Genomic DNA, 46,114 nt, shown 5'->3' with positions numbered 1-46,114 from the left:
CGCCGGCTTCCGTGGCGACTTGAACCGTGTCGCCGGAAAGCGCGCTGATTTCGGCGGCTGCGGCCTGGCTGCGTTCCGCAAGCTTGCGCACTTCGGACGCGACGACCGCAAAACCTTTGCCATGCTCACCGGCGCGAGCGGCCTCGACTGCGGCATTCAGCGCGAGCAGGTCGGTCTGGCGGGCAATTTCCTGCACGATGGAGATCTTCTCGGCGATCGTGCGCATGGCGCCGACGGCACGATTGACGGCCTGGCCGGAAGCTTCGGCATCCCTGGAGGACTGGCGGGCGATCTTTTCGGTCTGGGCGGCGTTGTCGGCGTTCTGCTTGATGTTGGCGGCCATCTGTTCCATGGACGCGGAGGCCTCTTCGGCCGAGGAAGCCTGTTCGGTCGCGCCTTGCGAGAGCTGCTCGGAGCTCGCCGAAAGTTCCTGGCTGCCGGAGGAGACGTTGTCGGCGGCAGTGAGTGCATCGCCGACCACGCCGCGCAGGCGTTCGATCATCGTATTGACATAACCGAGCAGTTCGCCGATCTCGTCCCTGCTGGTGATCGTCGCAAATTTGGTGAGATCCCCCTCGGCAATGCGCTGTACGGCGGTCACCGCATTGCGCAGGCCTTTGTTGATCGACAATGCGATCCAGATGGCCGCGAGCACGGCGATGACGAAAGCGATACCGGCGACCGAGATCATGATCGTGCGGGTCTGGGCATAGTCGACGTCGGCCTGCGCGTCCGCTTCACTCAGCCGGGATTCCTCAAGGCTGACGACCTGGGTGAGCAGCGCATCGATGTCATTGGTGACGGCGCGGGCTTCGTTGCTCGAAACCCTGAGTGCGCCCGCGGCATCGCCGCCCAGCATCAGGCCGCGGATGCGATCATCCTGCTTTCGGAACTCGGCGGTGAAACCTTCGAGTTTCGCCCAGTTCGCCTTGCCCTGTTCGGTCGCAAGCGCGAAAACCGACTTGAAAGTCTGGTCGAAGGCCCGGCGAGCCTCGTCGCTCTTCGAAATGTAGTCCTGCATTTCGCTGGCGCTTTCCGCCATCAGCAGGTTCTTCTGCTGGCGAATCTGCTGGAGCTGCTCGTTATTGAGCGTCTGCGCGAGCTTGAGGCGTTCGGCGGGGCCCGTGATGACCTGTTCAAGCGTATCGTTGAGACTGCTGAGGCTGAAGATACCGTAAGCGGCCGTCGCCAGTAGCATGATGATGACGAAACCGAACGCCAAAGCCAACTTCAATTTGATCGTCGCGCGCATTTCAAGTCCCTCGTGAAGGTCGTTAGCTGTGGCTGCCCACAGCCGCAGGATGATCGTGTTGAGCAGAGAAAATCGCCTGAAGATTGGGGATGATGATGAATTCGGTTCCCCGTTTGACCAGGCAGTCGATGAAGTCCGGCCGCCAGCGCATGCCGACGCTCGGCGGCGGCTCGCCCGCCGCACGCAGGAGGGTTGTCACTTCGTGCACCTTGTCGGTGCGGATGCCCGCCAGCACCGGCTCCCCGTCGATATCGAGTTCGATGACGATGATCCGGCTGTCGATGGTTGGCTTGGTCGCTTCCATGCCGAATGCGAGCCGGATATCGGCGAGCGGAATGACCTTGCCACGGAAATTGATGACACTGCCGACGAAGGCTTTGGCGCCCGGAACGACGGTCTCCGGCAGGAGATCGAGGATTTCCTGCACGATGAAGGCTTCCAGCGCGAACATCTCGCCGGCGATGTCGAATGTCAGGACTTCCAGCTCGTCGCGGCCGTCCCAAAGGTCTTCTGAAATCTTTCTGGCTGCCTCGTTCATCCTGCCGCGCGCAAATGCGCCTCCTGTTGCTGGCCTTCGGCCACGAGATGGCCGACATCGAGGATCAGCGCCACGTCTCCGTCACCGAGAATGGTGGCGCCCGAGAAGGTCGCGACATCATGGTGCAGTTTCGACATGGCCTTGATGACCGTCTGATGGTCGCCGATGATCTGGTCGACCACCAGTCCCACCCGTTCGGAGCCGGTCGAGATGACGACCACCTTCTGGAAGGGATCCGGCTTCGTGCCGGTGCGGAAGAGATCGCGGAGCCTCAGGAAGGGGACGAGGCTGTCGCGCAGCGAGATGAAGCTGCGGCCGCGTGAGCGCATGTCCTCCTCGATGGAAAGCTCCAGGCATTCCTCGACGGCCGAGAGCGGGATGACATAACGACCGGCGCCGACCCGAACGAGCAGGCCGTCGATGATCGCAAGCGTCAGCGGAATCGCGAGCGAGATTTCGGAACCCTGGCCCGGATGGCTAGCGACGTTGATCGTGCCCCGCAGCGCGTCGATCGTCCGCTTGACCACGTCCATGCCGACGCCGCGGCCGGAAAGGTTGGTGACCTGCTGCGCCGTCGAGAAGCCGGGCTGGAAGATGAGCTGGTAGAGTTCGTTATCGGTGAGGCTGGCGCCGGAAGGAATGAGGCCGGAAGCTTCCGCCTTGGCACGGACGCGGTCCTTGTTGATGCCGCGGCCGTCATCCTTGATGGTGATGATGACCTCGCCGGCCTGCTGGCGGGCGGAAAGCAGGATGCGGCCCGCTTCCGGCTTGCCGGCCGCGCGACGCTCTTCCGGCGTTTCAAGGCCGTGGTCGCAGGAATTGCGCACCAGATGCACCAGCGGATCGGCAAGGCGCTCAATGACGCTCTTGTCGACTTCCGTGCTTTCGCCTTCGGTGATGAGTTCGATCGTCTTGCCCGTCTCGTGCGCGAGGTCATGCACCAGCCGGCGGAAGCGGCTGAACAGGTGCGCCACGGGAACCATGCGCAGCACCATCATCGTGTCGCGCAACTCGCCGGAGAGGCGCTCGACGTCCTCGGAGACGGCGCGGAGCTGGAGATCGCCGCTGCCGCCCGCGAGCTGACTGAGCCGCGACTGGGCGATGACGAGTTCTCCGACCCGGTCCATCAGTTCGTCGAGCTTTTCGGCCGGCACCCGGACGTTTTCGGATGCCTTGTTCGGCTTCGTGTCGGCGGGAGCGGTGAGGGCGGATACCGGCGTTGGCGCGCGCGCTGCGGCTGCCATATCCTGCGTGGCGGCAACCGGCTGTGGCGAGGGAGCGGCTTCCGATCTGACCGGTGCCTTTACGGCGGGGGCCGTAGCCTCGACGGTGGTGATGTCGAGCTGCATCTCGTCCATGACGAAGATGAACACATCTTCGATCGCCGAGCGCGGCTGAGCGGTCAGGAGTTCCACATCCCAGGAAATATGAAGGTCGGTCGGCGTAAGGAGATCGAGCGATGGGATCGCCGAGCGGTCGGCAACGATTTTGCACTCGCCGAGTTCCCGCAGCTCGTCGAGAAGCGGCAGGGGATTGGTGCCGTTCGCCATCGCATTCTGCGGCAGGCTGAAGCGGATATGGAAGAGGGTCTGCGCCGGCGCGGACCCTGCTGCCGGTGCCGATCCCGGTTGCCCGGCGCCTTCGACGGCAGCGCGCAGATTGGCGAGAAGCGCCTCGCTCGCGGCCTCATGGTCGCCGACCGGCGTCTCGACCAGGGCGCGCATGTGGTCCTTGGCTTCGAGGACCGCAGTGACCAGTTCCTGCGTTGCCGGCACCTCGCCCTTGCGGACGCGGTCGAAGGCCGTTTCGCAATGATGGGTGAAAGCGGCGAGCGCATCGAAGCCGAACATGGCTCCCGAGCCCTTCAAGGTATGGAGGCCGCGGAAGACCGCGTCCACCTGGTCCTTGTCGCCGAGGTTTACGTTGAGATCGAGGAGCCCGGCCTCGATCTGTTCCAGAAGCTCGGCTGCTTCCGTTCTGAAAACCGCGATAGGATCGGGAAAGCTCATTTGCCAAGCACCTTTCGGACGATCTTGACCAGGCTTTCCGGATCGAACGGTTTGGTGAGCCAGCCGGTGGCGCCGGCGGCTTTCGCCTGCTGCTTCAGGTCGCTGTCGGACTCCGTCGTCAGGAAGATCACCGGGACGCCCATATGTGCCGGCATCTTGCGCAGCTCGCGGATCATCGTGAGCCCGTCCATGTTCGGCATGTTGAGGTCGGTGACGATCAGATCGAACTGGCCCGCATTGAGCTTGGCGATGCCGTCCATGCCGTCTACGGCTTCGGTGACCTGGTATCCGGCATTGCTGAGGGCGACGCGTGTCGTCAGGCGGATGCTGGCGGAATCATCGACTGTGAGGATGCTGGCGGTCATTGAATTCCCTTTTGATGAAGCCAGAATTTCGCGTCGTCGTCGGACATTCCTTCGAGAACGCCGCTGCGCTGCAGGACATCAAGCGCTGCATTGCTGGCGGGCCGCGCGAGCGCGATGTGTTTTCCGGCCGTGCCGGCATAGATGCGGGCTGCTTCCATGAGCTGGATGAAGCTGATGTCCACCTGGCAATCGTCAGAAAGTTCGATCGTCGTGGATTTATTCTTCTCGATGGATTGAAGTAATTCCTGCTGAACGGAATTGATTGTCCGAACAGTCAAATTCTTCGATAATATAACGCGTTCCTCAATATTGTTAGAAGCGGGCATTTTTACCTCAATACATAATTTCGGGAAAGCTGAAATATTATTCAACTCTGAGCTTCTATCGTTAACGGTACGTTAAGCGACGGTGGCGATTTCTCACGGCATAATAGTGATAGCTCCCGCCTCACCGACAGATCGTCGGGAAAATTAACCACAAGTCGCGAAACCGGACGCCTGTTCTGTCGGAATTAACCCCTCGCCTCTCAGAGTAATTTCCGCGCAGGACGAAACCAGTGCCGGGATTTGCCGGCGCGGGCCTGTCCCAAAACGATCCGGGCGAAGTCATTCGTCATTCATTGAAAAAGGTGAGGTCCCTGCGGGGCCTGAAAGGTGAGGCAGAGTGGCTGTCAGGGCATCCATTTTAAACGTCGCGGAAGACACGGCAGGCGTCCTGCATTTTGCCGACCGGATGGAAACGGCGCGCTCGCGGATAGAAGAGCGCTTTCTGGACGGCGGCGCTGCGCTTCTGGCAATCCTTGATGTACTGAACAAGCTGATCGCCTCTCTAGACCAGTTGACCGGTTCGCTGGATGAAGGAACGGCAAATGCCACGATGGCCGAGCTGAAGAGCACGGTCGACCGGCTGTCGCATCTGACCGAACTTGAGGCCGCTCGCCAGGCCGGTTTCCAGGAAATCGCCTGCGTCGAGCGTAAGCTCGAGCCCGAGATCGAGGAGATGCAGGAGACGCTGCGCTATCTGCGCACCTTTGCCGTGACCGCCAAGATCACCGGCGCCGGCATCGCCGATTTTTCCGGTTTTGCGGAAGAGATTCTGGAACGGATCCAGGAAGGTACGCGACAGGTCAACGATCTCGCCAGCAAGCTCGGCACGCTCGGTCACGGCCTCGGTCCGGTCATGGCCAAGGGAAAGGCGATCCTTGCGAGATATGACGAGAAGATACCGCAAATCGTCGCCGGATTGTCGAATGGTGCAGCGGAGATCGGCCAGCACCGCAAGCTGCTTGTCGAACGCGCCGCCAGGGTGCGCGCCGTTGCCGGTGGTATCCAGACGAAGCTCGCTGCCACGCTTTCGGCCATGCAGGTTGGCGATATTACCCGCCAGCGCATCGAGCATTGTCAGTCCAGCTTCAAGATTCTCTCGGAATATCTGGAGTCGCCCGAAGGAGCGGTACTGCGGACCGAGCAGCGCGAGAGCCTGTCACTGATCATCCGCAAACTCGTGTCGCTGCAGCTCGATCATTCGATTTTAGACTTCGATCGCGATACGGCGAAAATCGTCGCCACCGTTGCAAGCTTTCGTTCCGACCTGTCGGAAATAGAGGCTTTGCGCAAGACGATGACCGATTCCGACAGCGGTGGAAACGACAACGCGATCCGTGAACTCGAAAACGGCGTGGCAACCGCCCGCGGTACCGTGCGGGAAATAGAAGGTGTCGCCCGGGAAGCCGGTGAGCTCAGCCACTCGATTGGTGGCATCGTGCGTGAACTTCTGGATGGTATCGGTGTTGTAAGGGCGGTGCGTACCGACATCCACTATATGGCGCTCAACACCAATCTTCGCTGCGGCAAGATTGGTGAAGAGGGCAAAGCGATCAATGTCGTGACCGTCGAATTGCGCAACTTTGCAGCCCAGCTCGACGAGACGGCCGAGAAGATCCTTGCCGAACTTCAGACACTGGAGGCCGCCTCCAACAAGCTGAATGATGTTCAGGGCGAGGAATGTGAGAGTTCCCTTGACCAGCGCCTGGAGAACGCGCTCGAAAACATCCGCGCCGTCGGCGACCGCATGGATGAGCAGATGTCTGCACTTGGCGAACAGAGCAGGACGGCGGTCGGAGAGATGGATGCCTCGCTGTCACGCCTGAACTTCAATGCCGAACTTGGCGAGGTGCTGCGCGCCTGTGCCGATGATCTCGCGCTCAAGGAAGACGTGGTCGGTCTACCGGGAATCGAAAGGCCCCTGGCCGATCTCGGCAGCCGCATCGCCCGTCTCTATACCATGGTCGCGGAGCGCGAGGTGCATGCCGAGGTGCTTGGTACTGCGCCGCCGGTGGAGGCGCCGGCCGTCGCCACGCTCCTGTCCGACGAGGATATCGAGGACGCGCTGTTCTGAGGCGAGATCCATCGGGCAGCAGGTTTCGACCAGCTGGACCTGCGCGATCCGCCCTTCATCGAAAAACGAATTAAGGTCCTGTCGGATCGCGTTCCGTATTATGATAAACTGCAGTTCGAGCCTTGACCTTTGGCCGCGTCTCGGTCATTTGGACCGCCTTGCTTGAGGTAGCGCTCGGTCGGGACGAACCCCGGCAGCGTTCTATAAAGAGAAACAAGATGACCAAAGCCACATCCTCGGCGCCCTCCCAGCGCATGCTTCGCGTTGGCGAACAGGTCCGCGCCGCCATAACCCAGGTCCTGCAGCGCGGCGAAGTGCGCGACGACCTGATCGAAAGGACGGTGATTTCCGTCTCCGAAGTGCGCATGTCGCCGGACCTGAAGATCGCCACAGCCTATGTGACACCCCTTGGCCTGCCCGATCATGCGGCCGTTATCGATGCCCTCAACCGTCATGCGAAATTCATCCGTGGCCGGTTGGGCGGCCAGCTCCGGCAGATGAAATACATGCCGGAAGTGCGCTTTCGCGACGATACCAGCTTCGACAATTATAAGAAAATCGATGATCTGCTCCGTTCACCCGAGGTCCAGCGGGACCTTGACGGTGATGACGAAGACAAGAAGTAGCCAAGAAAAAGCATGTCCAAACCACGTAAACCCAAGGGCCGGCCGGTTTCCGGCTGGCTGATCCTCGACAAGCCGGTGGATTTCGGCTCGACCGAAGCCGTTTCCAAGATCAAGTGGCTGTTCAATGCCCAGAAAGCGGGCCATGCCGGCACGCTCGACCCGCTTGCCTCCGGCATGCTGCCGATCGCGCTCGGCGACGCGACCAAGACGGTTCCCTATGTCATGGACGGGCGTAAGATCTATGAATTTGCCGTGACCTGGGGCGAGGAGCGTTCGACCGATGATCTGGAAGGCGAGGTGACCGCCACATCCGACACGCGTCCGACGGAGCAGGCGATCCGCGATCTCCTGCCGAAATATACAGGCCTGATTACGCAAGTTCCCCCACAGTTTTCGGCGATCAAGATCGCCGGCGAACGCGCCTATGATCTTGCCCGCGATGGCGAGACGGTGGAAATCCCTTCCCGCGAGGTGGAAATTTTTCGCCTGACGCTGCTTGGGGTTGCGGCCGACAAGGCGCATTTCGAGGTGGAATGCGGCAAGGGCACCTACGTTCGGGCACTGGCCCGCGACTTTGGCCGCGAGCTCGGCTGCTACGGTCATATCTCCGAGCTTCGCCGTACCTTCGTGGCGCCGTTTGCCGAGGACCGCATGGTGCCGCTCGCCGATCTCGTGGCGCTGGAACAGATCGAGGACCGTGACGAGCGGCTCGCTGCGCTTGATGAATTCCTCATCGATACGGCGGAGGCGCTCTCCAACCTGCCACACTTGTCGATGACCGACGATCAGGCGCATCGGCTGAAGATGGGAAATCCGGTGATTCTGCGGGGACGCGACGCTCCGGTGGCTGAGACCGAGGCCTATGCAACGGCGCGCGGAAAACTGATTGCCATCGGCGAGATCGGCCAGGGGGAATTCCGCCCGAAGCGGGTATTCGGCTGAACTGACCCAGACCGGGGAAGGGATCGGGCCGTGCGGGTCCGATCCCGTACTGCCATCTTTTCGAAAAGTTCGTATTGTTTAAAGTCGATTGTAACGCCTGGTCGCCAGCCGGATACGAAGCGGCGAGCTGGCTCATGCCTTTGCCGGCCTCAAGACAGAGGAGGAGCTGATGGCCATCGACAAACGCGCAGCGCAGCATCCGGACCTTGCCGGTCCGAGCATGTTCAGCCGAGATCCGCAGGATCTCGCTGAAGCGGCGGACGACTTCGGCCATGTCGTGCAGAGGCGCCCACAGGCCGTGCTCAAGGCCGCATCGGTTGCCGATATTGCTGACCTCGTTCGCTGGGCTGCGAGCCGCGGATTGAAGGTCGCTGCCAGAGGGCAGGGCCATTCGACCTATGGCCGGGCGGCGGTGGACGGTGGAATCGTCATTGAGATGAAGGCGATCAACACGATCCACTATGTCCAGCCGGATCATATGGTCGTCGATGCAGGAGCGACGTGGAGCGCCGTTCTCGATGCGGCGCTGGCGTACGGACTTACGCCGCCGGTTCTTCCAAACTATCTTGAATTGTCTGTGGGCGGCACGCTTGCCGTCGGTGGAATTGGCGGGACGACATTTCGCCATGGCATGCAGACCGACAACGTCCTTGCATTGAATGTGGTGACGGGTGACGGTCGTGAACTGACCTGTTCCGAAGACGTGAATCCCGATCTTTTCGATGCCGTTCGTGCGGGATTGGGCCAGTGCGGAATCATCACGCGAGCCACGTTGCGCCTGATGCGCGCTCCCGAGCGGGTTCGCCGTTTCCACCTGTTTTATTCCGACTTGCGTTCCCTGACCGCGGATCAGCGGACTGCCCTCGCGGATGGCCGCTTCGACTATCTGCAAGGCGCGGTTCTTCCTGACGGCGCCGGCACCTGGCAATACCAGCTCGAAGGAGTCGTCTTCTACGATGGCGCTGCGGTTCCCGATGACAAAGCCGTCCTTGCCGGGTTGTCGGATCAGCGCAGTGCAGCGGACATTTCCGATGTCAGCTATTCCGAGGATGTCAGAGCATTCGCACGCCTTGAAAACCTGCTCCGGTCCAACGGCCAATGGTTCAATCCACACCCCTGGCTGCTGACCTTCCTTCCCGGCTCCTGCGCGGAACAGATCGCCAGCGACATTTTGAACGGATTGACCAACGAGGATGTCGGCCCCTTCGGACGGATCACCTTCTATCCCTTGCTCACAGGGGCGCTGCGCACTCCTCTGCTCCGGTTGCCGGATGAGAGCGTCGTCTTTCCATTCAATTTGGTCCGCATCCCCACATCGAGCGGAGCTGTTGAAGCGGAGCAACTGGTCGCCAGGAATCGCATGCTTTATGAGCATATTCGCGATGCAGGTGGGATCTTGTACCCCGTCAGTGCCCTTCCCATGTCGCGGGACGATTGGAGAAGCCATTTCGGGCCGAAATGGTCGTTCCTGGACGGGGCAAAGCGGCGCTATGATCCGCTTGGCGCATTCGCCCCCGGTTATGAATTGTTCTGACTGCAGCCGATACGTCGCCGGGAAGGACGCGATCGACTGCCATTCGGCCTCCGAAAACATCGGCTCTTCCAATCCAGACATGAATGGTTTATAGGCACCGCCAGCATGAAGGGCGCTCCAAGCGCTACTTTTGCTTTTCACGGCCAAGGCTGGACGACATCCCGGCTTTTGGCGTCCCTAATTCCTCTTCAATAGAAAGGATCGTCCGATGTCGATCACTGCCGAGCGCAAGGCTGAGCTTATCAAGGAATACGCCACCTCCGAGGGCGACACCGGTTCCCCGGAAGTACAGGTCGCGATCCTCACGGAGCGCATCAACAATCTGACCGAACACTTCAAGGACCACAAGAAGGACAACCATTCCCGCCGTGGTCTTCTGACGCTGGTTTCGAGCCGCCGCTCGCTTCTTGACTACCTCAAGAAGAAGGACGAAGCGCGCTACACCAAGCTGATCGGCAGCCTGGGTATCCGCCGCTAAGAAATCCTCCGGCGGGCCTGGAAACAGTGCCCGCCGGTTGTCTTTTCGGGCTTTGCCCGATGAAATACTCAAGCCGCGCACCAGATTGACGCGGTACGAGGCGACGGCGGACCCGGATGGGCCGGATCTGCCAACCAACCGTTGACCTGTCATGGGGCAGGATTGCCGGATGCTTTCGGCCGAAGTCCATAGTGGCTTTGGCCAAGTTTCTCCAAAAGGGAAACTGTCGCTGCAAAGCCTCCCGTTGTCTTGCCCATGATGCGTCACATTGATTGCGGTTGATCATGCGCTGCGCCGGATGTTGCGATGCGCATGTTTCCGCATTGAAGGACAAGACATGTTCAATACTCACTCTGTCGAAATCGAATGGGCAGGTCGCCCGCTGAAGCTGGAAACCGGCAAGATCGCCCGCCAGGCTGACGGCGCAGTCCTCGCGACCTATGGCGAGACCGTGGTTCTCGCGACCGTCGTTTCCGCCAAGGCACCGAAGCCGGGCCAGGATTTCTTCCCTCTCACCGTCAACTATCAGGAAAAGACCTACGCCGCTGGCAAGATCCCCGGCGGCTATTTCAAGCGTGAAGGCCGTCCGAGCGAGAATGAAACCCTGGTTTCCCGCCTGATCGACCGCCCGATCCGCCCGCTCTTCCCGGAAGGCTACAAGAACGATACGCAGGTCGTCGTGACCGTCGTTCAGCACGACCTCGAAAACAACCCGGACGTACTCTCCATGGTGGCGACCTCCGCGGCCCTGACGCTTTCCGGCATCCCGTTCATGGGCCCGATCGGCGGCGCCCGCGTCGGTTACATCAACGGTGAATACGTTCTGAACCCGCATCTCGACGAGATGGACGAGTCGAGCCTCGACCTTGTCGTCGCCGGCACGTCCGATGCCGTTCTGATGGTCGAATCGGAAGCCAAGGAACTTAACGAAGAAGTCATGCTCGGGGCCGTCATGTTCGGCCATCGCGGTTTCCAGCCGGTCATCGACGCGATCATCAAACTCGCCGAAGTTGCCGCCAAGGAACCCCGCGACTTCCAGCCGGAAGACTATTCCGAACTTGAAGCCGAAATGCTGCAGCACTTCGAGGCCGAACTGCGCGAAGCCTACAAGATCACCCAGAAGGCCGACCGCTATGCCGCCGTCGACGCCGTCAAGGCGAAGGTCAAGGCCCACTTCCTGCCTGAAGGCGCCGCGGAACTGAAGTACACGGCTGAAGAGGTTGGCGCGATCTTCAAGCACCTGCAGGCCAAGATCGTCCGCTGGAACATTCTCGATACCAAGAGCCGCATCGATGGCCGCGATCTCGAGACGGTCCGCCCGATCGTCGCCGAAGTCGGCCTCCTGCCGCGTACCCATGGGTCGGCTCTCTTCACCCGCGGCGAGACGCAGGCGATCGTCGTCGCGACCCTCGGAACCGGCGAAGACGAGCAGTATGTCGACAGCCTGACGGGCATGTACAAGGAGCAGTTCATGCTCCATTACAACTTCCCGCCCTATTCGGTCGGCGAAACGGGCCGCATGGGTTCTCCGGGCCGCCGTGAAATCGGCCATGGCAAGCTTGCCTGGCGCGCCATCCATCCGATGCTGCCGACGCCCGAGCAGTTCCCGTACACGCTGCGCGTTGTCTCCGAGATCACCGAGTCCAACGGCTCGTCCTCGATGGCGACCGTCTGCGGCACCTCGCTCGCACTGATGGATGCCGGCGTTCCGCTCGCCAAGCCGGTTGCCGGTATCGCCATGGGCCTCATCCTCGAAGGCGACCGTTTCGCGGTCCTCTCCGACATCCTGGGTGACGAAGACCATCTCGGCGACATGGACTTCAAGGTCGCCGGAACGGAAAACGGCATCACCTCGCTGCAGATGGACATCAAGATCGCCGGCATCACCGAAGAGATCATGAAGGTCGCGCTCAGCCAGGCCCAGGGCGGCCGCAAGCACATCCTCGGCGAGATGGCCAAGGCCATCACCGAGAGCCGCGGCCAGCTCGGCGAATTCGCCCCGCGCATCGAAGTGATGAACATCCCGGTCGACAAGATCCGTGAAGTCATCGGCTCCGGCGGCAAGGTCATCCGCGAAATCGTCGAAAAGACCGGCGCGAAGATCAACATCGAAGACGACGGCACCGTGAAGATCGCCTCGTCCTCGGGCAAGGAAATCGAAGCTGCCCGCAAGTGGATCCACTCGATCGTTGCCGAGCCGGAGGTCGGCCAGATCTACGAGGGCACGGTCGTCAAGACTGCCGATTTCGGTGCGTTCGTGAACTTCTTCGGCGCCCGCGACGGCCTCGTTCACATCTCGCAGCTTGCCGTTGATCGGGTCGCCAAGACGACCGATGTCGTCAAGGAAGGCGACAAGGTCTGGGTCAAGCTGATGGGCTTCGATGAACGTGGCAAGGTTCGCCTGTCGATGAAGGTTGTCGACCAGGCGACGGGCCAGGAACTCCCGCAGGAGAAGAAGGAAAAGAAGGCTGACGGCGAAGCCGCCGAGTAAGCTTCCTTCCGCTCAGGAAAAAATCGAGGCGCGGAAGCTCTTCCGCGCCTTTTCTGTATCCGATATCCGGGAATTGCCGAGAGAACCGACATGAGCCGCGACGCCTTGAAAACCCTGTTCCATCCCTTCGCAACTGAAGCCGTGCCCATGCCGGGCGAGGGCGCGCGCGTGATTTTTCTCGGCGCGGAAGCCGGCAATGCCCTGCCGGAGGGGTTTGGCGCCCAAATCACTGCCGTGCAGCCGTTCCGGCCGCTCTTCCGAGCCCTGGGAGAAGGCGCGGTTCCGGAGCCGGAGGGTGAGAATTACGACGGGGCGCTGGTGCTCTGCGGCAAGCATCGCAGCGAAAACGAGGATCGCGTGGCAGAAGCCCTGCAACGCGTGAAGCCAGGCGGCGTCATCGTCATTGCCGGCAGCAAGGAGGATGGCATCCAGCCGCTCCGCAACACGCTGCTGAAGCTCGGGCTGCAAATCGACTACACGCCGAAATACCATGGCGTCGCGATCTGGCTTGCCCGTCCGCAGAGTGCCGATGCCGCGATCACGGCCCTGAAGAAAATGCCGGCGACGGTCGAGGATCGCTTCGAGGCGGCACCCGGCATGTTCTCCCACGATCGTGTCGATGCAGGCTCGGAACTGCTGGCCGGCCGCTTGCCGACGGATTTCGACGGCAATGCCGCCGATTTCGGCGCCGGCTGGGGTTATCTCTCCGTGATGCTGGCGGCGAGATCGCCGCGCCTGAACCGCATCGATCTCTACGAGGCTGATCACAGGGCGCTGGAATTCGCCAAACACAACCTCGCGCGCAACTGCCCGAACCTCAACGCCCGCTTCTATTGGCAGGATCTCGGCGGCGAGCCGGTGAAGGAGAAATACGACCTTGTCGTCATGAATCCGCCGTTCCATGAAGCGCAGGCGGCCGATCCGGAGCTCGGCAAGGCGATGATCCGCAGTGCCGCATCGGCGCTGAAGCTTGGCGGCCGGCTGATGCTGGTCGCCAATCGCGGCCTGCCCTATGAACCGGTTCTCGCATCGGAATTCCGCGAGCATGGCGAAACCTGCCGCAACGCCCGCTTCAAGGTTCTCTGGGCGAAGAAATAAACGCAAAAAAAGACCCCGCCGATGCCGGCAGGGTCTTTTTATTGATAGACCGAAAATCCGAAAGCCCTATTCCGCATCCGCCTTGCGCAGTTTGTCGAGCGTCGGAAGCGACGTGATGCTGTAGCCGGCGTCGACGTAGTGAACTTCACCGGTGACACCGCGGGAGAGATCGGACAGAAGATAGAGGGCTGAGCCACCGATATCCTCGATGGTCGCTGTGCGGCGTAGCGGCGCGTTCTGCTGGTTCCAAGAATAGATGGCGCGCGCATCGGAAATTCCGGCACCCGCCAGCGTCCGGACAGGGCCGGCCGAGATCGTGTTGACGCGGATGTCGCGCGGGCCGTAATCGGCAGCAAGATAGCGAACCGATGCTTCGAGAGCCGCCTTGGCGACGCCCATGACATTGTAGTTCGGGATGACGCGCTGGGACCCGTTATAGGTCAGTGTCAGCATCGAGCCGCCATTCGGCATCAATTCGGCGGCACGCTTGGCGACTTCGGTGAACGAGAAGCAGGAAATGATCATGGTGCGGCTGAAGTTTTCACGCGTCGTGTCGGCGTAAAGACCCTTGAGCTCGTTCTTGTCGGAAAAGCCGATGGCGTGGACGAGGAAATCCAGCGTGCCCCAGCGCTCCTTGATCGCCGCGAAGGTGGCATCGACCGAGGCGATATCCTCGACATCGCACGGGACGACGAAATCAGAGCCGAGTTCGGCGGCAAGCGGCTTCACGCGCTTGCCGAGAGCTTCGCCCTGATATGTGAAGGCGAGTTCCGCGCCCTGTGCGGCAACCGCCTTGGATATCCCCCAGGCGATCGAGTGATTGTTGGCGACCCCCATGATCAGGCCGCGTTTCCCCTGCATGATTCCCGTCATGGAATTATCCATTATAGCGCTGGAAGACGAGCGTGGCGTTGGTGCCGCCGAACCCGAATGAATTGGAAAGAGCAATGTCGATTTTGGCATTGTCGATGCGCTTGCGCACGATCGGCACGCCCTCGAACTCCGGATCCAGGTTTTCGATATGGGCGCTTTCGCCGATGAAGCCTTCCTGCATCATCAGAAGGCTGTAGATCGATTCCTGCGCGCCGGCGGCGCCGAGCGAATGCCCGGTGAGCGACTTGGTCGACTGGACATGGGGGATCTTGTCGCCGAAGACTTCGCGGATCGCGCCGATCTCCTTGCTATCGCCCACCGGCGTCGAGGTGCCGTGGGTGTTGATATAGTCCACGTCGCCCTTCACGGTCGCAAGCGCCTGCCGCATGCACCGCACCGCGCCTTCGCCCGACGGCGCGACCATGTCGTAGCCGTCCGAGGTTGCGCCGTAACCGACAAGTTCGGCATAGATCTTCGCCCCGCGGGCCTTTGCGTGTTCCAGCTCCTCCAGGACCAGAACGCCCGCGCCGCCGGCGATGACGAAGCCGTCGCGGTCGACGTCATAGGCGCGCGAGGCGCTTTCCGGCCGGTTGTTGAACTTGGTCGTCATGGCGCCCATGGCGTCGAACAGGTTCGACATGGTCCAGTCGAGGTCCTCGTGGCCGCCGGCGAACATCACGTCCTGCTTGCCCCATTGGATCATCTCCGCCGCATTGCCGATGCAGTGCGCGGAGGTGGAGCAGGCGGACGAGATCGAATAGTTCACGCCGTGAATCTTGAACCAGGTGGCAAGCGTGGCGGATGCCGTCGAGGACATGGCCTTCGGCACGGCAAAGGGGCCGATGCGCTTGGGGCTGTTGTTCTTGATGGTGATTTCGGCCGCCTCGATCAGCGTCCGGGTGGACGGGCCACCCGATCCCATGATGATGCCGGTGCGTTCGTTTTCGCCGATATCCTTGTCTTCCAGGCCGGAATCGGCGATCGCCTGTTTCATGGCCACATGGTTCCAGGCGCCTCCCTGGGAAAGGAAGCGCATGGCGCGGCGATCGACGAGGTCCGTCGGATCAAGCGTCGGTCTGCCCCAGACCTGGCACTTGAAGCCATGCTCGGCAAAATCGGGGGAGAATGAAATGCCGGATTTCGCCTGGCGCAACGATTCGGTGACTTCGGCGGCATCGCTCCCGATCGAGGATACGATACCGAGACCCGTGACAACTACCCGTCTCATCTCATCAAAACCTTTTCTCTCTGTTTTGCCTTGGCGCGAGGCCTGTGTCAGGCCGCCTTTTCCTGGAACAGGCCGACCCTCAGATCGCTGGCGCGGTAGATCACCTCGCCGTCCGCCTTCATCCAGCCGTCGGCAATTCCGAGCACGAGACGGCCGCGCATGACGCGTTTGAAGTCGATGCCATATTCCACCAGCTTGGTTGAGGGAGTAACCATGCCGGTGAACTTCACTTCGCCGGTAGATATGGCGCGCCCCTTGCCGGGTTCGCCGAGCCAGCCAAGATAAAAGCCGGTCAACTGCCACATGGCGTCGAGCCCGAGGCAGCCCGGCATGACGGGGTCACCTTCGAAATGGCAGGGGAAGAACCAGAGATCCGGCGTTATGTCGAACTCAGCACGGATGAAACCCTTGTCGCTGGGGCCGCCGGTTTCCGATATCTCGGTGATGCGGTGGAACATCAGCATGGGCGGCAGCGGCAGCTGCGCATTGCCCGGGCCGAACATCTGGCCATGGGCGCAGGTGAGGATTTCTTCGTAAGAGAAGCTGGACTGTCTGGTTACCATAAATTTCCGTTTCCCCCGTTGAACCTTCTGTTTCAGAACCACTATTGCAAGTTCGGTCCAAATTGAAGTCTGACGATGACCTTTCACTTTGCCCTGGGGATAGCCAAGCGTGGGAACATTCGTCTGTTTAGGTCCGCATATAGGAAGCTATGGGCGCAAACCAGAGGCTTGTGAGGGAATTTGCGCGTTTTTGCCGATCTCCCGGCCGGTATCCTCCGGAAACTATTGAAAGTGCTGGCCGTAAAAGTTATATGCGAAAGTCAAGATACCTGACATGCGCGTGAACGGTGGGAGCTGACAGGCAATATGGCAGAAGCCATGATCGATATCGAGACGAGACTGCGCCATTGCGGCCTGCGTCCGACGCGACAGCGCGTCGCGCTTGCCGATCTGTTATTCGCCAAGGGTGACCGTCATCTGACAGTCGAGGAACTGCACGAGGAAGCGGCTGCGGCCGGCGTCCTCGTCTCGCTGGCAACCGTCTACAACACGCTGCATCAGTTCACCGAGGCCGGTCTTATTCGCGTCCTCGCGGTCGAAAGCACCAAGACTTACTTCGACACCAATATCTCCGATCATCATCACTTCTTCGTGGAAGGCCGCAACGAGGTGCTCGATATTCCGGTCAGCAATCTGGAAATCGGCAATCTCCCCGAAGCGCCGGAAGGCATGGAAGTTGCTCATGTGGATGTGATCATCCGCCTGCGCGAAAAGAAGTCCTGATACGGGTTATTTCGTCTTTTTCCCTTTGATTGCTTCGTCCGGAGGACGGCCGGGCCGGGGCTTGTAACGTGGCAAGGTCCAGCCGTAATGGATGGCGCCGCCGCGCAGCGCGAAGGCGATGGCCACGCCGAGGCCGGAGCTGGCATAAAGAGGCAGGCCAAATGCGTCAGCAGCGGTAAAGCCGCCGGCGCCGGCAAGTGCAGCGGTGATATAGATTTCCGGCCGAAGCAGGACGGAAGGTTCGTTGGCAAGCAGGTCACGCAGGATGCCACCGAAGGTGGCGGTCAATGTGCCGGCGACGATTGCGATCGTTGGCGATCCTGTGGCGGCGAGCCCTTTTGCCGCTCCCAGCACGCTGTAGGCGGCAAGCCCGATCGCATCGAGCCAGATCAGCAGACGATAGCGCCATTCCACCCGGTGCGCCGTGCTGAACAGAAAAGCGCCCACAATCACGCATATCAGGATATAAGTCGGATCGAGAACCCAGAAGACCGGCATGCGGTCGAGGATGATGTCCCGCAGCGTGCCGCCCCCAAGCCCGGTAACGGCGGCGAAGAACAGGAAGCCGATCAGATCGAGCTCTTTTCGCGAGGCGGCAAGCGCGCCTGTCGCCGCGAAAAGCGCGATGCCGGCATAGTCGAGAATCATCAGCAAGGACATGCAAATTCCCCAGCGTTGCGGCCCGTGTGGTCAGCGTCGCGCAAGTGCTCCTCCTTAGCATAATCACCGGCGATCGCACCCGTCACCGGTGCGCGTGCGCCGTGAACAGATGAATTTGCGGAGGTGATCCCGTGAAAAGGTTCCTGATCGTATGGGTCCGGGTTGTTGTGCTGATCCTGGTGCCGACCCTTGCCTTCGCGCAGCAGCAGCTCATCAGCGATCCGGAGATCTACGAGAAGGATCACTTCCGGAGCGAGTGCAAGATGGCGCAGTTCGAACCGGACTTCATCGAACGGTTCGACATCAACAACGATGGGATCATCGATCTGGTCTCCGACCACAGTAAATTGGTCTGCGACGGAAAAAGAGGGCCGGGCTGCAACAGCGATGGCTGCCCCTATAACTTCTATCTGCAAGCCAGGGAGGGCGGTTATTTCATGATCGCCACGGCACAAATCTACAGCTATGACTTCGTCAAATATTTCGGCAACATGGTGTTTTTGCTGAAGATGCATCCGCGCTTCTGCGACCGCACCGATGCGGTGCCCTGCGAGATGCGCGTGCGCGTGCGCGGCGGTCGCTTCGTCACGATCTCCAAGAAGTGATCACTGCGGAAACACATCGCCGATGCGTCCGGTCAGATAATAGGCCGTCAGGCTCATCCATTCCCGTGCAGCGGTGGTGGTGAGCTGGGCGTTGAGCGAAGGCTGGGTGAAGTCCAGCGACAGGCCGGCAATGCCGCTCGTCCGATAATCCACCGGCCAGGGCATGACCTGAATTCCTGCCTTGCGGAACAGGCCGACCGAACGCGGCATGTGATAGGCCGATGTGATCAACAGGCAGTTTTCGAGCCCCCGGCTCTTCAGGAGTTCGGCGGTATTGACCGTGTTCTCATAGGTTGTCCGGGACGTATTCTCCTTCACGAGCCGGTCGGCCGGGATGCCGAAAGCGGAGAAGAACCGTTCCGAAGCTTCTGCCTCCCCCTCATAGACACCGCTGATGGAGCCGTCGCCGCCGGAAATCAGGATGCGCGCCTGCGGATGGCGCAAGGCGAGCCGCAAGGTCTCGACAAAGCGATCGGCTGCCTGGTTGAATTCCATGCCGCCGCGGCTGGTCGTCACCTCGGTCTCAAGCGCGCCGCCGAGCACGATCATGCAGGTGAGATCGGCAGGCTCCTGCCGGGGTTTCGGAAACCGCGCCTCCAGGATCTGCAGCGCAGCGGTGCCTGTCGTCGTGTAGAGCGTGACGAACAGCACGAGGGCTGCGAGAAGCGAGAATGTGCCCGCGAGCTTTGGCCGGCCGGCAAAGGCCAGCAGGGTTGCAAGCGCAGCCAGGCCGAAGGCGATCGACAAGGGCTGCGCCGCCAGCCAGAAGAATTTGGAAATCAGGAACATCGGCACATCTTATGGCGGCGGGCCGGCTCGCCCGTCAAGAGCGGCGCCTGGCCGACACCATCGGCTGCTGGTGAAAATGGAGATGCAGGGGGCGGGGCATGAGCACCGTTGTCAGGGCGATCGCCACGGTCAGCATGGCGACGATCCAGAGCGCGTGGTTACCGACATATTTCGTCAGCAGGGCGCCCGTCACTGCGCCGCAGGCCATGCCCGTCCAGGGCACCGTCTGGATCAGCCAGCCGGCGGGGTTGCGGTCGCCAACGAGCCATCGGCCGATGCCCCGGCCGAAGCGGGAAAGCGCCCCGGTGACATAGGTGAGGCCGATCGGCAATCCCTCGATATGTTCTACCGTCGCATTGATCATGCCCATGGAAAGCACGACCAGATAGAATTGCAGCCGCGGGAAACTTGTCTCGGGCAGCACCGACGCGGTAGCCAGGATGATTGCGACGCCAGACAGCACCACGAAAGTGCGGCGGGCCGAGACGGTATGCGCCAGCACGATACCGAATGCATTGCCGGCGATGAAGACCCAAAGCGCGCAGAAGAGGATGAGCGCATGGGAATAGTTGCCGTCCGCGAAGGAGAGCGCGGCGCGCGTGGTGTTGCCGGTCATGAACGACACGAAGTCGCCGGAAAGAAGCAGGCCGATCGCATCCGTCATACCGGCGACGAAGGAAATTGCCGCGACAAGCGCAAGGCCTGTGATTGTCCGTCTTCGTTTGATGATGTGGCGTCGTCTGGTTCTGGACATGGAGGCCCTCTCGCCTCGAAAGCAGGAGTGAACCCATGCCGGATGGTGTTACCCGGCATGGTCGTGGACAAATTGAAAAATCGCAAATCTGCCCGGTGCGTCAGCTCAGTCGCAAGCGAAGCCAGGCTTCGATACCCTTTGCTGCGGCGCGGCCCGTGGCGAAACAGGCGGTCAGTAGATAACCACCAGTCGGGGCCTCCCAATCAAGCATCTCGCCTGCGACAAAAAGACCCGGTAGGGGCTTCAGCATGTAGTTTTCATCAAGATTGCTCCACGCGATGCCGCCCGCTGAGGATATGGCCTCGGCAATCGGACGCGGTCGGACGAGCGGAATGGGCAGGGCCTTGATGAATAGGGCCAGTTCTTTTGGCGCCATGCGGTTCGCTTCCGGCGCGAGCTCACGCACCAGGGCGGCCTTCACGCCTTCGAGCCCTGCGCCCTTGCGTAGCCGGTTGGAGAAGCTCATTTTGGAATTAAGCCGGGCAAGGTCCATGGTCAGGCGCTCGGCCGAACGTCCGGGTGCCAGGTCGACCGTCAGCGCGGCATGGCTCTCCCGTTCGAGGCGGTCGCGCAGTGCTGCTGCGTGAGCATAGACAAGGCTGCCTTCTATCCCATGCCTGGAAATGATAAACTCACCTTGTATCGTGCCGGCATCGGATGATGCGGAAACGGATTTCAGCGGCACACCGGCAAAACGCTCTCGAAACGGCTCGCTCCAAGCGACGTCGAACCCGCAATTGGCGGGCTGGAAAGCGGCGACCGTAACGCCTTTCTGCCCGAGCCAGGGCAGCCAGGCCGCATCGGACCCGAGGCGCGGCCAGCTTGCGCCGCCGAGCGCCAGCAGCAACGCATCCGGGCGGATCACCGTCACTCCTTCCGGGGTTTCGAAGCGATAGCCGTCGTCCGCAAAGCCTGTCCAGCGGTGCCGCGTCTTCAATTGGACGCCCTGCGCTTCCAGGCGCCTTATCCAGGCGCGCAGAAGCGGCGAGGCCTTCATGACCTTGGGAAAGACACGGCCGGACGTGCCGACGAAGGTCTCTGTGCCAAGGCCGAGCGCCCAGGCCCGGATATCGACCGGCTTGAAGGCTTCAAGGGCAGGCCGCAGGCGAGCGGACGCCGCGCCGAAACGCTCCGCGAACCGCGAAAAATCCTCCGAATGGGTGATGTTGAGCCCGGACTTGCCGGCCAGCAGGAATTTCCGGCAGAAGGTCGGCATGGCATCATAAACAGTCACAGCATAATGGGCGGCGGAAAGAACTTCCGCCGCCATCAGCCCTGCCGGTCCGCCGCCGATAATCGCGATCTGTTTCGTCATCCCTTGCGGGTTAGGACAAATCAATCCGCTTTGCCATAGCCCCCGGCGGTCGGCGTGACGACGATCACCGCTTCGCCGGCCTCGATCACCGTCTGGTCGCAGCCGGCGAGCTCTTCCATCGTTCCGTCGAGGCGCCGCACCAGGGTCTGGCCGAGTTCGCCGGCCTCGCCGCCGTCAAGCCCGTGCGGCCGGATCGTCCGGTGTGAGGAAAGCATGGCGCAATCCATTCTCTCCAGGAAGCGGATGGTGCGCTTCGTGCCGTTGCCGGCGGAAAACCTGCCCTTGCCGCCGGAATCCGGCCGGATGTGGAAGTCTTCGAGCAGCACCGGATAGCGGGTTTCCAGGATTTCCGGATCGGTGAGGCGCGAATTGGTCATGTGCACATGCACGGCGTCCGTGCCGGCAAACCCGGTGCCGTCGTTGAAGCGGCCGGCGGGCGAGCCGGAGCACAGCGTCTCGTAATACTGGTAGGTCGCATTGCCGAAGGTGAGGTTGTTCATCGTGCCCTGGCTCGCGGCCATCGCTCCCAGTGCGCCGAAGAGCGCATTGGTGACGTGCTGGCTGGTTTCCACATTGCCGGCGACGACGGCGGCCGGATATTGCGGTTTCAGCATCGAGCCTTCCGGCACGACGATGCGGATCGGCCTGAGGCAGCCGGCATTCATCGGGATCGCGCTCTCCACCATCACCCGGAAGACATAGAGCACGGCGGCGCGCGTCACCGGCTCCGGGGCGTTGAAATTGTTCTTTTTCTGCGGGCTGGTGCCGGTGAAATCGACGGTCGCTTCGCGCTTGTCCCGGTTCACCGTGACCTTGACCTTGATGACGCTGCCCTGGTCGGTCGCATAGGAGAACTCCGCGTCGCTGAGCTTTGCGACGACCCGGCGGACACTTTCTTCCGCATTGTCCTGCACATGGCCCATATAGGCTTTGACCACGTCGAGGCCGAATTGCGCGATCATCTTGCGCATCTCATGCACGCCCTTTTCGTTGGCTGCGATCTGGGCGCGCAGGTCCGCGACGTTCTGGGCGACGTTGCGGGCGGGGTAGGGGTGGTCGGAGAGGAGCCTGGTGATGCCCGCCTCGTCGAAGCGGCCACGGTCGACCAGGAGAACGTTGTCGAAGAGAACGCCTTCCTCGTCCACCGTCGTCGCCAGCGGCGTCATTGAGCCCGGCGCCGTTCCGCCGACATCCGCATGGTGGCCGCGCGAAGCGACGTAGAAGAGAATCTTCGGTTCTTTGTTCCCTGTCGCGCCTTCGGCGCTCCCCGCCTCTTGCGCCTTCTCGTCAAAAACCGGCGTGACGACGGTGATATCCGGCAGATGCGTGCCGCCGTTATAGGGCGCGTTGAGGGCGAAGACGTCGCCAGGGCGGATTTTTCCCTTGTTTGCAGCGATCACCGTCTCGACGGATCGGTCCATGGAGCCGAGATGCACCGGCATGTGTGGGGCGTTTGCGACCAGCGCGCCGTTTTCGTCGAAGACGGCGCAGGAGAAGTCGAGCCGTTCCTTGATATTGACCGAGGAGGCGGTGTTCTGCAGCGTGACGCCCATCTGCTCGGCGATCGACATGAAGAGGTTGTTGAACACTTCGAGCAGCACCGGATCGGCTTGCGTACCGATCGGCAAGGCGCGGGAAAGCGCCGCGACGCGCTTCAGGACGACATGGTTCAATTTGGTGATCTCGAAGGCCCAGCCATCTTCGACGACGATCGTCTGGTGCGGCTCCACGACGAGGCAGGGGCCGTTCGCTTTGGCGCCCGACTTGATGTCGGATCGGCGATAGACGGGAGCCTCACGCCATGCACCGCCCGAAAAGAATCTCGTCTTCTCGCTCGCGGTCGGCATGGAGCTTTCGAGTGAAAATTCCGGCTCGGCGGAAGAGGCGCCGCCGCCGATCGCTTCCACTTCATAGGCTTCGAAAATGATCTCGCGATTCTCGAAGATGAAGCCGAATTGCTTCTTGTGCGCCGTCTCGAAAGCGGCGACCATCGCGGTCGCTCCATCGAGAGTTACGGCCAAGGTCGTATCCGTGCCCTGATAGCGTAGATGGGCGCGATGCAGCACGTCCGTTTCGGAGCGAGCGACGCCCTGCGAGGCCATTTCCTCGAGCACGCTTGTCGTAAGTTCCTCGCGGATCGGAGAAAGCGTTTCGAGCGCTGCGGAAAGCCCGAGCGAAATCGTCCGCTGGCGGGTGGCGCGTATATCGGCAAGCCCCATGCCATAGGCGGAAAGGATGCCGGAGAAGGGGTGGATCAGAACGGTGGAAATGCCGAGCGCGTCGGCCGTCAGGCAGGCATGCTGGCCGCCGGCGCCGCCAAAGCAGGTCAGCACATAGTGGGTGACGTCGTAGCCGCGCTGGACGCTGATCTTCTTGACCGCATTCGCCATGTTCTCGACCGCGATCGACAGGAAACCGTCGGCCACTTCCTCCGGCGAGCGGCCATCGCCAATCACCTTGGCCATCTCCTCGAAGGCGGCGCGCACTGCGTCGGCGTCGAGCGGCTGGTCGCGGTTCGGCCCGAAGATCGCCGGGAAGAGTTTGGGTGAAAGCTTGCCGAGCATGACGTTCGCGTCGGTGACGGTGAGCGGCCCACCGCGCCGATAGGCCTTGGGGCCGGGATTGGCGCCCGCCGAATCCGGCCCGACGCGGAAGCGGCCGCTCTCGAAATGCAGGATCGAGCCGCCGCCGGCCGCGACCGTATGGATCGACATCATCGGCGCGCGCATGCGCACGCCGGCCACTTCCGTCTCGAAGGAGCGTTCGAGCTCTCCGTCATAATGCGAGACGTCGGTGGACGTGCCGCCCATGTCGAAGCCGACCATGCGCTCGAAACCGGCAAGCCGCGAGGTTTCGACTGCGCCGACCACGCCGCCGGCAGGACCGGAGAGGATCGCATCCTTGCCCTGGAAGAGCCGGGCGGCAGTCAACCCGCCGGAGGATTGCATGAACATGAGCTGCGGGCCGGTTTCCTCGTTGGCGCCAAGCTCGCCCGCCACCTGGTCGACATAACGGCGCAGGATCGGCGACAGATAGGCATCGACCACCGTCGTATCGCCGCGCCCGACCAGCTTGATGAGCGGCGAGACCTCGTGACTGACGGAAACCTGGGTGAAGCCGATCTCGCGGGCGATCCGTGCGGCAAGCTGTTCGTGAGCCGGGTAACGATAGGCGTGCATGAAGACGATCGCGACGGCGCGGAAACCGGCGTCGAATTGGCCCTGTAATTCGGCGCGGATCGCGCCTTCCTCCGGCTCCGCTTCGACGAGGCCGTCGGCACGGACGCGTTCGTCGACCTCGACGACGGCCGAATAGAGCAGTTCAGGTTTGATGATCTTCTTTGCAAAGATGTCGGCGCGGGCCTGGTAGCCGATCGCCAGGGCATCGCGGAAGCCGCGCGTGGTGACGAGCAGGGTCTGTTCGCCCTTGCGTTCGAGCAGCGCATTGGTGGCGACGGTGGTGCCCATCTTCACCGCGCCGATCACCTCCGAGGGGATCGGAACGCCGGCCGGAATACCCAGGAGCTCGCGGATACCCTGCACGGCTGCGTCGTGATAGGCCTCAGGATTTTCCGATAGCACCTTGTGGGCGATCAGCGATCCGTCAGGTCTGCGCCCGACAATGTCGGTGAAGGTGCCGCCGCGGTCGATCCAGAAGTCCCACTTGCCATCGGCCATGTTCTGCCCCTCGTTGAAAGCTTGATCTGCAATAACGAAAACATTTCGTCGATAAAACGTCAATGATTAGTTGACAGGAAAATATCTTTTGAAGCATCATGCCTTTCCAACAGGCAAGGAAGCCAGCAAAGAGCTCCACCTGCAAAACCGGCAACCGAGGGGAGCCGACCATGATCCTTTGCCACCGCGCAGCGGGGAGGACGTCACGTGTCCACCGCTAATGCTCGCCACAGCATCTTTCCCGAATGGCTCCGTCAAACGCTTGACGGGCTCTATCTCGTTTCCGGCTGGCTGGCCGGGCTTTTTCTGATCGCTATTTTCGTCATCATGCTATCACTGTCGGCCGGCCGGCCAATCGGCTTGGATGTTCCAGCCGGCGACGACTTCGCCTCCTGGTGCATGGCGGCCACGGCCTTCCTGGGCCTTGCCCACACGTTCCGCTCCGGAGAGCTCATTCGCATGGGCCTTTTCATCGACAGGTTCAGCGGTGTCGTGCGCAAGGTCATCGAGATCGCCTGCGCGGCGATCGGCGCGGCCGCCATGCTCTATTTCGCCTGGTATGCGGTGGACATGGTCTGGACGTCCTGGAAATTCAACGACATCTCTCAGGGCGTCATACCCGTGCCGTTGTGGATACCGCAGCTCGGCATGGCTGTCGGCGTGGTCGTCCTGGCAATCGCTTTCGTGGATGAGCTGGTCCACCTGCTTTTTGGTGGCGTGCCTCGCTACGAAAAGCCGGCCCCGAAATCCGAGGAAGAGATGATCGAGCGGATCATGGAAAGCGGAGCCTGATCATGGATGCCTCGAACCTTGTCGAAATATCGGGCCTCATCCTTGGCGCCCTCCTGCTCTTCCTCGTCGGTGGCGTCTGGATCGGGATTTCGCTGCTGATCTGCGGTTTCATCGCCATGCAGTTCGCGCCGGCGGGAATACAGATCGGCGCGGCACTTGCGACCAATGCCTGGGCGGGCAGCGCCTCCTGGTCTCTCGCCGCTCTACCGCTTTTCGTCTGGATGGGGGAGATCCTCTACAGGACGAGATTATCTGACGAAATGTTTAGAGGGCTTTCCCCCTGGCTGAACCGAATTCCGGGAAGATTGGTACATGTCAATGTTCTCGGTTGCGGGCTTTTCGGCGCAGTCTCCGGGTCGTCCGCCGCCACGACAGCCATGGTCGCGAAGATCACTCTGCCAGAATTGAAGAGGCGCGGCTATGACGAGATGATCAGTCTCGGTTCGCTGGCAGGCGCCGGTACGCTCGGCTTTCTCGTGCCGCCGTCGATCACCATGATCGTCTATGCCGTCGCAGCGAACGTTTCTATCATCCAGATGTTCCTGGCCGGCCTGCTCCCGGCGGTCATCGTCATGGCGCTCTATATGGGAGCGATCGTCATCTGGTCGCTGATGAACCCTGACAAGTCTCCGCCTCCGGCGCCCGGCCTGAGCTTCCGGCAGAAGCTGAAGGAGACACTCAATCTCATCCCGCTTGCGCTTCTCATCGGCGTCATTTTCACAACACTGGTACTCGGCTGGGCGACAGCCACCGAATGTGCGGCCTGGGGCGTGCTCGGCTCGCTCGTGATCGCGCTCTGGCAACGGGCGCTCACCTGGAAGAGCTTTTGGGAAAGCGTCATGGGTGCTGCGCGCATGACGGCGATGATCATGCTGATCCTGACGGGTGCCGGATACATGTCGATCGCCATGGGCTATACGGGGATTCCGAATGCGCTGGCCTCCTGGGTCGATAGCTTCCACCTGAGCCCTTATGCGCTGATTGCGGTGCTCACCGTCATGTATGTGCTGCTCGGCTGCGCGATCGACGGTCTTTCGATGATCGTCCTGACGACTGTGGTGGTGCTGCCGATGATCCAGCAGGCCGGCTTCGATCTGATCTGGTTCGGCGTCTTCCTGGTGTTGATGGTGGAGATGGCTCAGATCACCCCGCCGGTCGGCTTCAATCTCTTCGTGCTCCAGACGATGAGCGGTAGAGACAGCCTGACGGTTGCGCGCGCCGCACTGCCGTTCTTCTTCCTGCTTTTGGCGACGGTCGCCATCCTCACGATCTTCCCGGATATCGTGCTGGTCCTGCCGAAAATGGCTTTTCCGGGTTAATTTCTTAAAAAGGGGAATGAAAACATGACAATGCATTTCAAGGGCATCGCCCGCGTCGGCCTCACGGCTGCTGCCTTAATCGCCTGTGCCGGCTCGGCTCTGGCTCAGACTGCCTGGGTCCTGCCCTCGGCCTATCCGCCGGCCAATTACCACGTCGAAAACCTGATGCAGTTTTCCAAGGACGTCGAAACGGCAACCAATGGCGCGCTGAAGATCACCGTTCATCCGAGTGCAGCGCTCTTCAAGGCTCCGGATATCAAGCGCGCGGTCCAGACCGGCCAGGCCCAGGCAGGTGAAGTGCTGATTTCCCTGCACGAGAACGAGAATCCGGTCTTCGGCATCGATGTCGTGCCCTTCCTGGCCACCAGCTTCGATCGGGCGAAAAAGCTCTGGGAGGCTTCCAAGCCGACCGTCGAAAAGGCGCTCGATGCGCAGGGGCTGAAACTTCTGTACTCGACGCCATGGCCGCCGCAGGGCATCTACACCAAGAAGGACGTCAACAGCACCGCTGACCTCAAGGGCCTCAAATGGCGCGCCTACAATGTCGGCACGTCGCGCATCGCCGAGCTTGTCGGCGCCCAGCCGGTCACCGTCCAGGCCGCCGAGCTGCCGCAGGCGCTCGCAACCGGCGTCGTCGACGGGCTGATGACGTCCAGCGCCACCGGCGTCGATTCAAAGATCTGGGAATCGCTCACCCATTATTACGACACCCAGGCCTGGATTCCGAAGAACATCATCTTCGTCAACAAGGCTGCGTTCGAAGCACTCGATCCGGCCGTGCAGAAGGCAGTTGCCGATGCGGCGGCAGCGGCCGAAACCCGCGGCTGGTCCCTCGCAGTCGAAAAAACCAAGAGCTACATGGACACACTGAAGCAGAACGGCATGCAGGTGATCGAACCCAGCGACGAGCTCAAGAAGGGTCTGGCTGATGTTGGTAGCAAGCTGACCGAAGACTGGTCGAAGAAAGCCGGCGCCGACGGCGCTGCCATTCTGGACGCCTACAAGAAGATGTGATTTGAGGGCGCCGCAAGCAGCCGCTTGCGGCGCTTTCATTTGCCGGGAGGAGAAGTCATGTCATCGGAAAAGGACTATTTAGGCCCGATCGTTTCCTCCGGGCATCTGGCGAGCGGCGCCCTGCCGGCGCTTTCCGAGATCGAGTTCGGCATGATCATGCTGAACCATGCCTTCAATCGCTGGATGGTTCGTTGCATGGCGGCAGCCGGCGTGCCGGATCTTTCCCCGATCGACATCCTCGTGCTGCACAATATCAACAGCCGCAACAAGCCTAAGACACTGGCCGACATCGCACTGGTCCTCAACATCGAGGATACGCATGTCGTCACTTACGCGTTAAAGAAGCTTGAGCGGCTCAAGCTGATCAAATCCGGGCGCCGCGGCAAGGAAAAGCTGGTCATGGCGACGGAAGCAGGTGCCGAGGCCTGCGCCCGCTACAAGGCGATGCGCGAAAGCCTGCTGGTCCGTTCGGTACTTGCCACGGAAGTCTCGGCGGAATCGCTTTCGGAAGTGGCAGCCCGCCTCCGCGCGCTTTCCGGCCACTACGATCAGGCGGCTCGCGCCGCCGCATCCCTCTAGGAGAAAAGCGCTTCCATCAGCGGATGATTAGGATCCGTCATTCCGTCCAGCACGTTGAAATGGTGCTTGTCCGGTTCCTCGACGGCTTCGGTCTCAGCGCCCAGGCCCTTCCAGATGCTTGCGAGCAGTGCATTCTGGCGGACGAATTCAGAACGTTCCGCAGCGCCCACCCAGCAGGTTACCCTTGCGTTTGGCATCGGCTCCAGAAGGGCAGGGCTTTCGCGATAGGCTTCGTCCCGGTCTATGCGCTGCTTTTCGTTCATCTTCGTGTTCATGAGCGGGCGCAGGTCGTGCACGCCGGAGAGTGAAACAACATTGGCGATGCGGCCTCGAACCGTTTCCGGCAGCGGTGACGTCGCGGAAATCATTCTCGTCACCAGTTGGCCTCCGGCGGAGTGGCCGATCAGTCGGATCGGTCCCTCGACCTCTTCGGCGGCAGCTTCGATCGCTCTGCCGATCTCAAGCGTGATGTCGGCGATGCGGTTTTCGGGGGCAAGTGTGTAGGATGGCATGGCGACGGCATAACCGCGTTCCACCGCGCCTTTGGCGAAATGCGACCAGTAGCTATTGTCGAGCCCGATCCAGAAGCCGCCATGGACAAAGACCATCAGGCCGGCAGGCCTGGACTCCGGCAGGAAAAGATCGAAGCGGTTGCGAGGCTTTCCGCCATAGACAAGGCCGAGTTTCGCACGCCCTTCGGCGGAAAGCGCTTCACGATATTGCTGTGCAGGCTCCACCCATGCCGCCGGCCAGCGGTCGCCCTGGGGAATGTTGATGCCGTTGGCATAGGCATTGTCCCAGTCGCTGATCCGATGGCGCATTTTCGTTTTCTCCCCTCAATGCGGTTATGATCCCCGGCCGCATATTGGCATCGCCATCGCCTGCTTGGAACCCGTCCGGAGCGGAAAATGGCAGCCGGTGAAAATTATTACAAACTTAAAATTTCTCTCTTGCAACCGGAAGGAAGCGGTGCAATTCTGAACAAAAGGCAAAAAGCCGCATGGATAAAAACTTGGGAACTGAAAAATGCTGGGACCGTCAGGCCATCTGGATACGTTTGCCCGCGACAACCTTCCACCGCCGGATCTTTGGCCGGAAATCAAGCTCGACGGCTTTGAGTATCCGGAATGGATGAACGCAGCGGTTGAGCTCACCGATCGTATGGTGGAAAAGGGTTTTGGCGATCATACCGCCCTGATCGGCAACGGCCGCCGTCGCACCTACAAGGAGCTCTCCGACTGGACGAACCGCATCGCCCTGGCGCTCACGGAGGACTATGGCCTGAAACCCGGAAATCGGGTGCTGATCCGCTCCGCCAACAATCCGGCCATGGTCGCCTGCTGGCTGGCGGCGACGAAGGCCGGCGCTGTCGTGGTCAACACGATGCCGATGCTGCGTGCCGGCGAGCTCGCCAAGATCATCGACAAGGCGGAGATTTCCCTGGCGCTCTGCGACACGCGCTTGATGGACGAGCTGGTCGCTTGCGCCAAGGAAGGCCGGTTCCTCAAGCAGGTGATCGGTTTTGATGGCACTGCCAACCATGATGCGGAACTCGATCGCGCGGCGCTGAACAAGCCTGTACTCTATGCTGCGGTGAAGACAGGTCGGGACGATGTGGCTCTGCTCGGTTTCACCTCCGGTTCCACCGGTGTGCCGAAGGCTACCATGCATTTCCATCGCGATCTCCTGATCATCGCCGATGCCTATGCCAAGGAGGTGCTGGACGTCACGCCGGACGATGTTTTCGTCGGTTCGCCACCGCTTGCCTTCACCTTCGGCCTCGGTGGACTTGCGGTCTTTCCATTGCGCTTCGGCGCCTCTGCTACCCTCTTGGAGCAGGCGACGCCGCCGAAGATGATCGAGATCATCGAGACCTACAAGGCGACGATCAGCTTCACCGCGCCCACCGCCTACCGCGCCATGCTGGCGGCGATGGACGAAGGTGCGGACCTTTCTTCTCTGCGCATCGCCGTTTCGGCCGGCGAGACCTTGCCAGGCCCCGTTTTCGAAGAATGGGTGAGAAAGACGGGTAAACCCATTCTGGACGGCATCGGTGCGACCGAGATGCTGCATATCTTCATCTCGAACCACTTGGGCGATGCCAGGCCGGCCTGCACCGGCAAGCCGCTCGCCGGCTATGAGGCGATCGTTGTCGACGACGATATGAGCGAGGTGCCGCGTGGCACGATCGGCCGGCTGGCGGTGAAGGGCCCGATCGGCTGCCGTTACCTCGCCGACGAGCGGCAGAAGGATTATGTCCGCAACGGCTGGAACCTCACCGGAGATTCTTTCGTGCAGGACGAGGACGGCTATTTCCATTTCGCCGCGCGTTCGGACGATATGATCATCTCGGCCGGCTACAATATCGCCGGCCCGGAAGTGGAGGCGGCTCTCCTGAAGCACGAGGCAGTGCTGGAATGCGCCGTGATCGGCGTGCCGGACGACGGACGTGGCATGATCGTCGAGGCGCATGTCGTGCTTGTTCCTGGCAGTGAGGCTTGCGACGCGATGGTGAAGCTGCTGCAGGAGCATGTGAAGAGCATCATTGCGCCTTACAAATATCCGCGTTCGATCGTGTTCACCGACGCGTTGCCGAAGACCGAATCCGGCAAGATCCAGCGCTTCCGGTTGAAGCGGAAACTTTCAGCTTAACCGTACTTCGTGGTGGTTGCGTTTCACTGCGCATGCAGAGTGGAAGTTTCCACGCAAATGTGGAAGGTAATGAAACGTTCGGCGGGCTGCTACCCCGCTGCCGGAATATCTGGGAACGACATACAACAACAAACGGGAGTTCGTCACATGAAGAAACTGCTTGCCGCAGCCACGCTGACCCTGAGCATGAGCGCCTCGGGCCTTGCTTTTGCCGAGCCGTTGAAGATTGGCATGATTACCACGCTTTCGGGCGGCGGCGCCGGTCTCGGCATCGATACACGCGACGGCTTCATGCTGGCGATCAAGAATTCCGGCAACAAGGACATTACCGTCGTCACCGAGGACGATGCGCAGAAGCCGGAACTTGCAGTGCAGATCGCCGACAAGATGATCCAGAGCGACCAGGTGGATATTTTGACCGGCATCGTCTGGTCAAACCTGCTGATGGCGGTTGCTCCGAGTGCTGTTGCGCAAGGCAAGTTCTACGTCTCCACGAATGCCGCTCCCGCTGCACTTGCCGGGGCGAACTGCAACAAGCTCTATTTCAATGCGGCCTATCAGAACGACAATCTTCACGAGGCGATGGGCGAATATGCCAACAAGGGCTACAAGAAGATGTTCATCCTTGCCCCGAATTATCCGGCCGGCAAGGATTCGCTGACGGGCTTCAAGCGCTATTACAAGGGCGAACTCGCTGCCGAGGTTTATACTCAGGTCGGTCAGACGGATTACGCGGCGGAAATTGCCCAGATGCGCGCTTCCGGCGCTGATGGCATCTTCGTCTTCCTTCCCGGCGGCATGGGCATCGCGTTCATGAAGCAATTTGCCCAGTCGGGCGTGAAGATCCCGGTCATGGGGCCGGGCTTCTCCTTCAGCCAGGACGTGCTTCCGGCAATCGGCGATGCGGCGCTTGGCGCCAAGGCGTCCGGCCAGTGGGCTCCGGATTTCGACAACGAAGCCAGCAAGAAGTTCCTCGCCGATTTCCAGAAGGAATATAACCGCCTGCCGTCGATCTATGCAGTCCAGGCCTATGACGCCGCGCAGCTCATCCTGTCTGCTGCTGCGAAGGCGGATGTGAAGGATGCGGATGCTTTCCGCGCCGAACTTCTGAAGGCGGATATCCAGTCGCCGCGTGGCAAGTTCAAGTTTAACACGAACCAGCATCCGATCCAGGACATCTACCTCACGGAAGTGGTGAAGCAGGATGGCGTCCTCACCAACAAGACGGTGGAAAAGATCTTCACCGATCATAAGGACGCCTATGCCAAAGACTGCAAGATCTAAGGTCTCCCCGTGACCGTTGCGCTTGCTCTCGAGCAGTTGCTGAACGGCCTGCAGCTCGGCGTCATGTTGTTCCTGATGGCCGCCGGGCTGACGCTGATCTTCGGCGTCATGGGCCTGATCAATCTTGCTCACGGCTCGCTCTACATGGTCGGCGCATTCGCCTGCGCCGCCGTGGCGGCCTGGACCGGCTCGTTCTGGATCGGGCTCATCGCTAGCCTCGTCGTCGCGGCGGCGGCCGGTGCGATCGTCGAGCTCGTGGTGATCCGCAGGCTTTACGATCGCGACCATCTCGATCAGGTGCTTGCCACCTTCGCGCTGATCCTGATGTTCTCCGAAGGCACGCGCTGGCTCTTCGGCTCGTTTCCGCTTTATCTCGATATCCCGCCGCTCCTGCAGGGGGCGGTGACACTGCCCGGCGGCACGCAATATCCGGTCTATCGTCTGGCCATCATCGCCGCCGGCGCGGTTGTCGCTTTCGGGCTATATATGCTGATCTCGAAGACGCGGCTCGGCATGCGTATCCGGGCCGGCGAAAGCGACCGGGAGATGATCGGGGCGCTCGGCGTCGATATCCGCACGCTCTATACGGTCGTCTTCGCCCTTGGTGCGGCGCTGGCCGGGTTCGCCGGTGCCATGGTCGGCGCCTTGCAATCGGTGCAGGTCGGCATGGGCGAGCCGGTGCTCATCCTCGCCTTCGTGGTGATCGTCATCGGCGGCATCGGCTCGATCAAGGGGGCGCTCCTGGGCGCGCTTCTGGTCGGCGTCACGGACACGATGGGCCGTTTCCTGCTGCCGCAGATATTCGCATTCTTCGCGCCGCCGGCCCAGGCGGGCATGATCGGCGGCGCCGTGGCCTCGATGCTCATCTATATCGTCATGGCGGTCATCCTCGCGGTGAAGCCGCGCGGGCTCTTCCCGGCAGCGCATGCGTGAGGTCCGGATCGTGAGCCGCGAAAACCTCGTCAACCTCATCCTGGCCTTGGCTTTGCTTGCCGTGCCGTTTGCGGCGAACGCTGTCGGCCAGCCCTTCTACGTCACGCTGGCAACCCGTGTTGCGATTCTTGCTCTTGCCGCGACCGGCCTCAATCTGGCATTGGGCCTGGGCGGCCTCGTCTCCTTCGGTCATGCGGCCTTCTTCGGTATCGGAGGCTATGTTGCCGGCATCCTCGCGACGCACAGCTTCTCGGGTGAACCTCTGCTCTTCGGTCTGCCGGGCACCAATCAGATGTGGGTGATCTGGATTGTCGCGGTCCTGCTCGCGGGTCTCCTGGGCCTTGCGATCGGCGCGATCAGCCTCAGGACGTCAGGCGTCTATTTCATCATGATCACGCTCGCCTTTGCGCAGATGGTCTACTACTTCGCGGTCTCCTGGCCGGCCTATGGCGGGGAGGACGGGCTGTCGATCCTCGTCCGGAACCAGTTTCCGGGCGTCATGACGATGCGGCCCTTGAGCTTCTTCCTGATCTGTTACGTGGTGCTGCTGGTCGCAATAGGCCTTTTCGCGCTGATCCGCGCCTCGCGTTTCGGCACCGCATTGCAGGCGGCGCGGCAGAATGAGGTGCGCGTCGCGACGGTCGGGATCCAGCCGTACCGTATCAGGCTCACGGGCTTTGCCATTTCGGCAATGATGACCGGCCTTGCCGGCGCGCTGTTTGCCGATCTCAACCGTTTCGTCAGTCCCTCCATGCTCTCCTGGCACATGTCGGGGGAGCTGATCGTGCTGATCGTGCTCGGTGGAACTGGCCGGCTGTTCGGTCCGCTGGCGGGTGCGGCGCTCTACGTCGCCTTCGAATATGCGCTCGGCGGCATCACGGAACGCTGGCAGTTCTTCCTGGGGCTTATTTTGCTGGTCGTGGTACTCTTCGCCCGCGGCGGCCTGCTGGGACTTCTCGCCGGAAAGGCCAGACATGGTTGAGCCGGTCCTCGAAATCTCCGACCTGGTCAAGAATTTTGGAGCGCTGCGTGCGACCGACGGCGTCACGCTCGATCTCAGGCCGGGCGAAATCCATGCGCTGATCGGCCCGAACGGCGCCGGCAAGTCGACGCTCATTCACCAGATCTGCGGCACGCTCCGGCAGGATAGCGGCACGATCCGCTTCGCGGGGCAGGATATTGGCGGCCTTGGTGTTGCAGGCCGTGCCCGGCTGGGCCTGGGGCGTACCTTTCAGGTCTCTTCGCTGGCGCCGGAATTTTCGGCGCTCCGCAATGTCATGCTGGCGGTGCAGGCGAGGGAGGGTACGAGCTTCCGTTTTTTCAAGCCGGTGATGCGCGACGGATCCTTGATCGACACGGCCATGGCCATGCTGGAGCGTGTTGGCCTGACGGCGCGGGCCCGCATCCCCGCCGCCGAACTCTCCCATGGCGAACGCCGGCAGCTCGAAATCGCCATGGCGCTGGCGCTTCGATCGAAAGCCTTCCTGCTTGATGAGCCGATGGCCGGCATGGGGCCGGAAGGCTCGAAATCGCTCACCCGTTTCTTGGATGCGCTCAGGCAGGAAGCGCCGATCCTGCTGGTCGAGCATGATATGGATGCAGTATTTGCCCTCGCCGACCGGATTTCCGTGCTGGTCTACGGCCGCATTATTGCCACCGGCACGGTTGAGGAAATCCGTCGCGACCCGGCCGTGCGCACCGCCTATCTCGGAGATCATGTTTGATGCTGCTCGACGTCTCCCGGATCGAAGCATTTTATGGTGCCAGCCAGGCGCTGTTCGGCGTTGACCTGTCCGTGGCGGAGGGCGAGGCCGTGGCGCTGATGGGCCGCAACGGCATGGGCAAGACCACGACCATACGCGCCATCTGCAACCTCAATCCGCCGCGCGCCGGCGCGGTCCGGCTCGGCGGCGCGGACCTCAAGGGCAGGCGACCGCATCATGTGGCGAAGCTCGGCATCGGCCTCGTGCCGGAAGGTCGCCGCTGCTTTCCGAACCTGACGGTGCATGAGAACCTGATCGCGGCCGCACGGCCAGGCAGATGGACATTGGACGAGGTCAATGCGCTTTTTCCCCGGCTGCAGGAACGGCATGCGCAGATGGCGCGTTCGCTTTCCGGTGGTGAGCAGCAGATGCTGGCGATCGGCAGGGCTCTGATGACCAATCCGCGCATCCTGATCCTCGATGAGGCGACGGAGGGGCTTGCTCCGGTCATACGCCAGGATATCTGGAGAGCCATACGGAGGCTGAAGGCGGAAGGGCTTTCGATCCTTGTGGTGGATAAGACGCTTTCCGAGCTTATGCCGGTTGCGGATCGCTGTGTCATCCTGGAAAACGGAAGAAGCGCCTGGAGCGGCAAGGCTGAGGAACTGACGACGGAACTGCAGGATCGATATCTCGGAGTGTAAGCGATGGATGGTGAAGCGGGAAGCGCCGATCTGGAATTGATCGCCCACGGTCCGCATGGGCGCAACAAGCCGGAAACGCGGCTCTGGTTGCGTATGCTTTCCACCACAAAGCTGATCACCAACGAAATCCGCCGACGGCTCAGGACCGAATTCGGTGCAACGCTGCCGCAATTCGACCTGATGGCCCAGCTCTATCGCGAAAGCGACGGCCTGCGCCTGGGCGAGCTTTCGAAGCGAACCATGGTGACGAATGGCAACGTGACCGGTCTTGTCGAGCGACTGGAGGCCGATGGCTTCGTTAAGCGGGTAACGCCGGACGGTGACCGGCGCGTTACGGTCGCCAGGCTGACGCCGGAGGGTACGAAGCTTTTCGTTGCCATGGCCGCTGCCCATGAAGGCTGGCTGCGGGATATCATGGCAGATGTCGCTCCGGCCACGATCGCATCGCTGTGGTCGGAGATTGGGGCCGTGAAAATTTCTGCCAGCAATCACCTTTCCAGCAGCGCTTTCGATCAGTAGACCCGGTGCTGGTAACGAATTCGGGGTGATAGATGGCAGACCTCCAGGCGATCGTCGACGAGATTCACGACAAGCTGGCGCCGCGTCTCGGCGAGGGCAAGGTCGCCGACTACATTCCGCAGCTCGCCCATGTCGATCCGAAGAAATTCGGCATGGCGATCGTGACCGTGGACGGGGAGACCTTCAAAGTTGGCGATGCCGACACCCCCTTCTCGATCCAGAGCATTTCCAAGGTCTTTACGCTGACGCTGGCGCTCGGCAAGCATGGCGAGACGACCTGGAACCGTGTCGGACGCGAGCCGTCTGGCTCTGCCTTCAATTCGATCGTCCAGCTGGAACACGAAGAGGGTAAGCCACGTAATCCATTTATCAATGCCGGCGCGATCGCCGTCAGCGATCTCGTTCTTGCCGGGCATACGCCGCGCGAGGCGATCGGCGAGATCGTCCGTTTTGTACGCTATCTGGCGGACGACGATTCGATCGCCATCGATCCGGAGGTAGCGAAATCGGAGCAGGCGACAGGTTACCGCAATTTCGCGCTTGCCAATTTCATGCGCTCCTTCGGCAAGCTGGACCATCCGGTCGAGCATGTGCTCGGCGTTTATTTCCATCACTGCGCACTCGCCATGACCTGCACGCAGCTTGCGAAGTCCGGCCTTTTCCTCGCTGCTTCCGGCCGCAATCCGCTGACGGGACACACGGTCGTCTCCAAACAGCGGGCAAGGCGCATCAATGCGCTCATGCTCACCTGCGGGCATTACGACGGTTCGGGAGATTTTGCCTATCGGGTGGGCCTGCCGGGCAAGAGCGGTGTCGGCGGCGGCATTCTCGCGGTCGCACCGGGCAGGGCCTCGGTTGCCGTCTGGTCGCCGGGGCTTAATCACAATGGCAATTCGCTTCTTGGTTCGTTGGCTTTGGAAATGCTGACGACCCGCACGGGCTGGTCGGTCTTCGGCCATTGATCCCGCATACGGCATAAAAAACCCGGCCGAAGCCGGGTTGAATGTAGTGGCAGCGTGTTGTGATCAGTCCTCGCTGGCTGCCATCTGCGAGAGCACTTCGCCGCGTCCGCGTATGCGCAGGATCAGCGGTATAATGAAAGCCAGCGCTGCCAGGATGAGCAGAACGGCCGCGATCGGCGACTGGACCAGTGTCGTGACATCGCCCTGGCTGATCGCCAGCGCGCGGCGGAGCTGCTGTTCGGCAAGCGGCCCCAGGATCAGGCCGACGACGACCGGCGCGATCGGGTAACCCAGGACACGCATGACATAGCCGAGGAATCCGAAGGTCAGAAGCATGCCGAGTTCGAAAACCGACGGATTGGCACCGATCGTCCCGAGCGTCGCAAACAGCAGGATGCCGGCATAAAGCCATGGCTTCGGAATGGTCAGCAGCTTCACCCAAAGGCCGACGAGTGGCAGGTTGAGGACCAGCAGCATCAGGTTGGCGATGAGCAGCGACGCGATCAGGCCCCAGACGAGCTGGGGATTGGTCACGAAGAGCAGCGGGCCCGGCTGCAGACCGTATTGCTGGAAGCCGGCAAGCATGATCGCCGCGGTCGCGGACGTCGGCAGGCCGAGCGTCAGCAACGGCACAAGCGTGCCGGCGGCAGACGCATTGTTGGCGGCTTCCGGACCGGCAACCCCCTCGATCGCGCCGTTGCCGAATTCTTCCGGATGCTTGCTGAGGCGCTTTTCGGCCGCGTAGGAGAGGAAGGTGCCGATTTCGGCTCCGCCCGCCGGCATGGCGCCGATCGGGAAGCCGATGACGGTGCCGCGCAGCCAGGCTTTCCAGGACCGCGCCCAATCCTGAGCGCTCATCCAGACGGAGCCCTTGACTGCTTCCACCGTTTCCGGCCCCTTGTTTCCCTGGGCGGCGATGAACAGGGTTTCGCCGATCGCGAACATGGCGACCGCCATGGTCGTGACTTCGATCCCGTCGAGAAGGTCGGGGATGCCGAAGGACAGCCGGTTCTGGCCGGTGAGCTGGTCGATGCCGACGACAGAGAAGGCAAGACCGATGAACAGTGAGGTGAGGCCGCGCAAAGTGGAATCGCCGAAGGCGGAGGATACCGTCACGAAGGCGAGCACCATCAGCGCGAAATATTCACGGGGCCCGAAGACGAGCGCCAATTTGACGATGTAGGGCGCGATGAAGGCAAGCGCCATGGTGGCGATCAGGCCTGCGACGAAGGAGCCGATCGCCGCCGTCGCCAGTGCCGGTCCGCCACGTCCCGCCCTGGCCATCTTGTTGCCTTCGAGCGCGGTGACGATCGATGAGCTCTCGCCCGGTGTATTGAGCAGGATGGAGGTGGTCGAACCGCCATACATGCCGCCGTAATAGATGCCCGCAAACATGATCAGCGAACCGGTCGGATCAAGGCGATAAGTGACGGGCAGAAGCAACGCGACGGTCAGCGCCGGCCCGATGCCGGGCAGAACACCGACTGCGGTGCCGAGCGTCACGCCGATCAGCGCATAGAGCAGGTTGATGGGTTGCGCTGCGGAGGCAAGCCCCTGCAGGAGAAATTCGAATGTGCTCATGGTCCTACTTTCCGGGCCCGATCACCAAAAAAGCCGTTCCAGCGGGCCGGCGGGCAGCGCAAGCTGCAGGAGGCCTGCGAAGATCAGCCAGATGAAAAGACAGACGACGATGCCGAGCGGGATCGTGATCCACAGTTTGCGTTTGCCGAAGCCCGCGGCAGTGAGGCCGAACAGGACGCCGGTCGCGATTGAGAAGCCGGCAACGCGAAGAAGCAGCATCTGCGCGACAAGTCCCGCGACGATCCACACGACCGGACCGATCTCCTGCTTGTCGCGCGTCGGAAAATCGCCGCGGAAAGCCTCGATCACCGTCCAGATCGCAAGTCCGATCAGCGCAAAGCCGATCCAGTCGGGCACCGTCGCCGGACCGACCTGCGAATAGCCGCCCGTACCCTTCAACCGTGACACATCGATGAAAATCACGGCGGCTATTGCCGCCAGGACTACGGCAACGGCAAGCGCCGCCCAATCGGGGCGGCGCTGCTCGGTCTTGTTGCGGTCGAGGCTCATTTGACCAGCCCGATGTCCTTGAGGACCACTTCCGTGGCGGAAATGTCCTTGGCGAGCTGTTCATCAAAGGCCGAGCCGGCGAGATAGGTATCGGTCCAGCCCTTGGTCTTCAGGGCCTCCTGCCAGGTTTTGGACTGGGCGAGCTTCTCGATGTCGGCTGCCACGGCCTTCTTTTGTTCATCGGAAAGGCCGGGAGCGGCGGCGACCATGCGCCAGTTCTGGACAACCACGTCGAAGCCGGATTCCTTCAGCGTCGGGGCATCGGCGCCTTCGATCTTCTTGTCGGAGGAAACGGCCAAGAGGCGCAACGTGCCGGCCTTGATCTGCGATTCGAACTCGCCGTAGGACGAAACGCCGGCGGTCACCTGGGCGCCGAGAATGGCGGCAAGGGCTTCGCCGCCGCCCGAAAACGCGATGTAGTTGATCTTGGTCGGGTCGACACCGGCCGCCTTGGCAAGCAGGCCGACGAGGATATGGTCGGTGCCGCCGGCCGAGCCGCCGCCCCAGGAAACGGCGCCTGGGTTTTCCTTCAGCTTGGCGACGAGATCGCCGATCGTCTTGATGTCGGAAGAGGCCGGAACGACGATTGCTTCATATTCGCCGGTCAGGCGGGCGATCGGGGTGACGTCCTTGAGCGTGACGGGCGATTTGTTGGTCAGGATCGCGCCGACCATGACGTAGCCGCCGACCAGGAGTGCATTCGGGTTGCCCTTCTGCTGGCTGGCGAACTGGGCGATGCCGATCGTGCCGCCGGCGCCCGGTACGTTGACGACCTGCACGTTGCCGGCGATCTTTTCCTGCTGGAGCGCCGTCTGCATGGTGCGGGCCGTCTGGTCCCATCCGCCGCCCGGCGCGGCTGGAGCCATGATCGTGTAGTCGGCCGCAGCGGCCGGCAAGGCAAGCGCGCCCGCGAGAATGGAAGCGAGAAAGAAATGTTTCAAGGGTTGATCCTCCGTTGGCGCCCGAAGTGGACGCAAATGTTTCTTCTGTCGAAACGAAAAGATGGGACGGTGAGCAAGAACCGCTACCGACGCCCTCCCGTCGTTGATCGGAGCCCCGCCTCCAAACGGGGGCCGATTAGACATAAGCCAGCATATGAAGCTGACATCTACCTGACATTTTTCGCGGGTTTGACGTTTGGCAAGGGGTATCCGCCGTGCCGCGTCGAATTTTGTGGCTATTGCAGCCTGAGAGCCTCGTTCCAGCGGGAAATCAGTCGCGCCCGCTTCACCTGGTCGAGATAGACCATCAACCCGAGGCTGACGGGAACGGGCTTCAACTGCCCGCCCAGCATCTCCCGCAATGTGGTTGCGGTATTGTTGCCGGCGACTTCGGGGCTGACGGCCGGGATCTGCAGTTCGCGGGCCATGATTGTCTGGCCTTCCTTCGACATGAAGAACTGCAGATATCGCTTTCCGAGATCCGGCGCAGCGGCGGCCTGCGGCACGAGGCCGATCCGCGACATGACGACGGTATAGTCCTTCGGCAATACGATGCCGACGTCGGGATGGCGCGAGGCCCAGTCGGCGGCATAGGAACCGAGGATGTTGTATCCGAGCAGGAAGCGCCCGTCCGCGATGCGCTCCAGAATCGCCTGGCTCGTGGAGTAGAGCTTGACGCCCGCCGCACCCATGGCCCGGATCACCGACCAGATATCGCCGAACTGTTCCTGGTCGCGCGCCATGAACAGAAAGCCGACACCGGAGCGCTCGATGTCATAGGTACCGATCCTTCCATAGATGGCGTCGCCCTGCTTGTGCAGGAACTCGACGAACTCCGCCCGGGTCGACGGGGGCGGAGCATCCTTGAAGCTCGGCTTGTGATAGACGAAGACGGCCGGCTCGAAGGTCAGCGCGTAGGCCGTGTTGCGCCAGTTCGCCCAGGCCGGCCACTGGCCGCTCATCGGCAGCTCGCTCGGCTGCGCATACCCGTCATTGGCGAGCTTCACCTGCAGGTCCATAGCGGAAGAGAATGCGAAATCGGCGGTTTTCTGGCCGGCATCCGTCTCGCGGACGATCCGGTCGTAGATTTCACCGGTCAGCATGTCCTCGTAGCGCACCGTCACATCCGGGTTTGCCTGCTGGAAGCCGGTAATCATCGGCTTGGCAAGCGGTTCGTCGAGGGAGGAATAGACGCTCAGCACCCGGGCGTCGCTACGGCCGGAAAGGGCGGGAAACAGCGTTATGCCGGCAGCCGCAAGACCCGGCGAAAGGACAAGGCAGAGCGAAACGAGAAGGAGCCTTTTCATACGACCACAATGCCTTACAGAGGTTCCAGGGACAAGTAGACCGGTGGCCGCGTGGCTTTCGCGTCACGGTCACCGATTGCAGCCTTTATCCGGCTTGTTTTCCCCACAGGCCTCATTACCTGTGGGCGGTTCTTTTCACGCCGGAAGATCCGGTGCCTTGCCGCAAACAGAGGTCAGAACCATGTCGCTCTCACTCTACGATATCACCGTACCGGTCTTCATCCGCGCCTTCGGCAATCTCACCGAAATCTTGAAGAAGGGCGAGGCCTATGCCGACGAAAAGGGCCTGGCGCACAAGGAGCTTCTCAATGCCCGGCTGATCGAGGACATGTATCCGCTGATCGCGCAGATCCAGCGCGCCAGCGACGCGGCCAAGTTCGTGCCCGTCCGGCTCGGACAGGTGGAAAACGTGCCGATGGACGACAACGAAGCGACTTTTGCCGACCTGCATGCCCGCATCGAAAGGACCGTGACTTTTCTTAAAAGTGTCGATCCGGCCGTGATGGCCGACCGTGAAGAGGCCGAGGTGGTGCTGAAGACCCGCAGCGGATCGACGACCTTCACCGGCCGTAATTATGTCCTGGGCTTTGCCATCCCGAATTTCTATTTCCACGTCACAACGGCCTACGCGATCCTGCGCCACAAGGGCGTGCCGATCGGCAAGATGGACTATATCGGCCGGAGCCAATAACCGTGCTCCCAACTCATCCGTGACTTCCCTTTCTTGCGCCTGTAAACTGGAAGAAAAAGGGGAACAACGGGTGCGTATCCTTCTGGTCGAGGACAATCAGGCGTTGGCCGAGGGGCTGTCGACGATCCTGCGCGGCAGCGGCTATGCCGTCGATACTGTGGCGGACGGCGCTTCTGCGGAAGCGGTTGCCGCTGCGGAGACATACGACCTCGTCATCCTCGACCTGAATCTGCCCGAGATGGATGGGCTCGACGTGCTGCGCGCGATGCGGGCCAGGCAGAACAAGGCCGCCGTCATGATCCTGACGGCCCGCGGCACGCCGGAGGAGCGGGTGAAGGGGCTCGATCTCGGCGCCGATGACTACATGATCAAGCCTTTCGATATCTCGGAATTCGAGGCGCGCATCCGTGTGCTTCTGCGCCGTCACGCGGGCCTGAGAAGCTCGATCGTCAATTATGGCGGCGTCACCTTCGACCTGAATTCCCGGACATTCTCCAGCCATGGCGCTCCGCTCGATATTCCTGCACGCGAAGTGGCGCTCCTGGAACTCCTTTTCCTGCGCGCTGGCAAGGTCGTCTCCAAGGACGCGATCATGCGCTCGCTGACTGGTTTCGACGACGATCTTTCGGCCAATGCGATCGAGCAATATGTGAGCCGTCTGCGCCGTCGTCTTGCGTCGCATGGGCTGACGGTGAAGACTGCCCGTGGCATCGGTTACTATCTCGATACGGTGGCGCCCGTACCATGACGCCGCCAATGACGCAAACTGCCGCCTACTCGCTGCGCCGGCGGCTGCTCGCCTGGCTCCTCATCTCGACGGCGGTGATCGGCACGGTCGCCATGGTCGACACATGGGACGAGGCCGTCGATACGGCGAACGAGGTTTCCGATCGCGTTCTGGCCGGCTCGGCGCTGGCGATCGCGGAACGGGTGATCGTTGCCGAAGACGGCTCGCTGGAAGTCGATATCCCCTATGTGGCGCTGGAGATGCTGACGTCGGCGGCACAGGATCGCGTCTTCTACCGGGTCGACGGCCCGCCGGGAACCTTCATCACCGGTTATCAGAACCTGCCCTCGATCCCCCGCCGGGAGGGCCAGGCGGCGGCGTTCGAGAACGCCACCTTCCGCGGTGAGCCGATCCGTGTGGCGGCACTCGCCCGGTCCGCCTCGACCGGCATCAATTCGGTGCCCTTCATCGTCACCGTGGCGGAAACCACGATCGCCCGCCAGCAATTGACTCGGACCATTCTGATCCGGTCGGTATTGCGCCTGCTTTTCATGATCGCCGGCGCAGCGGTCATCGTCTGGGTTGCTGTCAGCCTGTCGCTCCGCCCGCTCTACCGCTTCAGTGAAGCGATCGCCGAGCGCAGCCCGGACGACCTGCATCCGATCAGCGAACGGGTGCCGAGCGAGGTCCAGGGCCTTGTCGATACGGTCAACTCCTTCATGGTGCGGCTCGAGGGGGCACTGGAGGCTCTCAGGCATTTCACCGGCAATGCCAGCCATCAGCTCCGAACGCCGCTTGCCATCATCCGCACGCAGCTTGCGCTGGCCGGCCGCGCTGCCGGGCTGGACGGGGCGAAGGAAGCGGTCCGCAAGGCGGATGAGGCGGTTGCCGATGCCGAACGCATCCTGGCCCAGCTCCTGCTGATGGCGAAGATTGATGCATCGAAGCGCTCCGCTTCGATGCAGAAGGTCGATCTGGCGACCCTGGCGCAGGGCGCGACGGCGGACCATGTGCCGCTTGCCGCCGAAGCCGGCATCGATCTCGGGTTCGAAGGCGGGTGCGGCGTTGCGATCTTCGCGGAGCCGCTGCTGATCGGCGAGCTCCTGAAGAACCTGATCGGCAATGCTTTGCTTTATGCCGGGGACGGCGCGGAGGTGACAGTCCGCGTGAGACAGGACGGCGATACGGCCGTGCTGGAAGTCGAGGACAACGGTCCCGGCATTCCGCCGGAGAAACGGGCTTCCGTATTGAAGCGCTTCGAGCGTGGCGAGCAAACGGACAAGGCGGGCAGCGGTCTCGGCCTGCCGATCATCGAGGAGATTGCCCGGCTCCACGGCGCGGCAATGACCCTCGCGGGCGGCCGCGAGGGCAGAGGGCTGACGGTGGAAATCCGCTTTCCGGTAGCCGGCTAATTCATTCCTGATGAGCCATGATGCCGCCGATCCAGGTGCTCTTCATGCCGAGATCCTCGGCGAGAATAACGAAATCCGCATCGAAGCCGGGTTTCAGTGCGCCCTTGCGGCCGGAGAGCCATGCCGCTTCCGCCGGATAGGCTGATGCCATCCGCAATGCTTCTTCGAGTGGCAGGCCGAGCCTTTCATGCACGAAGCGCACCGACGAGATCATGTCGATGTCAGCCCCTGCAAGCGTCCCATCGGCAAGCGTCAGCCGGCCGTCCTGCCGCAGGATCTCGCGTCCGTTGAGGGTAAAGCTCTTCATCTCCGTACCGATCGGCGACATGGCATCGGTGACGATGAAGATTTTGCCCGGTCCGTTCTTTGCCCGCAGAGCAATGCCCATCGCCGCGGGATGGACATGGATGCCGTCGGCGATCAGCCCGGCGTAGAGCGAGCCGATGTCCAGCGCCGCACCGACGACGCCCGGCTGGCGATGGCCAAGCGGGCTCATGGCGTTGAAGAGATGCGTGACGGTGCGCACGCCCGCCTCGGCGTAGGCCCTGGCTGTTTCATAGGTTGTGTCGGTGTGGCCGAGGCTCACCATCAAGCCGGCCTCCGCAAGCCGCTTCGCCTGTTCCGGGGTGACGTTCTCCGGCGCGACGGTGATCATCATCGCATCGAATATGCTCTGGCAGGAGAGCATGAGTTCGATGTCCTTCTCCTCCATCGGCCGGATCAGCTTCGGGTCATGCGCCCCCTTGCGGGCGATGGAAAGATGCGGACCTTCGAGATGCAGGCCGAGGAAACCCGGCACGCCCTGTTGCTTCGCTTGCTTGCCGGCCTCGACGGTTTTTGCCGTGATCTCGAACGTGTCGGTGATGAGGGTCGGCAGCAGGCCGGTCGTGCCGAACTTGGCGTGCGCCGCGCAGATCTGCTTGAGACCCTCGACAGTCGGCTCCTCGTTGAGCAGCACGCCGCCGCCGCCGTTCACCTGCAGGTCGATGAAGCCGGGCACGATCAGACCGCCACCGGCATCGATCGTCTCGATGCCTTCCGGCAGGGCCGCGACGGGCCGGATCGCCTCGACCCGGCCGTTGCCGAAAACGAGCGCGGCATTCTGATGCCAGGAAGCGCCGTCGAAGATGCGGGCGCCGGTGATGGCCTTGGCTGTACTCATAATGTTTCGGTCACCTTCTTCAGTGCAACTGGCGCATCCGGGTTGAAGCCCTTGGCGCGCGACCAGGCTTCCACGAAGCCGTAGAAGGGCAGGATGAGCGCTAGCGCGTCGGTGAGTGGATGGCCGGTCGCGACGAAAGGCAGCTTTCGAGCGGCCTTGACCTTGTCGGAGGTCGCAAAGGCAAGCGCCCCCTTGGCGGCGAGGTTCTCGGCAATCTCGACGGCCGAGGCCTCGGCCGCGTCGCGCGCCGCGAAGGTGACGACCGGAAACCGCTTTTCCACCAGTGCCACGGGACCGTGCAGCACTTCCGCTGCGGAATAGGCCTCCGCATGCATGTTGGAGGTTTCCTTGAATTTCAGCGCAGCCTCGCTGGCGATCGAGAGCGCCGGTCCGCGACCGAGCATA

General features: G+C 61.7%; 44 protein-coding genes (1 of these 44 running past the window's edge). 24 read left to right on the top strand and 20 right to left on the bottom strand.

The genetic code is table 11. The features are described 5' to 3' along the window. From ABK249_RS26760 to ABK249_RS26740, 5 genes are all read right to left on the bottom strand, one after another. A partial coding sequence (locus tag ABK249_RS26760; RefSeq protein WP_348864548.1) for a methyl-accepting chemotaxis protein occupies positions 1–1,252 on the bottom strand: 1,252 nt, incomplete at its 3' end. 22 nt (positions 1,253–1,274) lie between these two features. After that, positions 1,275–1,790, bottom strand: coding sequence for a chemotaxis protein CheW (locus tag ABK249_RS26755; RefSeq protein WP_037151847.1), 516 nt, complete (start codon positions 1,788–1,790; stop codon positions 1,275–1,277). Further along, a complete protein-coding gene (locus ABK249_RS26750) occupies positions 1,787–3,799 on the bottom strand; it encodes a chemotaxis protein CheA (protein ID WP_037151844.1) in 2,013 nt (670 codons plus the stop codon). The genes ABK249_RS26755 and ABK249_RS26750 overlap by 4 nt, the downstream gene beginning before the upstream one ends. Further along, on the bottom strand, positions 3,796–4,164 hold the full coding sequence (locus tag ABK249_RS26745) for a response regulator (RefSeq protein WP_037151841.1): 369 nt from the start codon (positions 4,162–4,164) through the stop codon (positions 3,796–3,798). The genes ABK249_RS26750 and ABK249_RS26745 overlap by 4 nt, the downstream gene beginning before the upstream one ends. Then, on the bottom strand, positions 4,161–4,535 hold the full coding sequence (locus tag ABK249_RS26740) for an STAS domain-containing protein (RefSeq protein WP_152601137.1): 375 nt from the start codon (positions 4,533–4,535) through the stop codon (positions 4,161–4,163). The genes ABK249_RS26745 and ABK249_RS26740 overlap by 4 nt, the downstream gene beginning before the upstream one ends. A gap of 292 nt (positions 4,536–4,827) precedes the next feature. Here ABK249_RS26740 and ABK249_RS26735 point away from each other — a divergent pair, with 292 nt between their 5' ends. The 7 genes from ABK249_RS26735 to ABK249_RS26705 all read left to right on the top strand — a co-directional run bounded on the left by ABK249_RS26735 (position 4,828) and on the right by ABK249_RS26705 (position 13,730). Then, positions 4,828–6,561, top strand: coding sequence for a type VII secretion target (locus ABK249_RS26735; RefSeq protein WP_037151838.1), 1,734 nt, complete (start codon positions 4,828–4,830; stop codon positions 6,559–6,561). Between the two features lie 218 nt (positions 6,562–6,779). Continuing rightward, positions 6,780–7,187: a 30S ribosome-binding factor RbfA gene (rbfA, locus tag ABK249_RS26730; RefSeq protein ID WP_227704833.1), complete on the top strand. Its 408-nt coding sequence runs from the start codon at positions 6,780–6,782 to the stop codon at positions 7,185–7,187. A gap of 12 nt (positions 7,188–7,199) precedes the next feature. Further along, on the top strand, positions 7,200–8,129 hold the full coding sequence (truB, locus tag ABK249_RS26725) for a tRNA pseudouridine(55) synthase TruB (RefSeq protein WP_037151833.1): 930 nt from the start codon (positions 7,200–7,202) through the stop codon (positions 8,127–8,129). 169 nt (positions 8,130–8,298) lie between these two features. Next, positions 8,299–9,663: an FAD-binding protein gene (locus ABK249_RS26720; RefSeq protein WP_348864546.1), complete on the top strand. Its 1,365-nt coding sequence runs from the start codon at positions 8,299–8,301 to the stop codon at positions 9,661–9,663. Between the two features lie 208 nt (positions 9,664–9,871). After that, on the top strand, positions 9,872–10,141 hold the full coding sequence (gene rpsO / locus ABK249_RS26715) for a 30S ribosomal protein S15 (RefSeq protein ID WP_037151827.1): 270 nt from the start codon (positions 9,872–9,874) through the stop codon (positions 10,139–10,141). Positions 10,142–10,478: 337 nt separating this feature from the next. Further along, positions 10,479–12,632: a polyribonucleotide nucleotidyltransferase gene (pnp, locus tag ABK249_RS26710; RefSeq protein WP_227704835.1), complete on the top strand. Its 2,154-nt coding sequence runs from the start codon at positions 10,479–10,481 to the stop codon at positions 12,630–12,632. Between the two features lie 90 nt (positions 12,633–12,722). Continuing rightward, positions 12,723–13,730 (top strand): class I SAM-dependent methyltransferase, encoded by a 1,008-nt coding sequence (locus tag ABK249_RS26705; protein ID WP_227704836.1) that lies wholly within the window; start codon positions 12,723–12,725, stop codon positions 13,728–13,730. 66 nt (positions 13,731–13,796) lie between these two features. On the opposite strand, the gene fabI is transcribed toward ABK249_RS26705, so the two are convergent. Genes fabI through fabA form a run of 3 tightly spaced genes read right to left on the bottom strand, consistent with a single transcriptional unit; the run spans position 13,797 to position 16,394 of the window. Further along, the gene (fabI, locus tag ABK249_RS26700) at positions 13,797–14,603 is read right to left on the bottom strand and encodes an enoyl-ACP reductase FabI (protein ID WP_227704837.1); all 807 of its coding nucleotides are present in this window, start codon (positions 14,601–14,603) and stop codon (positions 13,797–13,799) included. 4 nt (positions 14,604–14,607) lie between these two features. After that, entirely contained in the window at positions 14,608–15,831 is a 1,224-nt protein-coding gene (gene fabB, locus ABK249_RS26695) for a beta-ketoacyl-ACP synthase I (RefSeq protein ID WP_227704838.1), read from the bottom strand. Between the two features lie 47 nt (positions 15,832–15,878). After that, entirely contained in the window at positions 15,879–16,394 is a 516-nt protein-coding gene (gene fabA, locus ABK249_RS26690) for a 3-hydroxyacyl-[acyl-carrier-protein] dehydratase FabA (RefSeq protein ID WP_348864545.1), read from the bottom strand. A 306-nt stretch (positions 16,395–16,700) separates the two neighbouring features. Here fabA and irrA point away from each other — a divergent pair, with 306 nt between their 5' ends. Next, a complete protein-coding gene (gene irrA, locus ABK249_RS26685) occupies positions 16,701–17,117 on the top strand; it encodes an iron response transcriptional regulator IrrA (RefSeq protein WP_227704840.1) in 417 nt (138 codons plus the stop codon). A 6-nt stretch (positions 17,118–17,123) separates the two neighbouring features. Here irrA and ABK249_RS26680 read toward each other — a convergent pair whose 3' ends face one another. Continuing rightward, positions 17,124–17,777, bottom strand: coding sequence for a trimeric intracellular cation channel family protein (locus tag ABK249_RS26680; protein ID WP_348864544.1), 654 nt, complete (start codon positions 17,775–17,777; stop codon positions 17,124–17,126). Positions 17,778–17,908: 131 nt separating this feature from the next. On the opposite strand from ABK249_RS26680, the gene ABK249_RS26675 reads away from it, so the two are divergent. Then, positions 17,909–18,382 carry a hypothetical protein gene (locus tag ABK249_RS26675; protein ID WP_348864543.1) on the top strand — a complete coding sequence of 158 codons (474 nt, stop codon included), beginning with the start codon at positions 17,909–17,911 and terminating at the stop codon, positions 18,380–18,382. Here ABK249_RS26675 and ABK249_RS26670 read toward each other — a convergent pair whose 3' ends face one another. The 4 genes from ABK249_RS26670 to ABK249_RS26655 all read right to left on the bottom strand — a co-directional run bounded on the left by ABK249_RS26670 (position 18,383) and on the right by ABK249_RS26655 (position 24,917). Then, positions 18,383–19,171 (bottom strand): YdcF family protein, encoded by a 789-nt coding sequence (locus ABK249_RS26670; protein ID WP_227704842.1) that lies wholly within the window; start codon positions 19,169–19,171, stop codon positions 18,383–18,385. A 34-nt stretch (positions 19,172–19,205) separates the two neighbouring features. Then, positions 19,206–19,925 carry a YoaK family protein gene (locus ABK249_RS26665; RefSeq protein WP_348864542.1) on the bottom strand — a complete coding sequence of 240 codons (720 nt, stop codon included), beginning with the start codon at positions 19,923–19,925 and terminating at the stop codon, positions 19,206–19,208. Between the two features lie 100 nt (positions 19,926–20,025). After that, entirely contained in the window at positions 20,026–21,240 is a 1,215-nt protein-coding gene (locus tag ABK249_RS26660; protein WP_348864541.1) for a TIGR03862 family flavoprotein, read from the bottom strand. 20 nt (positions 21,241–21,260) lie between these two features. Further along, complete coding sequence (locus ABK249_RS26655) at positions 21,261–24,917, bottom strand: hydantoinase B/oxoprolinase family protein (RefSeq protein ID WP_348864540.1); 3,657 nt, start codon at positions 24,915–24,917, stop codon at positions 21,261–21,263. A gap of 207 nt (positions 24,918–25,124) precedes the next feature. Here ABK249_RS26655 and ABK249_RS26650 point away from each other — a divergent pair, with 207 nt between their 5' ends. The 4 genes from ABK249_RS26650 to ABK249_RS26635 are packed head-to-tail and all read left to right on the top strand — an operon-like array spanning position 25,125 to position 28,621. Next, the gene (locus ABK249_RS26650) at positions 25,125–25,709 is read left to right on the top strand and encodes a TRAP transporter small permease (RefSeq protein ID WP_348864539.1); all 585 of its coding nucleotides are present in this window, start codon (positions 25,125–25,127) and stop codon (positions 25,707–25,709) included. Positions 25,710–25,711: 2 nt separating this feature from the next. Continuing rightward, on the top strand, positions 25,712–27,028 hold the full coding sequence (locus tag ABK249_RS26645) for a TRAP transporter large permease (RefSeq protein ID WP_227704846.1): 1,317 nt from the start codon (positions 25,712–25,714) through the stop codon (positions 27,026–27,028). A 24-nt stretch (positions 27,029–27,052) separates the two neighbouring features. Continuing rightward, positions 27,053–28,042: a TRAP transporter substrate-binding protein gene (locus tag ABK249_RS26640; protein ID WP_348864538.1), complete on the top strand. Its 990-nt coding sequence runs from the start codon at positions 27,053–27,055 to the stop codon at positions 28,040–28,042. Between the two features lie 57 nt (positions 28,043–28,099). Beyond that, entirely contained in the window at positions 28,100–28,621 is a 522-nt protein-coding gene (locus tag ABK249_RS26635; protein WP_037151787.1) for a winged helix DNA-binding protein, read from the top strand. On the opposite strand, the gene ABK249_RS26630 is transcribed toward ABK249_RS26635, so the two are convergent. Beyond that, the gene (locus ABK249_RS26630; protein WP_348864537.1) at positions 28,618–29,442 is read right to left on the bottom strand and encodes an alpha/beta hydrolase; all 825 of its coding nucleotides are present in this window, start codon (positions 29,440–29,442) and stop codon (positions 28,618–28,620) included. The two genes, ABK249_RS26635 and ABK249_RS26630, sit on opposite strands and share 4 nt — an antisense overlap. Before the next feature lie 205 nt (positions 29,443–29,647). Between ABK249_RS26630 and ABK249_RS26625 the strand changes: the two genes are divergently transcribed. The 8 genes from ABK249_RS26625 to ABK249_RS26590 all read left to right on the top strand — a co-directional run bounded on the left by ABK249_RS26625 (position 29,648) and on the right by ABK249_RS26590 (position 37,378). Continuing rightward, the gene (locus ABK249_RS26625) at positions 29,648–31,273 is read left to right on the top strand and encodes an AMP-binding protein (protein ID WP_348864536.1); all 1,626 of its coding nucleotides are present in this window, start codon (positions 29,648–29,650) and stop codon (positions 31,271–31,273) included. A gap of 147 nt (positions 31,274–31,420) precedes the next feature. Further along, on the top strand, positions 31,421–32,557 hold the full coding sequence (locus ABK249_RS26620; protein WP_037151779.1) for an ABC transporter substrate-binding protein: 1,137 nt from the start codon (positions 31,421–31,423) through the stop codon (positions 32,555–32,557). A gap of 9 nt (positions 32,558–32,566) precedes the next feature. Next, the gene (locus ABK249_RS26615) at positions 32,567–33,490 is read left to right on the top strand and encodes a branched-chain amino acid ABC transporter permease (protein WP_348864535.1); all 924 of its coding nucleotides are present in this window, start codon (positions 32,567–32,569) and stop codon (positions 33,488–33,490) included. Further along, complete coding sequence (locus tag ABK249_RS26610; protein WP_037151772.1) at positions 33,483–34,472, top strand: branched-chain amino acid ABC transporter permease; 990 nt, start codon at positions 33,483–33,485, stop codon at positions 34,470–34,472. The genes ABK249_RS26615 and ABK249_RS26610 overlap by 8 nt, the downstream gene beginning before the upstream one ends. Next, positions 34,465–35,214, top strand: coding sequence for an ABC transporter ATP-binding protein (locus tag ABK249_RS26605; RefSeq protein ID WP_227704850.1), 750 nt, complete (start codon positions 34,465–34,467; stop codon positions 35,212–35,214). The genes ABK249_RS26610 and ABK249_RS26605 overlap by 8 nt, the downstream gene beginning before the upstream one ends. After that, positions 35,214–35,897 carry an ABC transporter ATP-binding protein gene (locus tag ABK249_RS26600; protein ID WP_415926489.1) on the top strand — a complete coding sequence of 228 codons (684 nt, stop codon included), beginning with the start codon at positions 35,214–35,216 and terminating at the stop codon, positions 35,895–35,897. Before ABK249_RS26605 ends, ABK249_RS26600 begins: the two co-directional genes overlap by 1 nt. Before the next feature lie 3 nt (positions 35,898–35,900). Further along, positions 35,901–36,416, top strand: coding sequence for a MarR family winged helix-turn-helix transcriptional regulator (locus tag ABK249_RS26595; RefSeq protein ID WP_037151768.1), 516 nt, complete (start codon positions 35,901–35,903; stop codon positions 36,414–36,416). A gap of 32 nt (positions 36,417–36,448) precedes the next feature. Beyond that, positions 36,449–37,378 carry a glutaminase gene (locus ABK249_RS26590; RefSeq protein WP_227704852.1) on the top strand — a complete coding sequence of 310 codons (930 nt, stop codon included), beginning with the start codon at positions 36,449–36,451 and terminating at the stop codon, positions 37,376–37,378. Positions 37,379–37,441: 63 nt separating this feature from the next. Here ABK249_RS26590 and ABK249_RS26585 read toward each other — a convergent pair whose 3' ends face one another. The 4 genes from ABK249_RS26585 to ABK249_RS26570 form a co-directional block, all read right to left on the bottom strand. Then, complete coding sequence (locus ABK249_RS26585) at positions 37,442–38,959, bottom strand: tripartite tricarboxylate transporter permease (RefSeq protein ID WP_227704853.1); 1,518 nt, start codon at positions 38,957–38,959, stop codon at positions 37,442–37,444. 21 nt (positions 38,960–38,980) lie between these two features. Next, positions 38,981–39,469: a tripartite tricarboxylate transporter TctB family protein gene (locus ABK249_RS26580; protein ID WP_348864532.1), complete on the bottom strand. Its 489-nt coding sequence runs from the start codon at positions 39,467–39,469 to the stop codon at positions 38,981–38,983. After that, positions 39,466–40,410 (bottom strand): Bug family tripartite tricarboxylate transporter substrate binding protein, encoded by a 945-nt coding sequence (locus ABK249_RS26575; RefSeq protein ID WP_227704855.1) that lies wholly within the window; start codon positions 40,408–40,410, stop codon positions 39,466–39,468. The genes ABK249_RS26580 and ABK249_RS26575 overlap by 4 nt, the downstream gene beginning before the upstream one ends. Before the next feature lie 236 nt (positions 40,411–40,646). Beyond that, the gene (locus ABK249_RS26570; protein WP_037151754.1) at positions 40,647–41,717 is read right to left on the bottom strand and encodes an ABC transporter substrate-binding protein; all 1,071 of its coding nucleotides are present in this window, start codon (positions 41,715–41,717) and stop codon (positions 40,647–40,649) included. A gap of 181 nt (positions 41,718–41,898) precedes the next feature. Between ABK249_RS26570 and ABK249_RS26565 the strand changes: the two genes are divergently transcribed. The 3 genes from ABK249_RS26565 to ABK249_RS26555 all read left to right on the top strand — a co-directional run bounded on the left by ABK249_RS26565 (position 41,899) and on the right by ABK249_RS26555 (position 44,547). Next, entirely contained in the window at positions 41,899–42,408 is a 510-nt protein-coding gene (locus ABK249_RS26565) for a DUF1993 domain-containing protein (protein ID WP_227704856.1), read from the top strand. 70 nt (positions 42,409–42,478) lie between these two features. Continuing rightward, entirely contained in the window at positions 42,479–43,156 is a 678-nt protein-coding gene (locus ABK249_RS26560) for a response regulator (RefSeq protein ID WP_227704857.1), read from the top strand. Between the two features lie 8 nt (positions 43,157–43,164). Next, positions 43,165–44,547 carry a sensor histidine kinase gene (locus ABK249_RS26555; RefSeq protein WP_348864531.1) on the top strand — a complete coding sequence of 461 codons (1,383 nt, stop codon included), beginning with the start codon at positions 43,165–43,167 and terminating at the stop codon, positions 44,545–44,547. A 1-nt stretch (position 44,548) separates the two neighbouring features. On the opposite strand, the gene nagA is transcribed toward ABK249_RS26555, so the two are convergent. Both nagA and ABK249_RS26545 read right to left on the bottom strand, forming a co-directional pair. Then, a complete protein-coding gene (gene nagA, locus ABK249_RS26550; RefSeq protein ID WP_348864529.1) occupies positions 44,549–45,709 on the bottom strand; it encodes an N-acetylglucosamine-6-phosphate deacetylase in 1,161 nt (386 codons plus the stop codon). Beyond that, positions 45,706–46,114: the end of an SIS domain-containing protein gene (locus tag ABK249_RS26545; RefSeq protein WP_348864528.1), read on the bottom strand. The gene runs 614 nt beyond the window's last position; only the last 409 of its 1,023 coding nucleotides appear in the window; its start codon lies off the right edge, out of view — the gene reads right to left on this strand; it ends in the stop codon at positions 45,706–45,708. The genes nagA and ABK249_RS26545 overlap by 4 nt, the downstream gene beginning before the upstream one ends.

It is taken from the genome of Neorhizobium phenanthreniclasticum (genome assembly GCF_040066075.1).
Taxonomy (GTDB): Bacteria; Pseudomonadota; Alphaproteobacteria; order Rhizobiales; family Rhizobiaceae; genus Neorhizobium; species Neorhizobium petrolearium.
This window is presented reverse-complemented; position numbering and strand designations above follow the sequence as displayed.

Excerpts from the sequence above, each read along its gene's own strand:
- ABK249_RS26755 (WP_037151847.1), bottom strand. The coding sequence starts at position 1,790 with ATGAACGAGGCAGCCAGAAAGATTTCAGAAGACCTTTGGGACGGCCGC.
- ABK249_RS26750 (WP_037151844.1), bottom strand. The coding sequence starts at position 3,799 with ATGAGCTTTCCCGATCCTATCGCGGTTTTCAGAACGGAAGCAGCCGAG.
- ABK249_RS26745 (WP_037151841.1), bottom strand. The coding sequence starts at position 4,164 with ATGACCGCCAGCATCCTCACAGTCGATGATTCCGCCAGCATCCGCCTG.
- rbfA (WP_227704833.1), top strand. The coding sequence starts at position 6,780 with ATGACCAAAGCCACATCCTCGGCGCCCTCCCAGCGCATGCTTCGCGTT.
- truB (WP_037151833.1), top strand. The coding sequence starts at position 7,200 with ATGTCCAAACCACGTAAACCCAAGGGCCGGCCGGTTTCCGGCTGGCTG.
- ABK249_RS26720 (WP_348864546.1), top strand. The coding sequence starts at position 8,299 with ATGGCCATCGACAAACGCGCAGCGCAGCATCCGGACCTTGCCGGTCCG.
- rpsO (WP_037151827.1), top strand. The coding sequence starts at position 9,872 with ATGTCGATCACTGCCGAGCGCAAGGCTGAGCTTATCAAGGAATACGCC.
- pnp (WP_227704835.1), top strand. The coding sequence starts at position 10,479 with ATGTTCAATACTCACTCTGTCGAAATCGAATGGGCAGGTCGCCCGCTG.
- ABK249_RS26705 (WP_227704836.1), top strand. The coding sequence starts at position 12,723 with ATGAGCCGCGACGCCTTGAAAACCCTGTTCCATCCCTTCGCAACTGAA.
- fabI (WP_227704837.1), bottom strand. The coding sequence starts at position 14,603 with ATGACGGGAATCATGCAGGGGAAACGCGGCCTGATCATGGGGGTCGCC.
- fabB (WP_227704838.1), bottom strand. The coding sequence starts at position 15,831 with ATGAGACGGGTAGTTGTCACGGGTCTCGGTATCGTATCCTCGATCGGG.
- fabA (WP_348864545.1), bottom strand. The coding sequence starts at position 16,394 with ATGGTAACCAGACAGTCCAGCTTCTCTTACGAAGAAATCCTCACCTGC.
- irrA (WP_227704840.1), top strand. The coding sequence starts at position 16,701 with ATGGCAGAAGCCATGATCGATATCGAGACGAGACTGCGCCATTGCGGC.
- ABK249_RS26680 (WP_348864544.1), bottom strand. The coding sequence starts at position 17,777 with ATGTCCTTGCTGATGATTCTCGACTATGCCGGCATCGCGCTTTTCGCG.
- ABK249_RS26670 (WP_227704842.1), bottom strand. The coding sequence starts at position 19,171 with ATGTTCCTGATTTCCAAATTCTTCTGGCTGGCGGCGCAGCCCTTGTCG.
- ABK249_RS26665 (WP_348864542.1), bottom strand. The coding sequence starts at position 19,925 with ATGTCCAGAACCAGACGACGCCACATCATCAAACGAAGACGGACAATC.
- ABK249_RS26660 (WP_348864541.1), bottom strand. The coding sequence starts at position 21,240 with ATGACGAAACAGATCGCGATTATCGGCGGCGGACCGGCAGGGCTGATG.
- ABK249_RS26655 (WP_348864540.1), bottom strand. The coding sequence starts at position 24,917 with ATGGCCGATGGCAAGTGGGACTTCTGGATCGACCGCGGCGGCACCTTC.
- ABK249_RS26645 (WP_227704846.1), top strand. The coding sequence starts at position 25,712 with ATGGATGCCTCGAACCTTGTCGAAATATCGGGCCTCATCCTTGGCGCC.
- ABK249_RS26640 (WP_348864538.1), top strand. The coding sequence starts at position 27,053 with ATGACAATGCATTTCAAGGGCATCGCCCGCGTCGGCCTCACGGCTGCT.
- ABK249_RS26635 (WP_037151787.1), top strand. The coding sequence starts at position 28,100 with ATGTCATCGGAAAAGGACTATTTAGGCCCGATCGTTTCCTCCGGGCAT.
- ABK249_RS26630 (WP_348864537.1), bottom strand. The coding sequence starts at position 29,442 with ATGCGCCATCGGATCAGCGACTGGGACAATGCCTATGCCAACGGCATC.
- ABK249_RS26625 (WP_348864536.1), top strand. The coding sequence starts at position 29,648 with ATGCTGGGACCGTCAGGCCATCTGGATACGTTTGCCCGCGACAACCTT.
- ABK249_RS26620 (WP_037151779.1), top strand. The coding sequence starts at position 31,421 with ATGAAGAAACTGCTTGCCGCAGCCACGCTGACCCTGAGCATGAGCGCC.
- ABK249_RS26610 (WP_037151772.1), top strand. The coding sequence starts at position 33,483 with ATGCGTGAGGTCCGGATCGTGAGCCGCGAAAACCTCGTCAACCTCATC.
- ABK249_RS26605 (WP_227704850.1), top strand. The coding sequence starts at position 34,465 with ATGGTTGAGCCGGTCCTCGAAATCTCCGACCTGGTCAAGAATTTTGGA.
- ABK249_RS26600 (WP_415926489.1), top strand. The coding sequence starts at position 35,214 with ATGCTGCTCGACGTCTCCCGGATCGAAGCATTTTATGGTGCCAGCCAG.
- ABK249_RS26595 (WP_037151768.1), top strand. The coding sequence starts at position 35,901 with ATGGATGGTGAAGCGGGAAGCGCCGATCTGGAATTGATCGCCCACGGT.
- ABK249_RS26590 (WP_227704852.1), top strand. The coding sequence starts at position 36,449 with ATGGCAGACCTCCAGGCGATCGTCGACGAGATTCACGACAAGCTGGCG.
- ABK249_RS26585 (WP_227704853.1), bottom strand. The coding sequence starts at position 38,959 with ATGAGCACATTCGAATTTCTCCTGCAGGGGCTTGCCTCCGCAGCGCAA.
- ABK249_RS26580 (WP_348864532.1), bottom strand. The coding sequence starts at position 39,469 with ATGAGCCTCGACCGCAACAAGACCGAGCAGCGCCGCCCCGATTGGGCG.
- ABK249_RS26570 (WP_037151754.1), bottom strand. The coding sequence starts at position 41,717 with ATGAAAAGGCTCCTTCTCGTTTCGCTCTGCCTTGTCCTTTCGCCGGGT.
- ABK249_RS26565 (WP_227704856.1), top strand. The coding sequence starts at position 41,899 with ATGTCGCTCTCACTCTACGATATCACCGTACCGGTCTTCATCCGCGCC.
- ABK249_RS26555 (WP_348864531.1), top strand. The coding sequence starts at position 43,165 with ATGACGCAAACTGCCGCCTACTCGCTGCGCCGGCGGCTGCTCGCCTGG.
- nagA (WP_348864529.1), bottom strand. The coding sequence starts at position 45,709 with ATGAGTACAGCCAAGGCCATCACCGGCGCCCGCATCTTCGACGGCGCT.